This window comes from Labilithrix sp. (assembly GCA_019637155.1).
Classification (GTDB): Bacteria; Myxococcota_A; Polyangia; order Polyangiales; family Polyangiaceae; genus Labilithrix.
The window spans coordinates 392053-448691 of the sequence record JAHBWE010000006.1 but is presented as its reverse complement, the minus strand read 5'-3'; the positions used below and the strand labels follow the sequence as shown (position 1 = coordinate 448691).

Here is a 56639-nt window from a genome sequence, read left to right as displayed (position 1 = left end):
GAGGAGCGGATGCGCGCTCGAAGGACGTCGCGGCACGCGCTCGGTCGGGAGCGGCTCCCCCACGTCGTCGTCGGCGGGCTCGAGGGCGCCGTCGGCGAGCGCGACGAGGTGCGCGTCGATCGCGCGCGGCCCCGGCGCCCCGAAGGCGACGTGGAACCGGAGCGCCTCGCCCTTCCACTCGCCGCGCGGCAGGTTGATCTCGTGCACGACCGAGAACGTGCGGCCGCCGTGATGTTTGACCTTCACGCGCGCGATGCTCGGCAACATCGCGAGCGGCGTGAGCGGCGGAGGCGGCGGCGCCGGCGCCGGCTTCGGCGGCGCCGCAAACGCGAGCGCGAGCGCGAGCGTGCGACGAATCACGGCCCGGCCCCCACGCTTCGATTACACGCAACGCCACTCGACCAAGCGCCGCCTCGGCCGTGGACGGCGCCGAGCGACCGAGCGCCTCGACCATGCGCGCCGCCGAGCAACCGAGCGCTTCGAGCACGCGCGCCGCCGAGCAACCGAGCGCTTCGAATCAACCGAGCGTCTCCTCGAACGTGCGGGCGATGCGGTCGATGCCGGTGGGCTCGTCGCCTTGCCATACGGGGCCGGCGGCGACGTGGGCGAGGCGAGCGGCGGCGCGCGGGTTGTCGAACCAGTCCTCGTCGTGGCGCTCGACGAGGTCCGTCGCGGCGCCGAACGCGCGCACCGCGGCGGCGAGGCGCGCGGGGACGTCGTCGCGACAGCGCCCCGAGAAGCCGCCGTTCGCCCACGCGACGCCGAGCCCGCGCGCGAGCGGCCGCCCGAACAGGCGCGCGGAGACGTGCTCGATCTCGTCGTCGGTCGCGGACTCGCCTCGCCCGAGCCACGCGACGGCCGCGAGCGCGCGCAACGTGAAGAAGCTCGCACGCGCGAGCACACGCGCGTGCGCGTCGGCGGCGCGCGCGGGGAGCCCGAGCTTCCGCTTCGCGAAGGCGCGGCTCGCGAGCGCGAGCGCGAGGAGATCGCCGTGGAGGAACGCCTCCGTCGGCGCAGGATCGCGGGCGAGCGCGAACGGCAGCGACCTCGCCGTGCTCGCGACGCGCGCCGCGAACCCCCAATCCGCCGCCGCACGAAGAAAGCTCGCCCCCCCAATCGCCATCGGAAGCACGAACGCACCGCCGTCCGCCGCCCCCCTCGCGCGCGCGCCCACGAACGCGCCGCCCTCCGCCCCGCGCGAGCCCGCGTGCGCGCCGCCATCCGCCGCGCCGCCCTCCGCCCCGCGCGAGCCCGCGTGCGCGCCGCCATCCGCTGCGCCGCCCTTCGGCGGGCGTGGGACGACCGTGCGGAACACGTCCTCGAGCCAGCGGGGCGTGAGGCGCGCGGGCCAGCCTTCTCGCGCGTCGCGTGCGAACGCGTCCTCGATCGAACGCGCCGGTGAGGCGCCGTGGCGCTTGTGTAGATCGCGCGCGAGCGGCTCCGTCGCGTCGAGCACCGCGGTCGCGACCGCGCTCACCGTCGCGACGCCGCCGTCGAGCGCGAGCGCCCACGGATGATCGAGGCCGAGCCGCCGCGCGATCTCGAAGCGGCGCATGCGCCGTTCCCGCCGGACCGCCGCGATCGGATCCGCGAGCTCGCCCATCCGCCCGAGCGTCTTCTCGAGCTCGACGACGTTCGGCGCGATGAGCAAGCCGCGCCGCGCCTCGTCGTACGTCCGCGCGACCGCGACGGGCCCCCTCGCCTTCGCGAGCGCAGGGTCCTCCGCCACCTCACGCTCCGCCTCCTCCTCCGCGAGGTCGGCGCCGATGCGGCGCTGCACGAGCTCGTGGATCCAGCGCAAGAGCGCGGCTCGATGCGGCGCCTGGATCGGCCCGACCTCGAGCGCAAGGACCGCGTCGTACGTCGACTTGCCGGCCACCTCGCGCGAAGCACGCGCGACGCCGGCGTCGATCGTGACGAGGTCGATCATCCGTGGACCGCCCCGCGCTGATCGCTCTCCGCGAGCCCGCGCACGATCCGCGCCTCCGCCTCGGCGAGGAGCTCGAGCCTCGGCTCGACCAGCGCCGCGAGCGGACCCGCGGCCTGCTTCGCGAGGTCGACGTACTGGCGGTAGTGCTTCGCCTCGCACTCGAACAGCTCCTGGTAAAATACACGCAAATCGTCCGCGCAGTCCGCCGGCAGCGCGGAGAGCAGGAGCTTGAACCGCTCGCACGACCGCGCCTCGATGAGCGCCCCCACGAGCAGGCGGTTCGCGAGGAGCGGGAGCTCGCTCGGCGGCAGCGCGTTCATCGCGCGCCGGAGCTGCGCCGCGTAGTCGTCGACCGGCGGGACCCCGAGCGCGAGCCCCCGCTTCGCGAGGAACGCCACGACGCGATCGAAGTGCTCGAGCTCCTCTTGCGCGATCGCGGTGAGCGCGCGGACGAGACCGAGGTCCTGCGGATGGCGCACGACGAGCGAGAGCGCGTTGGTCGCCGCCTTCATCTCGCAGTGCGCGTGATCGACGAGGACGGCGTCGAGGTCCTTGATCGCCTCCCGCGCCCACGCCTCGTCGGTGGTCTGTCGGAGACAGAGCATGTCTCAGGGGATAGCACGTGAGCGCTCGGTCTTCCGAGCGCGTCTTGGCTAGCGCCGCTTCGCGCCCGCGCGCCCGCCGAGGGCGGCGAAGCCGATCGCGATCGTGCCCACGACGAAGAGCGAGACGACGAGCACGAGCGGCGTGAGCAGCGAGCGCGACAAGAGCGCGGCGACGATCGCGACGACCGCGCCCGACACCGCGCCGATGCGCGCGCCCGGCCCGGTCCCGAAGCGCCCGACGATGTAGCCGCCCGCGAACGCGGCGATCGGGAGCCCGACGATGGTGGGCGCCGCGATCAAGAGCATGAGCCACGCGCGCTCGAGGTCGCCCGCCTGCGCGAGCGCCTCGCTCGTGACCCCGGCCGTGAGCCGCTGCGAGATCGCCCCGCCGATGAACGAGAGCGGCAGCCACGCCGCGAAGATCGCGACGACGCCGAACCCCGCCCAGTGCCACGGCGGGCGCTCCTCGTCCTCACCCGTCCCCTCGGAGGGAGGCGGATCGTTCTGAAGCACAGGCAGGCGCCGACGCTCGGCCATCGCCCTCGAAGCTTAGCGCCGATCATGGTAGGCGCGGCGCGTGAGCTCCATTTTCCCGCCGATCGATCCGGTCAAAGCGACGAGCGCGATGGAGGTCCGCGTCCGCTTCGCGGAGACGGACCTCATGGGCATCGTGCATCACTCGTCGTACCTCCTCTACTTCGAGGCGGGCCGCGTCGAGTGGCTGCGCAGCCGCGGCGTCACCTACGCGGACTGGGCGGCGAAGGGCGTGCACCTCCCGGTCGTCGACGTGAACGTGAGCTACAAGTCGCCGGCGCGCTTCGACGACCTCGTCACGGTCGAGACCGCGCTCACCGAGCTCCGCTCCGCGAGCCTGAAGTTCGGGTACCGCGTGAAGCGCGGCGACCAGCTGCTCGTCGTCGGCGAGACGCGCCTCGCGTGCATCGACGACGCGTCGAACCTGCTCCGCATCCCCGAGCCGATGCGCGACGTGCTGCTCGCCGCGCCGGCCTAACCGCCTTCGGCCGCGCCCGCGATCACGCCGCACATGGCGCAGGTGGAGATGAAGAGCGTCAGGACGACGGCGATGATGAGGAGCGTGATCGTGCCGGCGCCCATGCCCTCCGGCGGCCGCACCGGTAAGCGGCGCATCCACGCGGGATGGGCGCCGGGCGGCGGCGTCCCGATCGGCGGCCCCGACGGCCACGGCTGTTGCGGAGGCGCCGGACCTCTCGCCCCGAACCCGGGCGGCGTCGGGGGCGGCGGCGTCCACATCGCGGCCGACGGCATCGACGGCCGCGGCCCGCTCGGCGCGACGTTCGTCGCCGCGAGCGGGTTCGCGCCCTGACCGACCGTGATCGGCCGCTGCATCGTCGTCGCGCTCCGTGTCTTCGCCGCCGACGAGAGCGCGACCCACAGCTGCTCGATGTCGGCGAAGCGGTTCTTCGGATCGACCGCGAGCGCGCGCGCGCAGATCGCCTCGAGCTCGTCGGTGACGTTCGCGCCGCGCGTGCGCGGGGTCGGCCTGCGCGTCGTGTCCATCGCCGTGCGCATGACGCCGACCACGTCGTTCGCCTCGATCGGCGCGCGCCCGGTGAGGATCTCCGTCACGAGGAGCGCGAAGCCGTACACGTCGGTCGCGAGCCCGGTCGCGCCGACGCGCGGATCGAGCTGCTCCGGCGCGGCGTAGAGCCACGTGAACGAGCCGAGCGTGCCGCGGGTGAGCCCCGCCTCCGCCTCCGACACGATCTTCGCGATCCCGAAGTCGAGGACCTTCACCCGCCCGCCGTTCACGAGGAACACGTTGGCGGGCTTGATGTCGCGATGCGCGACCTGGTGTTTGTGCGCGACGCCGAGCCCCTCCGCGACCGGAGCGAGGATCGTCAGCGCCTCCTGGATCGAGCGTCCGCCGAGGCCCTGCCGCTGCCGCTCCTCGAGGTCGTCCTCGAGCGAGCGGCCCTCGAGCCACTCGAGCACCGTGAACGGCGCCCAGACCCCGGCCGGCGTCGTGGTCGCGTTGAAGTCGAGCGCGCGCACGATGTTGAGCGACGACTGCGACAGCGTGTAGAGGAGGCGCGCCTCGGCGCGGAACTTCTCGAGCACGAGCGCGTTGACGCGCGCGTCGCCGCCGTCGAGCCCCTTCAGGAGCTTGATCGCGATCGGCTGATCGAGCGTGAGGTGGTGCCCGCGGTACACGGCGCCGAAGCCGCCTTCACCGACCATCCGATCGACGCGGTACTGCCCTTCGAGCACGACGCCCGCGATGCCGAACGGATCCTGGAGCGCGTGCACTGACCCGATCTTTATCTCAGCGCGACCTGACTAAGATAGTCTGTGCGTCCGCGCGATGCGCAAGCTCGTCCTCCTCGGGACCCTCCTCGCTCTCGCCGCTTGCAAGCCTTCGGGCTCCAAGCGACTCGAGGGCCATTGGAAGGGCATCCGCGCCGAGGGCGTCGACCCGAGCGCGCAGGCGAACGCGACGGCCTTCGCGCTGAGCACGGAGATCATCGCGCAGGGCAACCAGATCGCGGTCCAAACTCAAGCGGGCCGCAGCGGACCCGCCACGTACGTCGTCGACAAGGAAGAGGGCGCGACCCTCGTCATCCACACCGATCAGGCCGCGACGGAGACCTTCACCTTCACCGAGAAGGCCGATCAAATGACCTGGCACGTCGACCAGACCCAGACGATCGTGTTCCGTCGGGTTCCCTAGTTTCGAGAGGGCGCTGCCCTCTCGAGCTCTCCCGCTGGGGGCCGTCGCGCGCGGGGCGCGCTCCGCGCCCCCAGACCCCCCGAGAGGGGCGGGTCAGCGGCGGACGGGTTCGCGGGGGACGCGGAGGGTGAGGGCGCGGTCGCCGCGCTTCAGGCGGATCAGGACGTCGTCGTTGACCGGGCCCGAGAGGCGGGCGCGCGCCTCCGCGATCGTCGTCACGTGCGCGCCGCCGACGTCGACCAGCACGTCGTCGACCGCGAGGCCGCCGCGCTCCGCTTCGCTCCCCTCCGTCACCGCGACGACGACGACCTCCTGCGTGTCCGTCTCGCCGAGCGTCACCGCGACGCCGCCGGTCGCGACCGGCTCGCGCGACGACGCCTCGCTCCCGCGCGCGATCACCAGCTTCACGCCGTCGGTCGTGCGCCCCGCCCACGCGCGGATCTCGGATTTGCGCGTCCGCCCGATGTCGGCGGCGTACGCCTCGAGCGTGATCATCCCCTCCGCGAGCTCGGTGAGGCGGAAGCGGCCCTTGCCGTCCGTCACCGCCATGCCGGTGGGCGCCGCGCCGACGGGCAAGTAGGTCGGGACCGAGTCCTTCGCCACGCGCGCGCCCGCGACGGGATCGCCGCGCGTGTCGACGACGACGCCCTCCACGATCGCCTCCTCCGCGAGCTCGACGCGCGGCACCTCGCTCGGCTTGCGGCCGCCGCGCTCCTCGATCGTCACCGCGCGCTCCGCCGGCGCGCGACCCGCCGCGCGGACGCGCAGGCGCGCGGGGCCGGGCGCGATCTCGCCGAACGTGTAGACGCCCTCCTTGTTCGTGCGCGCGTGGCGGACGCCGGCCTCGGTCTGGAGCGTCACCTTGGCGCCGGCGATCGGCTCGCGGCGCTTCGTCGTGACCTCGCCGGTGAGGCCCTCGGCGGGGCCGAGCTCGATCTTGAGCGACTCGATCTCCGCGGTCGTGGTGAGCACCTTGCCCGCGCGTCCCGGCGCGTGCGCCTCGACGCGGAGCGCGACGCCCCTCGCGCCGGCGAGCCGCGCCTCGCCGCGCGCGTCCGACCACGCGGTGACGCGCAGCGCCTCGTTCGCGTCGAGCGACACGGCGGAGACCTGCGCCGCCTCGATCGCGCTGCCGCGCGTGTCCGTCACCTTCACGACGAGCGCGGGGCGCGGCTCCGGCAGCGTGACGTCGACGCGCTTCTTGCCGCCCTCCGGCACCGTGACCTCGACCCGCGCCACGATCGCGGTCGGGTCTTCGTCCCGCGCGACGAGGAGCACGATCGCGTCCGGCAGCGCGGCGAAGGCGAAGGAGCCGTCCGAGCCCGTGCGCGACATGTGCTCGAGCGAGCCGTGGGTCGCGAGCGCGGTGACGTGCGCGCCCTCGATCCCGCGGCCGCGCGAATCGACGACGCGGCCCTCGAGGAGGCCGCCGCGACCGAGGACGACGGTGACGCGCGCCTCCTTGTTCGACTCGAGCGTCACCGTCTCGCTCATCGCGTCGACGTACTGCGGATGATGCACGAGCGCGCGCACGCGCCCGGGCGGGACCGGGTGAGCGCGGAACTCGCCGCCGCGGCCGGAGACCCACGGCTCCGCCCGCGGCGCGTTGCCGGCGCCGGCGGTGGGGAGGCCGTTCACGTCGCCGAAGCCGAGCTGGACGATGGGGCCGCGCGGGATCGGCGGCACCGGCCCCGGCATCACGCCGAGCTCGCCCGCGGGGACGAGCGCGGTCGGGCCCGCGACGCGCGCCGCGAAATGCGCCTCGCGGAACGACGCGCGCGCGGGGTCCTCGTCGATCGGCATGCCCTCGAGATCGGTGCCGACGACGCGGATCGTCGCGCCGTCGATCGAGTCGCCGCGCGCGTCGACGACGCGGCCGACGAGCGCGCCGCCACGCGCGAGCGCGATCTTCACCTCTTGCTGCGGCGCCTCCTCGTCGATCGCGACCGCGGACCGCGGGACGTAGTCGTCCGCGCGCGCGGAGAGGGTGGCGGCGCCGTGGAGGATGGGGCCCAGCGTCGCGCGCCCGCGCTTGTCGGAGACGCCCTCGATCGGGAACGGCGAGAGCCCTCCCTCCGCCAGCGTGATACGTGCATTATGCACATCCTCCTCCGTCGCCGCGTCGGTGACGTGGACCGCGATCATCACGCCTTGCTGGAGGACGAGCTTCACCGCGCGCTCTTCGCCCTTGTCGAGGACGATCCCGAGCTCGATCGGCGACACCTTCGCGCCGTGCGTCGCGCGGAGCGCGTAGCTCCCGCGATCGAGCCCCGAGATGCGCACGCGGCCCTCCTTGCCCGCCTCCGCGACGCGGGGCGCGCCCAGCACCGACGCGTCGAGGAGCACCTTCGCGCCGGGCGCGGGCGCGCCGTCCTCGGTCGCGACCTCGACGAGGAGCGCGCCCTGTTTTCCGAGCACGATCGTGAGACGCTCGCCCTCGGGCACGCGCCGCCGCGTCGCCTCTTCGAAGCCCGGCGCGCGCGCCGTCACCGTCCACGGACCTTCGCCGAGGCGGGTCACCTGCGCGAGCCCGCTCGCGTCGGTGCGCGCCCCGACCGGGAACGGATCGGGGCCGCGCGTCTCGATCTCCGCCCCCGCGACCGGCGCGCCTTGCTCGTTCTTCACCTCGACCTCGAGCGTGTGCTCGGGGCCGAGCTCGAGATCGAGCCGCCGCGCGCCCGCGACGATCGCGACCATCTGCGAGGCGCGCGCGTGCCCGCTCGCCTCGGCGACGACCCAGTGCTCCGCGGCGGGGAGGTCGGTGAGCGTCGCGCGGCCGGTCGCGTCGGTCTCGGCCGCCCCCGCGGCGTGCGCCTTCCCGTCGAGGATCGCGAACGCACGCACGCGCGCGCGGACGAGCGGACCTCGTCCCGTGCCCGTGACCACGACGTCGAGGATCCCGTCGCGGCCCTTCACCGTCTTCGGGACCTCGGGCGCGGTCAGCTCGACCGAGACCTCGTGGAGGACGGCGCCCGGCCAGCCCGCCACGTAGAGGAGGGCGAGGACCGCCACGAGCACGGCGGACATCCGGTGGAAGAGCGGCGGCGCGGACACGGACGAACCAACGAGAGCACAACCGAAGGCCGAGGCCGAACCTTCCGCGATCGGGCAGATCTGCTACCTTGAACGGTCGTGCGCCCGCGCTCCTCCCTCGTCGTGGCGCTCGCCGGAATCGCAGGCGCGCTCACGCTCTCCGCGGGCTGCAGCGACGGACGGCCGCCCGTCGCCGGCGACACGAGCGGAGGTCCACCCGGAGGGCGGAGCAGCACCGTCTTCGACACGAGCGACGGCGGTCGTGTGTCGCCGCCGGGCTGCGGGACGAGGGACGACGGCACGGCGTGCGAGTGCGTCGATGCCCCGCTCTTCGTCGATCCGCCGACGATCTACTTCGTCCTCGATCGCTCCGGCAGCATGAGCCTCGACGACAAGTGGACGCAGGTCCGCTTCACCGTCGCCAACGTCATGCGCAGCCTCGGGCCGCGCGCGAACTTCGGCGCGGCGGTGTTCCCGGGGCGCGACGAGCAGTGCTCGGCCGGCATCGAGGTGCTGCCGGTGACGAACGGCGATCCGCCGTCATCGACCGCCGACGGCCCCGCGACGAGGGCGCTCATCGCCGCGACCGCCTACCACCCGAACGGCGGCACCCCGACCGCGTCGACGCTCCAAGCGGTGCACGCGCGCCTCGCCGGCATCAGCGGTCGCCGCTTCGTGATCCTCGCGACCGACGGCGCCCCCAACTGCAACGTCAAGGCGGTCTGCGGCCTCGACCAGTGTCAGCCGAACATCGACGACTTCCAGGGTTGCTCGCCGAACGGCCCGAGCTGCTGCGACGGCGTCCGCGGCTCCCCCGCCAACTGCAACGACGCGGCGCCGACCGTCGCGGCGATCGGCTCGCTGCGCGCCGACGACATCCCGGTCTTCGTCGTCGGACTGCCGGGGACGCAGGCCCCCGTCTACACGAGCCTCCTCGACTCGATGGCGGTCGCGGGCGGCGTCGCGAACCCGACGAGCCCCAGGTTCTTCCGCGTCGACAGCGCGAGCGCGAGCGCGATGCTCGTCGCGCTGAAGAAGGTCGCCGCGAAGATCACCGCGACGTGCGCGTACGACCTCAAGGAGCCGCCGAAGGCCCCCGACCTCGTGAACGTCTACCTCGACGACGTGGTCCTGCCGAAGGAGCCGGTCAACGGCTGGTCGCTCGAAGGCAAGACCGTCACCCTCCTCGGCAACGCCTGCGACCGCGTGCAGTCCGGCGACGTCCTCGACGTCCGCATCATCGCGGGCTGCCCCACGATCGAGCCGAAGTAGCTCAGTGGAGGGTGTGCCACGCGCCGTCTTGCTCGACCTTGAGCGAGACGGTGGTGATGGGCGCGATCCCATCCTTCGTGTCGTCGGCGTCGGCGAGCGCCCGCGCGATGCGCGCGTCTTCGATCGCCTCCTCGCGCTCCCAGCGCGCGAGGATCGCCTTCGTGCGGCGGCGGCGGCGGACGTAGGCGACGACGAGGCCGACCACGACGAGGACCCAGACGAGGCCGCCGCCGGTGAGGATCGGGATGACGGAGAAGCGCTGATCGAGGTTGCGGCGCCACTCGAGCTCGAGCCGGCGAAGGTCCGCGTTGTACGCCTCGGCCACCGCGCGCTCGAACGGCTGCCCCTCGCGGATGCGCTCGATCATCGCGGCGAAGCGCACGCGATCGGAGCCGCGGAGCATGAAGCGCACGAAGTCGGCGCTCTCGGCGTAGGCGATGTTCACCTCGAACGGGTTCGCGGGGAAGCTGCGGTCGAGCTCGGAGAGCGGGATGAGCGTGTCCGAGAGCGTCGCGTTCCAGAGGACCTGCGTGCGATCGAACCTGCCCTCGTTCGACAGCGAGATCGCGAGGCCTTCGTTGAACCAGACCGGCATGTGCCGCCCCTCGACCGCGTCCTCGAGCGCGACGTGCGCCATCTCGTGCTGGAACACCTCGAAGAGATCGGTCGCCTCCGCGCCGCGCGGCGCCATCATCGTGAGGAGCACGAGGTGACGGCCGTGGTAGGCGACGCCGCTCGCGTACGCCGGCGGCGGCGCGTCGGCGGGCGCGAGGCGCGCCATGTCCGCGAACGTCGGCGCGACGCGGACGGTGACGCGCTCGAGCACCGGCACGCCGAACGTCCTCGTGAGCTCGGCCTTCACCGCGGCCGCGTTCTCGAGGATCGGCTGCACCCGCTCCGCCGCCGCGGGCGGATAGGCGAGCTCGAGCCAGCCGAGGTCCTTCGTGACGTAGCTCGGCGGGAGCGCCGGGATCGGACCATGCGACACCGCGGAGTCGCGCGGCGCGGTGAGCGGCGCCGTCTTCTCGACCGCGGGGCCGGGCGCCGGTCCGAGCTCCGGCCCCGCCGCGCGCGCGACGTCGATCTGGAAGATCACGCCGAGCGCGAGCAAGAGACCGAAGAGGAAACGGGACCAGCGATTCATGAGCTACTTGAGATGCCGTCCGTCCGGGACCCGTCGCTCTCAGCGCGGGAGGTTCATCCGAACATGGATCGGGTCGTCGCTCTTGTCTTGCACGGCGAAGAAGAAAATCCCGCCGATCACGAGCGCTCCCGCGATCGCACCCCAGAGCCAGGGGGACTTGTAGAAGGGGCGGTCCTCACGGCGCTCGGGCGGCGGTTTCGGTAAAGGTTTCGCAGGGCTGACAACGGGCGGAGGGGGGAAACGAGCCGCGATCGAGGCGGCGGTAGCCTGCCACGGCGCCTCGTCGCCCGGGGTCGGCTCGTAGCGCGCGGCGTCGAAATCGCCGGTCTCGGCCACGAACAGACGCGCGATCGGGGTTGTTCCCGCGTCCGCGTCTTCGGCCGGCTTCGTCGAGACGACGAGGATCCCTTGCAGCCCGAGCTCGCGCGCGATCGTCGCGAGGAGACGGCGGCTCGCGGCGTCGTCGCTCGATCCTCCGATCGCGGCGCGGAGCTCGCCGAGCTCGCGGACCTCCTTCGTCGCGGCCGCGGGCGCCGGATCGCCGGCGAGCACCCGCGCGCGGATCTCGTCGAGCGCGCGCGGGCGGAGCGAGGTCACGTAGACCGCGCGCGCGAGCGCGAACGCGTCGTCGCGCGCGCCGGCGGTCCCGAGGACGGCGACGCCCTGGCTCCTCGTCTGCGCGCTCGCGGGCGCGGCGACGAAGAGGAGCACGAGGAGCTGGAAGACGAAGACGAAGCGCCGGAACAAGGCGCGCGGACCTTAGCCTCAGCGCCCGAAGAGATCGAGGACCAGCGCGTGGAGCGGCGCGCCGTTCGGGAGGATCCCGCGGAGCTTCGTGTCGAAGCGGAGCATCGTGAGGCCGACGACGAGGATCAGGATCGCGGCCGGCAAGCCGACGACGGCGAGCGGCTTCACGCGCGTGAACGTCCGCGTCGACGTGAGCATCGCGCCGACCGTGAGCGCGATCGCGTCGACGATGCCGGCCGCGGCGTGCAGCTCCTCCGCGCGCGCGGTGCGCACGATGACGAGGACGAGCACGATCGTCGCGCAGATGCCGACCGCGGCGAGGCCGGTCGTCTGGAGCTTGCCGCCGCCGCGTCCGATCATGCTCGTCGTCCGGCGCGCGAGGAGCCCGACGATCACGCCGCTGATGACGGCGAAGAACGCGAAGGTCACGCCCGCGAGCGCGTGATGGTGCGTCGTCTTGCGCAAGACCGCGCCGAAGATCGCGAGGAGCCCGATCTCCGTCACCGCCCACCAGAGCACGCCGATGACGAGGAGCGGCGCGCGCTCGCCGAGGAGCTGCCGGACGCCGACGCGCGCGCGACGCAGCACCGCGACGCCGAGGACCGCGATCGGGATCGCGAGCGCGGAGAGGATGACCCAGCGGACGATCATCGTGCCGAACGATCCTTCGCCGCCGAGGCGCAGCACGGCCGGGAGCGACGACGCGATCCCGGAGGCGACGCCGCCCGCGACGACGATGCCGATGCGGAGCACGAGCGACGTCGAGGTCTCCTCGTCGTCCTCGCGCTGCGGATCGGTCGCCGGCCGAGGCCGACGGCTGATCCGCTCCATCTGCGGTCGCTGCTGGTGCATCACGGGAAAGAAGCCCGGGACTATAGCGTCAGAACGCGTCGAACGGCATCACGGGCGGGAGCCGGAGGACGGGATCGACGCGCGGATCCGCCTCCGCGAGCCCCAGCGCGGTCGCGTCGAGCGCGCCGAGGCCGCCGTATAGGATCGCAGCGAGCGTCGCGCGCGTGGTCACGAGGCGCGGCGCGCTCTTGCTCGCTCTCGGGAGGACCGTCGCGCGCCCGCCAGCGACGCGGACCCCGACGCGCTCGTCGCCGACCTCGACGGCGAAGGAGCCGTCGCGGAGATAGCCGCGCGCCTCGAGCGCGGTCGTGAGGTCGCCGATGCGCACCATCGGCCCGCCGACGATCTCGCCGAGCGAGTGCTCCACCACCGCGTCGCCGTAGCGCCGGCCGTCCGCGTCGACGAGCGCGCGCTCGAGCGGATCGCCGTCCGCGACCTCGAGCTCGATCGTGGCGACCTGATCCTTCATCCGGCCGAGCGCGCCGACGAGCGCGCGGCGCGCAGCGGGATCGGCCGCGACGAGCTCGTCGACGACGAGCGTCGTCTCCGCGTGCGGCTCGTCTTGGCGGAGGACGAAGGAGACGTAACCGGTCACGCGATCGGTGACGAACAGCGTCCGCTCCTCGTTCGCGAAGATCCGATCCCACACCGCCTTCGGCCGCGAGTGGACGCCGCTCGACGCCCGCGCCACACGCTCGAAGAGACGCTCGAGCGCGGCGCGATCGGCGCCCCGCGCGCGCCGCACCGATCCGTCCCAAGCCCGCGGAATGGAACGAGGATCGAACGCGAGCCGACGGCGCGAGGACGCCGCGGCGTAGCCGAGGCGCGCGTAGTAGCCCTGGCGGAACGCGTAGAGCATCGTGAGCGGAGCGCGCCGGCGGTCCTGGAGGAGGTGGATGTGCTCCATCAACGCGCCCGCGATGCCGCGGCCGCGCGCCTCGGGCGCGACCGAGACCGAGGCGATGCCGCCCGTCTTCACCGGCCGCCCACCCCAGTAGGTGCGGAGGCGGAAGAGCTGCGTCTGGGCCATGATTTCCCCGTCGATCTCCGCGACGATGAGGTCGTCGATCGTCCCCAGCGGGTGCTGGAACAGCGCTCGTTCCCGGTCGGCGTGGCTGCCCGGCGACGGGTACGCGGTCCGTTCGAGGTCGATGCAGCGTTCTTTGTCGGCGTCGGTCGCGCGCCGGAAATTGGGCCGGTCCAAGAGCAGCATGTTAGCCGCCTCTTAATGCATTCTGCACCCACGTCTGCCCGCTCGAACTCGAAGAACGGTGGCGCTCGGCTCGGCGGGGCTCGCGCCGACTTCGTCGCCGGCCTCGGCCGCAAGGTCGCCGACCTGCGCGGCGTGCACCAGCGCGTGCGGGAGGACGCGGACGGCGCGCGGAGCGAGCTGCGGCGCAAGCTCTCGAACCTCGCGTCGTCGGCGAAGATGATGAAGTTCGACGCGATGGAGCGCGCGATCGGCGAGACGCTCGGGATGATCGACCGCGCGCCGGCCGACGCCCAGCTCGAGGCGGTCGACCTCGACGCGATCGAGCAGCTCATCGAGGACCTCCCCGCCCTCGCGTGGGGCGACGGCATGGCGCGCTCTTCCCGCGCAGAGGAGGCCGAGCAGCAGAGGGCGGCGCCGAAGCGCGAGGTGCTCGTCGTCGGCAACGCGCAGATCGCGGAGGCGCTCCTCTCGGGCGGCTCCGGCAAGATGGTCTTCACCTGCGAGACGACGCCCGACGCGGCGACCGCGTACGACCTCGTTCGCACGACGGAGCCGGACCTCGTCGTCCTCGACGCCGACGTCGCGAACGCGCTCGACCTCGTCGACGCGCTGATGGACGACCCGCTCACCGAGACGGTGCCGATCATCGTCATCGGCTCCTTCCAGGAGCACGGCGAGGCCTCGCGCTACGTCGCGATGGGCGTCGCGAAGACGGTCGCGAAGCCGATGACGAAGCACGCGCTGCGCGAGGTCTGCGAGGAGACGCTCTCGCCCGAGCGCGGCTCGCTCACCGCGCAGGCCGTCCTCGGCGAGCCCACCCTCGAGGAGCTCGGCGAGCGCCTCGCGCAGGAGGTCCGCGAGGCCATCGTCGGCCGCGCCGATCCCTCCGCGCGCGGCCGTCGCGTCGCGCTCGGACAGGGGACCGAGGTCCTCGGCGCGGTGTGGGGCGCGATCGCGCGCGTGCGCGAGGTCGTGACCGCGCGCTCCGACGGCGCGATCCGCTTCGCGGGCGGCCCCGAGGGCGCGCTCACGCCGGCGCTGCTCCTCCACGCGCCCGAGCTCGCGCGGAGCGACCGCGCGCAGCAGAAGCGCGAGCGCGCGAACGACGTCCGCCTCGAGGGCCGCCGCGTCGTCGTCGCCGACGACGATCCGGCGGTGGTGTGGTTCCTCGCCGATCTCCTGAAGACGGCGGGCTGCGAGGTGCTCGAGGCGTTCGACGGCCGCCACGCGCTCACGCTCGCGTACGAGCACTCGCCCGATCTCGTCATCAGCGACATCCTGATGCCGAACCTCGACGGCTTCTCGCTCTGCCGCGCGCTCCGCCGCGACGTCGCGCTCCGCGACACGCCGGTCATCCTGCTCTCGTGGAAGGAGGACCTCCTCCAGCGCGTGCGCGAGCTCGGCGCCAACGCCGCCGGCTACGTCCGCAAGGAGAGCGACACGCGCGCGATCATCGCCCGCGTCCGCGAGGCGCTCCGCGCGCGCGGCCGCATCGAGGCGCGCCTCCAAGAGGAGGGCGAGGTCCGCGGCCGCCTCGACGGCGTCAGCATCAAGACGCTCCTCGAGACGGTGAGCGCGATCCGCCCCGACGCGCGCATCTCCGTGCGCGACGCGTCGTTCCTCTACGAGGTCGAGATGCGCGGCGGCGCCCCGCGCCGCGTGACGCGCACCGACGCGGACGGCGGCTTCGTGAAGGGCGGCAAGATGCTCGCGCAGATGCTCGGCGTCGGCGCGGGCCGCTTCGCGGTGACGACGAGCACGTCGCCGATCGAGGCCGAGCTCGAGGGCAACCTCTCTTCGCAGCTCGCGAAGCCGACCGCGAAGGCGCGCGCGGCGATCGGCCTCCTCACCGGCGCGCGCGTGAACACGGTCGTGCGCGTCCGCTTCGACGAGGCCGCGCTCGTCGACTACCTCAAGGCGACGCCGGAGAAGGCGCGCCTCGTCGCGCGCCGCCTCGCGAACGGCGCGGCGCCGCGCGAGCTCGTCATCCACGGCGGCTGCGAGGCCGCGCTCCTCGACGACATCCTCTGCGACCTCGCCGCGCGCGGCCTCGTCGTCGCGATCGAGGGCGACGGCGGCGAGGACATGCTCACGCCGGCGGTGACGGCGCTCCTCCAGCACGTCGACGCGCGGGCCGACCTCCCGGTCCGCGGGGTCACCCCGCCGCCGCCGGCCGACCCGTTCGCCTGCGCCGACGTCGCGTCCGAGCCGGTCTGCGTCTCGCCCCCGCCGCCGCCGGCGCCCGCGCCGACCCCGCGCTCGCTCGAGGACGCGGTGCTCCGCGAGGTGAGCCACCGCTCCCCGTCGCCGGAGCCTCTCCCGAACGTCCAAATTTTCCCGTTCAACTCACCTTCACCGATGATCGTGGATCCGACGGGTCTCCGCCTCCGCGCGCCGACGCCGTCGCCGACCTTCATCGAGCAGATGGCGGAGCCGACCATCATCGACGCGCCGGTGCAGGCGCACGCGGAGGACGAGGAGGACGACATCTACCGCAGCGACGCGATCGTCCCCGGGCCGGAGGACGAGGCGATCCCGCAGATCTCGCAGCAGGAGATGACGCCGTTCGAGGCGGTGACGGACGACGGCGCGCCCGCGCCCGCGCCGCCGAAGAAGCGTGCGTGGCCGATGCTCGCGTTCATCACCGCGACGGGGGTGATCGCGTGGTCGGTCCTGCACTTCTCGACGAGCCTGCCGAAGCAGCAGGAGTCGCAGCCGCCGGCGGTGGAGATGAAGCTGCCGCCCGCGGCCGAGACCGCGCTCGAGCGCGCCGCCGAGCAGGACCGCGCGGACGAGGTGTTCTACACCGTGCTCGCGGCGGAGACGCAGGTGGCGGAGGGCGAGGGCGTCATCGACGTCACCGCGCCGCCGGACGCGGTGGTCCTCGTCGACGGCAAGGAGCGCGCGAAGGGCTCCGCCGCGATCCCGGCCTCCGCCGGCAAACACGCCGTGACGGTGAAGAAGGACAAGGAAGAGCACGACTGCACGATCGACGTCCGCATGAGCCGCGCCGCCCACGTGCGGTTCTGAGCGCTCGGAACCGGGCACCGTTTGCGGTAAAGAGCGCGGATGCCTCGGCTCCGCGCTCTTTTGCTTGGCGGCTTGCTTGGCGGCTTGCTTGGCGGCGTCGCGCTGGGCTGTTCGCGCGGAGCGAGCACGACGAGCGACTCCACGACGACGACGCAGGGAGCGCCGCTCGCCTCGGCGTCGGGCAAGCCCGCGGCGAAGGACGCGGCGAAGGACGCGGCCGTGATCGACTTCGTCGCGAAGGCGGACGACTGCACGTTCGGTCATCGCGGCGTGCTCCTCGACCTCGGCGATCCGTCGATGCGCGCGCGCATGTCCGGCACGAGGCTCACGAAGCCGGACGCGGAGGTGCGCGAGCGCGAGGGCGCGTCGTGGCTCAGCGTCCGCGCGCGCTCGCTGGAGCTCACGTTCGTGTCGTCGGTCGAGACGAGGCCCGAGGCCGGCGTCGTCATCGAGGCGCGGGCGCGCGGCGGCCTCGCGAAGAGCGCGTCGGCGTACCTCAACGGCAAGCCGATCGGCGCCCTCTCCTTCGCGAAGGGCGAGACGCAGATCGTCTCCACCCACGCGCAGGGCGTCATCCAGCGCGGACAGAACGAGCTCCTCCTCCGCTTCAACGGCGGCTCGAAGCAGCAGCACGACGCGCTCGCGGAGATCGACTGGGTCCGCGTCGGCCCCTACGACGGCGACGCCCCGTACGCCGCGCCCACGCGCGGCGACGCGCTCACCACGCTCGCCATCGCCGGCACGCCGCGCCGCGTCGTCTCGCTCCGCGCCCCAGGCTTCGATCGCTGCCCCGCCTTCATCCCGAACAACAGCGTGCTCGAGGGCTTCGTCGGCGTGACCGGCGGCGAGGCGGAGGCGGAGGTCCGCGTCGTCGTCGATCGCGCGGAGCCGCGCGTGGTCGGCAGCTTCCACCTCGGCGGCCCGAACGATCCGCCGGGCTGGCGTCCGCTCGCGCTCCCGCTCGGCGAGGTCGGCACCGTCGCCGCGATCGAGCTCGTCGCGAAGACGAGCACGAAGGGCGCGCGCGTCGCGTTCGGCGAAGCGCGCGTCGTCGCGCCGCCCTCTCCGCCGCCCGCCGCCGCGCCGCCCAAGGCGCGCGGCGTCATCGTCGTCGCGCTCGGCTCGACCTCGCGCCGCCTCCTCGCGCAGCACGGCGGCACCATCGCGCTGCCGGAGCTCGACGCCCTCGCGAGCGGCGGCACGGTCTTCGAATCGCATCGCGCGACCTCGAGCTTCGCGAACGGCGCGCTGGCCTCGATGCTCACCGGCCTCACCCCGCGCGAGCACGGCGTCGCCGACCCGGACGCGGCGCTCGGCGCGTCGCCCTTCATCGTCGCCGAGGCGGCGCGGCAGGCGGGCGTGATGACGGCGCTCTTCACCGCGAACCCGACGACGACGCAGGCCTTCGGCTTCGGCCGCGGCTGGGAGACGTTCGCGGCGAAGATGCCGGCCGACGACGACCCGTCCGCGACGCTCTTCGAGGACGCGGGCAAGTGGCTCGAGCAGCACAAGGACGATCGCTTCCTCCTCGTGCTCCACGCGCGCGGCGGCCATCCCCCGTGGGACGTGACGCCGGAGGAGGCGAAGGACCTCCCGCCCACGTATCAGGGCGGCCTCGATCCGAGGCACGCCGCCGAGGTCATCGCGAAGGCGAAGAAGACCGGGAGCGGCCGTCTCCCCGACGCCGACCGCGAGCGAGCCTTCGCCCTCCACGCGCGCGCGCTGGCCGCGCACGACGCCGCCCTCGGCGCGCTCGCGGCCCGCGTCCGCACGCTGGGCCGCGACAAGGACACGGTGTGGATCGTGACCGGCGACGTGGGTCTCGACACCGCCGCGCGCATCCCGTTCCTCGAGGAGGACACGCTCGACGAGGGCTCGCTCGCGATCCCGCTCGTCGTTCGCGCGCCCTCCGCCGCGCCCCGCCCCCGCACCGACGCCCCGACGAGCAGCATCGACGTGGCCCCGACGATCCTGGACGCGCTGGGCCTGGCGCCGCCCCCCCAGCTCCGCGGCACGAGCCTCCTCCGCCTGGCGGCGGGCCCGCCGGCCGCCACGGAGCGCGTGCTCGTCGCGTCCTCGTCCGCGCGCTTCTCGGCGCGCTGGGGCACCTTCGCGATCGTGGGCACGCGCGACCGCGAGCCGAAGATCTGCAACCTGACGCTGGACGCCGAGTGCCTGAGCGACGTGCGCGCGAGCCACCCGATCGCGACCGAGGCGCTCCACGCCCTCGTCTGGACGGACATCCTGAAGATGGACGCCAAGACGTCGGATCCCCCAAGCCCGCGCGCCAACGCCGACGGTCCAACCTCAGCCGCCCTCCACGCCTGGGGCCGCTGACCACCCTTCCGTTCCCGCGCCCTGTCGTGATACTTCTCGTCTGCCTTTGGAGAGGTGACCGAGTGGCCGAAGGTGCATGACTGGAAATCATGTGGGGGCGCAAGTCTCCCGCGAGTTCGAATCTCGCCCTCTCCGCTAGAACCAAACGACAATCCGACGGCACATGAATCAACGACCCATCAACGTGGGTCATTCATGGGCCGCTCGGAGGTCGACCCCATCGAAGCCGCGCTCGCCACGGCGCTAGCACGGGAGCTCGAAGCACGGCGCCTGGCGAGCACCGATGGGGTAGTCGTCCCGATCGCGGCGCGGCGAGCGAAGCGGTGAAGCGGCCCGATGGCATCGGGGAAGGCGAAGGTGAGCGCGGCGCAGGCAGTGACCGGCGCTGAATTCGCCGCCGCGTTTCGGCGCGCGATCGACCTCACGTTCGCGGCGGACCGTGCTCCTGGAGAAGCTGGACGACAAGCCGGGGGGCGAGACGGCACGCATCGCCAAGCGGGCGATCGAGGATGAGAGCGGCGCATGGGAACACGCTCGCACTCTCATTGACCGGAACGCGGAATACGAAGCCGCGCATCGCGTCAGCACGCTTCCGATCGAGGCGGCCGACGCGCTCGATCGCTACCAAGAGCACCTGCGTCAGCGCTACTCGGAACGTGCGCGGAAGAAGTTGCTCCGAACCGTTGTCGTGCGTGACGACATCGGCCTTATCGATCCGCACGCGTGTCGCGTTTGCGAGGGTCTATCGGGGCTCGAAGCTCCCGCTGGTCGACGCGGCCCTTCGGCTTGCGTACAGCATCGCGGAGGAGGCGCACGCGCTCGAACGACTCGCCAGCAACGGTGATCGACGCTTCCTCGAGCGCATGCTTCGCGCGGCTCGAGGCCTCGACGGCGAACGTGCGCAGGTCGCCTATCTCCGTCGTACGACGAGACGGGCGTGGCGAACACCGACGTTCTCGCTCAGCGCGAAGCTGAGCTCGCGACCGCGGGGTGACGGGGGAGCGCGCCGGCTACGAGCGCATCGTGGCCGGCGTGCGCACGAGCTATCGGCGTCGCGCCGGCCTCGCCGGGGGCCGACCCTCTCAGCTTCTCGATGTCGCGCTCGATGTCGCGATGGATCGGATCCGCATGCCCGGTGAGCTCACGATCGAGGGCGGCGAAACCCTTTGCTGTCTCGGCACGGTGCGCATCCACTTTGGCGTCGATCGCGTCGATCTTCGCGCCAAGCTCCGCACGGATCGCCGCGAGCGTCGCGAGCACGTCTTTGGTCGTCGGGTCCGCCATCGTCTGGACAGCGTACGGGCGCTCGTGACGGCTCGCAAAATTCTTCCGCGGCGATTCTTTAACGATTCCTTAAACATGACGCGCGTCTCGACGACATGCGTTAAAAACCACCGCTGGACGAGGGTCTTTCGCGCGGAGGTTGGGCCGCCGTGCCTCGCTACGCTCGAAGAGAGCGGATCATCCGTCTTGTTCTGGTCGAGCGCGATGTGAACGCCTTCGTGATCTTCACCTTCGGCATCCAGCCGTGCGGGATCGGAAGTCCTGTCGCCCGGCGGCAAGGCGGTTCGGTCGGACCGCGAGACACCGCGGGCGCCGGCCATCTTGTCGAGCTGCACGAGCGTCTCTTCCGGCAACGTCACCAGCAAGCACTGCTGCGCGCCTGCGACCTGTCTCGTCGCAGGGCTGCGTTACTCGTCGATCTCGAGCTCGCCGGCGCGCGAGCGTTCCGTCATGCGCTCCACCATCGTCGTCCTCGTCTCGTGTTGCTCGTCTTCGTCACCGGCTGCGCGGCGGTCTTCAAAGGCTCGAGGGCGGAGGTCCGCGTCGAGTCGCTCTCGGCGAGGCCGATGTCCGCATCGATGGTCGTACGCCGGCGTGAGGGGCCACCGTGCGCTTCAGCCAATCGAGCTCGCCTCCTCGTTCGTGCAGACAACGCCGCCCATGCACACGACGACGGCGTCTGCTCAGCGGAGCAGGTACAACGTTGCGCCGAGCACCACGCAGCGGTGGGTCGTGCAGGTCTCGCCGCCGGGGAGCGGTGTCGTGAGGGTCTCGGGCGCGGCGTCGTTCGTGAGGTCGGCGCTCGCCGGCGTCGCGTCGACCGTGATCGGGCGCGGCGTGGCGCCTGGCTTCCATGCCGTCAGCGGCGCGGGGTTGTGGCCGTCGTCGGTCGTGTCGGTCAGGAGATAGCCGCCGACGGCGTACCGTGGGATGAGTACATCTTGCACCGGTTGCCAGTCGACGCCGTTTCGTGAGGTCAGGCGGTCGACGTAGAACGCGCCGTCGAGGAACACGGCCGTGTGCAGCCGTTGCCCGAAGCGACGGCGCGGCCCTGCACCACGTCGAGCGGCACCGTCGTCCACGTCACGCCGTCGGGCGACTCCTGGATCGCTTGCGGCCCCAGCCCGAAGAAATGCCCGTCGACCCGCACGACGTGCTGCGCGTCGAACGCGCGCGTCACCGACGGCTTCGACCACGCGACCAGATCGGTCGACGTCCACGGAAACGTCGCTTGGCCGCCGTGCTCGAGCATCACCCAACGACCCGCGCCGTAAGCGAGGTCGACCTTGCCGTAGATCGACTCGCGCGCGGGGAGCGGGAGCTTGTGCCACGTGACGCCGTCGGTCGACCGATAGAGGTGGTTCACGACCGGGCCGACCAACTTGCCGCCGGTCGGCGGCTGATCGCGCGCGAGGGCGACGTAGCCGTCGGGTCCGCGCACCACGACCGTCTTCATGTTGCCGTGCGGCGCCGCGATCTTCACCCACGTGCGCGCGAGCTCCTGCTCCGTGAGCGGCGCCTCCACCGTGACGGAGGGCGCCGTCGCGAGCGGCTCGGTGGCGGCGCAGCCGACAGCAAGGCCGACCAGAGGAAGGAGAACGACGGCACGAACCATCACGCGAACCATCTCGCGCTCAACGATAGCGCGCGGCGGCCGGTCACGCCCGGTCGCGCAAGAACGACGCGATCCGCTCCGCGACGCCCGCCGGCTGATCGAAGTGCGGACAGTGCCCCCAACCCTCCGGGCGCTCGATCACCGCGTGCGGAGGCAGGTTCTTCTGCCACCACGCGAGGTGCGAGTCCGGGAGCAGCCGCTCCGACGCACCCCACGCGAAGAGGATCGGCATCGTCAGGCGCGCGAGCTCCTCCGCCGGCACGACGTTCTCGTGCGTCACCGAGCCGAAGAGGTCCTGCACGCCGCGTCGCTGCACCGTCCCCGGCAGCTCGTGCGCGATGAGCTGCGCGGCGAGCGGGACGCGATGGTAGACGCGCGCCATGAAACGGAGCGCGTCGCGCCGGTCCTTCACCCCGAACGCGCCGACGAGCTCCGCGAACTCCTCGCGCGAGGACTGCGCGCCCGCGGGCGACAGCAGCACCACCCCGCGACACTGCGAGGCCCGCTTCACGGCGTAGTCGAGCGCGACGACGCCGCCGAGCGAGTTGCCCACGAGCACGAAGTCCTCCGCGCCGAGGACCCCGTCGAGCGCGCCCGTCACCGCGTCGAGCAACGTGTCGAACGTGAGGCGCACGCTCGGCTCGTCGCTGAGCCCGTGCCCCGGGTAGTCCGGGACGATGACGCGCTTCGCCTGCGCGCGGAGGCGCATCATGATCGCGGCGAAGCCCGTCGCCGACGCCGAGATGCCGTGCAGGATCACGATCGCCGGCAATGGACCGGTGCCGCGCGCGTCGTAGAGATGAATGCGCCCCGCTGGCGTGCGGACCGGACGCGAGACGACGCCGCGCCTCACGAGCGCGTCGCGCACGCGCCGCTCGAGGAACGGAACGACGACCGGACGCATCGGCATCAACCACCCCTCTGCTTCTTGCGGATCCAGCGCAAGAGCTCGTACCCGAGGTAGAGGATCGCGATCAGCATGATGACGCCGACGATGCTGCTCCGCGTCTGCGACGGCTTCTCCGCGCGCCCGCGGAGCTGGGGCGCGCCGGTGTCCACGCGGCCCCCCTTCTCGGTCGGGTCCGGCAGGCCGAGCTCGCGCCGTTGCTTCACCCAGTCGTCGACGCAGATCTTCGTGACGTTGCTCTCGGCCGGACACTCGAGCGGCCCCTTGATCTCCTCGAGGTGCACGCGCGCCTCGAAGCTGCGGCCGCCGTTCTTCGACGACCCGACGAAGTAGCCGCCGCGCTCGCTCGAGCACGACCAGAGGGTTGCCCCCGCCGCGCCGAGGCACTGGCTCTCGACCGCGAAGCCCTTCGTGAAGGTGAACGTGTCGGTCGGCGCGTACGAGACGCCCTCCTTGTTGCCGACCCAGACCTTGCTCCCGTCCGCCGCGATCGCGAAGCCGAGGAGCGGGGTCGCGGAGTCGAGCACCTTCCTCCAGGTCTTGCCCGCGTCGTCCGTGACGAGGAGGCGCGTCTTCGCCTCGGGCGTGCCGGCGGTCCGGACGTAGACGCGATCCGCGTTCTTCGGATCGACGATCGCGATGAACGGGCCCGTCTCTCCGGCCTGGATGTCGAGCTTCCGCTCCACCCAGGAGAGGCCTTCGTTGTAGGATGCAAGGAACGCGAAGGTCCGCTTGTCGCCCTCGCCCCGCACCGCGGAGATGTAGAGGCGCTGCGGATCCGAGTCCGCGATCTCGATGCTCTCGAGGAGCAACGTCGGATCGATCGCGCCGCCGCTCACGGTGAACGTCGTCGCGTCGTCCTTCGAGACGAGGACCTTGTTCTCGTAGAGCGAGCCCTCGGGGCCGGCCTTCTTGTACGTCGACGTGATGCCGACGATCGAGCCCTCGGGCCGCATCGCGAGGTCCGAGACGAGGTGCGTGCCCGCGCCGCCGGAGAACGACCAGCTGCAGCCGCCGTCGCGCGAGACGCTGATGCCCGAGAAGGTCCCGCCGACGAGGGTGCCCTTCGGCGTCACGACGTAGGTGGGGTCCTCGATGCCGCTGAAACCGATCGCGCGCTCGCAGACCCAGCGCCAGGTCTGCCCGGCGTCGTGCGTCACGAGGAGGCCGAACGTGACGCGGACGTAGATCGTCTTCGCGTCGTGCGGGTCGAAGACCACCGCATTCGACGCCGGAAATCGCCCGTTCGCGGAGGCCGGCCGCGCGAGCAGGAGGCCCAGGGCGGCGACGAGCCAGACGAGGCGGCGCATGTGGGACAACTACCAGCTTTCGGACGGCTTGTGGCGCGGCCGGATCGACGCTAACGAGGCCTCGTGACGATCGTTCAAGACCTCCGCTCGTTGCCGCTCTTCCACACGATCCCCGAGGACCGCCTCGGTCAGCTCGTCGACGCTTTCCGCGTCGTGAAGCATCCGAACGGCGCCGTCCTCTTCGCCGCGGGAGAGATCGCGACGAAGTTCGAGATCCTCACGAAGGGCGAGGTCGTCATCGAGGAGAACGTCTCGAACGGCACGCCCTCCGCCGCGGCGGGCACGCGCCTCACGCTCCGGAACCTCGCGCCCCTCGGCGAGCTCGGCGCCCTCACCGGCCTCCCGCGCAGCACGACCGCGACCGCGACGAGCGACGTCGAGGTCCTCTCCGTCGGCGTCGGCGACCTCCTCGGGTTCTTCGACAAGAACCCGGACCTCGGGCTCCAGTTCTACCGGAACCTCCTCGGCATCGTGAGCGACAAGATCCGCCGCGACCGCTCGCGCCTCGACGACATGCGCACGAACCTCGTCCGCACGCAGAAGGCGATGAAGAAGATGCGCGAGCAGATCGAGGAGGCGGAGGAGACGGAGCTCTCGAAGCCGCTCTACGACACGCTCGATCAGCTCATCAACAACAACCGCCGCGCGAACTACCGCGTCTCGCCGACGAAGCTCTACCCCGCCCACGTCCGCCTCGACGACGGCAAGACGGTCCCCGTCCTCGAGCTCTCCGAGGGCTACGTGAAGGTCGAGGGCAAGGCCGCGGAGATGACGCAGGACCCGCAGTTCTGGACCGGCGTCCTCGTCGTCCCGACCGACGAGATCCTCCTCAGCGGCTCCGTCCTCCGCGAGGCGGACAACGGCGTGGTCGTGAAGCTCGACACGCCGATCGACGAGTACAAGACGAAGCTCGACGACTACACCACGCGCGTCCAGCTCCTCGACTTCGTCGTCTGAGCACGCCTGAGCGCGCCTGTCACTCTTCGGTTCGAGAACGGAACCCTCGCCCTCCTCGGAGCGGCGAAGGACGACGACCGTCTCCCGAGCATGCTCGCGTGGGACGCGCGCGCGGCGTGCCATCGCGCGCCGGCGATGGCGTACGCGCCGACGGTCCTCGCGCTCCGCCGCGCCGGCATCGAGTACGTCGACGAAGCGCGCAAGTACGGCGAAGTGGCGGGCGCGCTCGTGCACCGCGAGCCGCGGCCGTACCAGAGCGAGGCGCTCGCGGCGTGGAAGAAGGCGCAAGGCCGCGGCGTCGTCGTGCTCCCCACCGGCGCGGGCAAGACGCAGGTCGCGACGATGGCGATCGACGACCGGAAGCGCAGCACGCTCGTCGTCGCGCCGACGCTGGAGCTCGTGCGGCAGTGGTACGACGTGCTCCGCGCGACGTTCGGCGTGCCGGTCGGCGTCGTCGGCGGCGGCGATCACGTCGTCCACCCGATCACGGTGACGACCTACGACTCGGCGCACCTCCACATGGAGCACCTCGGCGCGCGCTTCGGCCTCCTCGTCTTCGACGAGGTCCACCACCTCCCGAGCGCGAGCTACGCCCTCGCCGCGAAGCTGTCGCTCGCGCCCTTCCGCCTCGGCCTCACCGCGACGCCGGAGCGCGCCGACGGGCTGGAGGCCGCGCTCGATCGCCTCGTCGGCCCCGTCGTCTACCACCGCGCGATCGGCGAGCTCGCGGGCGAGTACCTCGCCGAATACGAGACGGAGCGCGTCGAGGTCGACCTCACGCCGGAGGAGCGGGCGGAGCACGACGCGGAGCGGAAGATCTACCGCGACTTCGTCGGCATGAACCACATCTCGATGTCGTCGCCGCGCGGCTTCGGCGAGTTCGTGATGCGGAGCGCGCGCAGCGCGGAGGGCCGCCGCGCGATGAAGGCCTACCGCCGCCAGCGCGAGCTCGCCTTCGCCGCGACCGCGAAGCTCGTGTGGCTCGAGCACCTCCTCGATCAACACCGGAGCGATCGCACGCTCATCTTCACGCAGGACAACGCCACCGCGCACCTCATCGCGCGCCGCTTCCTCGTCCCCGTCATCACGCACCAGACCAAGGTGACGGAGCGGAGCGAGATCCTCGCCGCCTTCGCCGCCGGCGACTACACCGCGATCGCGACGTCGAAGGTCCTCAACGAAGGCGTCGACGTCCCGGAGGCAAACGTCGCGGTCGTCCTCTCCGGCTCCGGCTCCGTGCGCGAGCACGTGCAGCGCCTCGGCCGCATCCTCCGCCAGCGCGAGGGCAAGCGCGCGCTCCTCTACGAGGTCGTGACGAAGCAGACGACGGAGACGTTCACGAGCGACCGGAGGCGCGAGCACGATGCTTACCGCTGACCTCGTCGACGCGCGGCGCAAGGACGGCGAGCTCCTCCTCCGCCCGCTCGACGCGGAGGGCCGCGCGGAGGCGATCGCGATCGCGACCGCGCTCCTCGACGACGCGCACGCCCTCGTCGGCCGCCGTCGCGACGAGGTCGAAGACGCGTGGGGCGCCGCGACCGCGGAGGCGCGCCGCCCGAAGCTCGCCGCGGGCCTCAAGAAGCTCGCCGCCGACGCGTGCACCTTCGAGGCCTCCTCGGAGGCGGATCCCATCGCGCTCCGGCGCACGCTCTTCCTCGCCGCCGCGAAGGCGCGGAAGGAGGGCACCTTCGATCGCGCCGCGCTCGTCGCGGCGGCCGGCGATCCGGTCCACGTCGAGCGCGCGCTCTTCTCCGACCTCAAGAGCGAGCACGTGCTGCAAGCGCCGCCCGCCGTCACGCCGGCGGCGCTCGTGGAGTCGTGGGAGCTCGGGCAAGCGCAGGCGGTGCTGCTCACCGCGGTCCGCGTCACGTGCGAGCTCTCCTCTTCGTCGGCCGGCCTCGTCCGCGCGTTCTTCGCGAAGCTCAAGTTCCATCAGCTCCTCTTCTCTGCGGAGCGCACCGGCGACGGCTGGACGATCACGATCGACGGCCCGTATTCGATGTTCGACGCGGTCACGAAGTACGGACTTCGTCTCGCGCTCGTCCTCGGCGCGCTCCGTCCGCTCGAGCGCTGGTCGCTCACGGCCGACATCCGCTGGGGCAAGCAGCGCGATCCGCTCGTGTTCCGCCTCGCGTCGACGAACGAGGGCGCGTCGGCCGACGCCGAGCCACACCTCAGCGACGAGGTCCGCGAGCTCGTCGCCGCGATCGCGACGCAGAAGGGCGCGTGGCGCGCGAAGCCGGCGACCGCGATCCTCGACGTACCCGGCCGCGGGGTGTGCATCCCGGACCTCGAGCTGACGAAGAAGGGCTCGAAGGACGTCGTCTACGTCGAGGTGCTCGGCTACTGGAGCCGCGACGCGGTGTGGAAGCGCATCGAGCTCGCGGAGTCGGGCGCCCTCGGCGCGCGCGTCGTCTTCGCGGTCAGCTCCCGCCTCCGCGTCAGCGCAGAGGCCCTCGGCGAAGACGCGCCCGCCTCGCTCTACGTCTACAAAGGCAAGATGAGCGCACGCGCGCTCGTGACGCACGCGGAGCGCTTGACCCAGTGTCGGCCGTAACCAACGGGACCGAATTGTCATGGGTCGATCACCCGAACGGGTGACGAACGATGCGTCGCCTCCGTCGTCTCTCCTTTCCATGAAGAGAATCCTCGGCTTGGCGATGGCGGCGATGATTGCAGCTTGCAACGGTGTGGGGGACGACCTCGACGGTTCGGGGGAGCAGGGCGGCGCCAACGCGAACGATCGATCGAGCGGCGACGGTGACAGCGAGCGGCTCGAGACCGGCGCGATGGCGGTCTCGCCGACGGGCGACTACATCGTCGCGCGTCGAAACACGACGACGCTCATCGTCGACGTGAAGAGCCGGAGCCTCGTCGAGCTCGACCTCGCGGCGGAGCGCTTCCTCTTCGCGAAAAGCAAGGACGTCGTCTACGTCGTCCTCCCGAGCCGCGCCGGCGTCGTCGCGCTCGACCTCGCGACGACGAGGGAGCTGTGGCGCAGCACCCCCATCGTCGCCGCCGACGCGAGCATGCTCCTCGCGCGCCTCTCGGACGACGACACCACCATCCTCCTCGCCGACCGCACGCGCGTGCTCTTCCTCGACGCCGCGACCGGCGACGTGCGCGGAGGGGCGGCGAGCGGCCCCGGCATGAACGACCTCGAGGTGCTCCCCGGCGGCGCGCATGCGCTCGTGGTCGGCGACACCGAGTGGCGCGACGGCGGCCCGCACACGCCGGTCTCGCTCGTCCCGCTCGACGGCTCCGCGAGCACGACGATCGACGTCCCCAACTGCGCCGCGCCGGTCGCGATCGTGAACGGTGGCACGCGCGCGCTCCTCTCGCCGACGTTCTGCACGGCCGACGCGCAGGCGCGCGCGCAGGGCTGGTCGAACCCCGACCCCGTCAGCGTCATCGACATCGACCCCGCGAAGAAGACGCTCTCCTTCCGCAAGAACCTCCCCGGCTTCGGCCCCGTCGCGCTCGTCGGCGACGGCCGCGCGGTCGCGTACCTCGACATGAAGCGCCTCGACGCGGCGATGTTCGACGACAAGAGCCAGATCCCGCCCGCCGACGCGGCGCAGTACCACCTGATGACGATCGATCCGACGACGCTCGCGTTCGATCTCCACCCGATCGGCGACACGCTCCCGCGCTTCGCCCCGAGCAAGGACGGCAAATCGCTCCTCGTCGACGCGTCGGTCTCGGTCGTCCGCAGCGAGGCGAGCGCGACCGCGACGCTCACGCTCGACGCGACCGGCCTCAAGGCGGAGGTGAAGGCCGGCGCGTTCGGCGATCCGAGCGGCAGCCTCTTCGGCGTCTTCACGCTCGCGACGCACACGTACACGCCGTTCCAGGGCCCCGCCGCCACCCTCGACCGCTTCGTCCAACAGGGCGACGGCGCCCGCGTCTACACGCTCCGCCGTAACGGCCGCGGCGGCGACCTCTTCGCGATCGACCTCGCCGCCCGCGCGTCCTTCGATCTCGGCCGCAGCCTCCGCGACATCGCGATCCTCCCCGACGGCAAGACGCTCGTCCTCCGCGTCCGCCTCGCCTCCACCGCGGAGGGCCACCTCCGCGAGCAGTTCTGCCTCTCCCTCGACGCGCAGACATGCACCGCGAGCATCGACTACCAATCGCCGATCCCGATGCACGATCCCTGACGCCGCTTGCGTCCGCGACGTCGACAAATAGAACTAGTCAGCAAGGACGATGATCTCGTCGCCCACGATCTGGTACGGCATCACGAACGGGAACCGGTCGAAGTGAGCCACGTGACGGTCGGGCCGCCCGCGCCACCGAGGTGGCGTCTCGGGAAAACGGGAGATGTAAGACAGGACCTTGTCGATCTCGTCCTGAGCTTCATGCACGAGAGCGAGCAGCGCGCCGGAGCCGAACGTGCGCGCGATATTGCTCCAACGTCATCGTGTCGGCCGTTCCGGCATCAACCTCTGCTCCGCGACGCTCGATCTCTTCGTCCCAGGCCTCGGCGACCCCCGATTCGGGCTCGCCATCGAGACTACGCAGCAGCTCGAGAGCGAGCTTGGCGCGTTCTTCGACGGGCAGGTTGAGGATGCCCGCGAGCATGTCGATCGCAGCCATCTTTCGTAATCTAGCACGGCGTCAGCCGCGACAGACGCCCGCCTCGCCGATCGTTTCGGCTCAGCCGCGCCCGAAGCGGCGCACGATCTTGAGCCAGCCCAACCCGAGGTAGGCTCCATTCAATGCAATATACATCCAAAAGAACACGTCGAGCCTCCCCGCCAGCGCGAAGATCCAGAGGTGGCTCGGGTAGTGGTTCAAGAAGCGCAGGAACGTCCCGACGAGGCTCGCGACCTTGCCGACGAGGGACTTCGGCTTCACCTGCTCCACCGTCTCGTAGTGCGCCTCGACCGTCGTCGCCTTGCCCGTGAGCTCGGGGCGGCGCCAGAAGTTCGTGAACGACGTGGCCGACGCGACGATCACCGCGCCGGCGATCGCCGCGAAGAGGAAGCGCGCATCGTCCGGCTCCCAGACCGGCGGCGGGAAGCGCAGCCCCGGCGCGTACCCGCCGCTCCGCCACAACCGGATCGGGATCGACGCCGCGAGCAGGATCGCCTTCATCTCGTCGGTGAAGAAATCGAAGAGGTGCCCCTCCTTCGACGCGATCTTCTTGTGCCGCGCGAGCATGCCGTCGACGCAGTCGAGGCAATACGAGACCTCGAGGACCAGCACCGCGATGAGTCCACCCGTGAAGGTGGGCAGCGCGATGAAGAGAGCCGCCGCGACGATGAAGATCGCGAGGTTGAGGAGCGTGACCTGGTTCGGCGTGATCGGCGTCTTGCCGAACACGACGACGACGAGCGCCGCGATCGGACGCATCAGGTACAGGTTGAACAGGAGGTCGTGCTTCTTCCGCGTCGCGCGGTAGACCTCGATCGCCGTTCCAATCATCCGCGCGCCAGCCTACTACGAGGCCTCCACCATGGTACGTTGAACGCATGGTCAACGCGGCCCACCACCGCTTCTCCTTCGCCGAGTACGTCGATCTCGTCGAGGACTCGCGGGTGAAGCTCGAGTTCCTCGATGGCCAGGTCTGGGCGATGTCTGGCGGCTCGCCCGATCACGCGCGCGTCACGGCGAACGTGACGACGCTCCTGACCGCCGCTCTGCGCGGCAAGCCGTACGCCGTCTACAGCCCCGATCTGCGCGTTCGCTCGAAGGCGACGGGGCTCGGCACCTACGCCGACGTCACCGTCATATGCGGACGGGTGGAGCTCGATTCCGACGATCCGAGGCGGCATACGGCCCTCAACCCACGCGTCGTGGTGGAGGTGCTCAGCCCTTCGACCGACGAGTATGACCGCGGCGCGAAGCTCGAGCACTACAAGACGATCCTCTCGCTCGAGGAGATCGTCCTCGTGGCCCACGACAAACAGGAGATCGCGATCGTGCGGCGCGAGGCTGAGACGTGGTCCACGCACGTCGTTCGCGAGCACGGCACCGTCACGCTCCTCTCGCTCGACGTCTCGTTGCCGCTCGACGAAGTGTATCGGGATCCTCTCGCCACCGCTTGACGCCGGCGTCAGCGTCCGAGCGTCGTGCCGAGCGCCAGCGTCCCGCTGAGGCCGAAGATCCCGCGCAGCGACTGCGCCTCGCTCACGAAGACGAGGCCGCCGGTCGCGCCCGCGTCGACGAAGAAGGAGCGGCCGAGCCCCATCCGCGCCGCCGCCATGACCTCGGGGCCGATCGCGAAGGCGTTCTTCGTCTCCCCCGCGAGCCGCTGCGAGACGACGCCCGCGCGCGCGCCGCTGCCGGCGCGGAGCACGAGACGCGCGCCGAGCGGGAAGCGCGCCTCGAAGCCCGCGCGGCCGAAGCCGCTCGTCAGCGCCTCGCTCTCCGTCTCGTTCGGCGTCGCCACCGTGCGGTCCGCGAACGCGAGCGCGCCGCCGATGGAAAGCGCGAAGCGCGACCACGCGTACGCGTAGCCGGCGCGCGGTCCGTGCGAGAAGCCGGTTCGACTGTCGCCGCCGGCGTCCCATCCCACCGCGAGCTCGTGAGGCCCTGGCCGATCGCGCGGCCCCACCTCCACGAAGTCGCCCTTCCGCGCGAGCGCTTCGAGCGGGCTGACGGAGAAGTCCTGCGCCTCGAGCCTTCGCTCCTCTCCCTCCGCGAGGGCGATCGTCGCGACCGCGCCGGCGCCGGCGATCCGCCGCTGCACGACGTAGCGACCGGGCGGCACCTTGATCGCCAGGCGCCGCTCGGGCGAGCCCCACAGCTCGGAGAGCACGCTCTTCGCGGCCGCGGAGTAGACGAGGAAATGTGCGTCGCGCGCCTGCGGGAGCGAGAGCGTCGACATGCGCGCCGTCGTCTGCGTGATGACGACGGGCGCGGCCTCGCGGAGCTGGATCACGGCCTCCGGCTTCTGCGTGACGCCGCTGCTCTTCGAGGAGCGGATGAGCGTCTGCGAGTGCGCGAAGGCGAAGCTCTCGTCGAGCGTGACGCGCGCGTCGCCGTTCGCGTCCGCCGCGCCGCGGAGCCCGCTCAGCCACGCGTGCGTGAAGATGGCGCCCTGTAGCTCGTCGGACTCCTGCGCCGCCTCGCCGTCGCTCGACGCGTGGAGCCAGACCTGCCCCGTCGCTTGCGGCAGCACCGCGGGCGAGATCGCGAACGGCTCGTCGGCGGCGAAGCCCTTCTCCCGCGTCGCGCGGCACGCGTCGGTCACCGCGATCCGCAGCGCGGCCGGGACCTCGCCGAGCTTCTGCGAGAGCTCCGTCACGAGGACGCGATCGCCGGCGAGGTGGAGCGCCTCGCGATCGCCGTGGCCGCTGAAATAGAAGAGGAGCGTGACCTCGTCGCTGCGGTGGCGCTGCGCCTCGACCCTCGCGCGATCGACGGCGGAGAAGAGCGTCGCGCGCGTCGGCTCCGCGAGGTAGAACGCGTGCTCGCTCCTCACGCCGCCGAGCGAGACGAGGACGTCGCGGACGTGCTTCGCGTCCGCGTCCGCGAACTTCAGCGGCCGCTCGGCGGGCAGCCCTTGTTTGTTCCCCGCCGCGATGAGGATGCGCACCGGCTCCGCATACGCGAGCGGCGCGAAGAGGAAGACGAGGAGGCCGACGACGACGCGGACGATCACGGCGCCTGCCAGTCTAGCCGCACGGTGCGGACGTCGTCGAAGCGCCGCGTCGTGCGCGCGAGCGCGACCGCCTCCGGAGAGCCCACGAGGACGATCCCGCGGAGCGGCGTCGCGTCGACGCGCGCGGACCGCTCGGAGAAGTGGGTCCCCGTCGACTTCGTCGCGGCGCCCATCAGCTCGAGCCAGCTCCCGTCGTCCCCGAGCACGCCCGCGACGAGGACCTGCTCGCGATCGATCGCGATCTCCACGCGCAGCCGATCGTCCGGCCGGATCCCCGCCGCCTCGACGAAGCGCCGCTGCTCGCCGCCGCGCTCGCGGATCACCGCGACCTGGATCCCACCCTTGAACGTGGTGCCCGGCTCGCGCGCCTCGTTCGCGATCGAGGGCGCCGGCGCCGGCGCGGTCTCCGGCGGCGCGGGCCGGCGGAGGACGAAGAAGAAGAGCGCGGCGGCGGCGAGCGGCACGACGACACCGGCGACCCTTCGCACGCCCGAGGAGCGCGGAGCGCGCGGCGCGGCAGGCTTCGCCGCGCCGAGCCGCTCGACGAACGTGCGGCATGCGTCGCACGCGCCGAGGTGCTCCTCGACGCGCGCGCTCGTCTCTCCGACGGCGAAGGCTTCGAGGTCGAGGCTGTTCGGATGGATCGTCATGTCTCCTCTTCGGACGAAGGCGAGGACGAGGGCGAGGACGAGGACGAAGGCGAGGGCGAGAGGCCGAGCCGCGCGCGGATCCCCTGAGCCCGCTTGTTCACCGTGACGCGCGAGACGCCGAGCTCCGTCGCCGCCTCGCCCTGCGTCATCCCGTCGACGAACAACATGATCGCGAGCGCCTGCTCTTCCGGCCCGAGCTGCGCGAGCTCCTGCAGTGCCGCGACGCGCGCCTCCGCGTCGACGCCGGGGGCGGGCCCGATCGGATCGAGCGCGTCGAGCGGGACCGCCTCGCGCACGCGCCGTCCGCGGCGGAGCAGGTCGAGGCAGGTCCGGTCCACCGCGCGACAGAGCCAGCGATACGGCGACTCCGCCGCGCGAAAGGTCTCTCCACGGCGCAAGAGCGACGCGAGCAGCTCCTGCACCGCGTCCTCGCCGAGCGACACGTCGCGCATGAGCAGGCGCGAGCGCCGCTCGAGGAGCGCGCCGTAGCGGTGATACACCTGGCTCACCTCGTCCGCGGAGAGACCGCGCCCCGTCACTTAGCCGGCGTCGGGGATGTCGAAGCTGGCGTCGTAGTCGCCAACCGAGGCGTCGGGGACCGACGGGTAGTAGCCGGAGTCGACGCTGACGCCGATGTTCGCGTCGCCCACGTCGTAGACCCCACTGTCCGGAATCGGCCAGCCGTCTGGAACCGAGCCCGCCTGACAAAGCGACTCGTAACCCGCGCTGCCGAGCGGGAGACCACCGCAGACCTCGTAAGGAAGCGGCGGCTCGCTCCCGAGCCGGAGCTCGACGCTGTCGAGCGGGAGCCAGCGTGACTCCCAGCTCCAGCGAAGGTTGTATCCTGCACGCGGGAGCATGCCGGTGCGATCGCGGAGCCGCTCGTAGTCGAGCGCGCCGCCCTTGCGGAGGAAGACGAGCATGAGCTCCTGATTGCCGCCGAGGATCTGGTCCGTCGTCTCGCCGGTGGCCGGATCGAAGTCGAGCTGGCCGTTTCCGTTCGTGTCCACGTACGCGACGAAGCCGCCGTGCGCGGACTCGAGCCTCTCGTTGACGATCGCGCCGCCGACGTCCGCGCGCGGACGAAGGGATCGCGTACCGACGGAGGCGTCGATCGGCCCGCCGGAGTCGACGCTCTCGCTGACGCTCGCGTCCACGGTAGCCTCGATCGCGCCAAGAGGCGCGAAGTAGGCGTCCGGCAGCGCCCCGAGCTCCATCGTGAAGCGCCCGTCCACGATCGCGACGTCCGCGCCCCGCGCGAGGACACCGCCCTGCGCGCTCCGCCACACCAGCGCGACGCGCGTGTTCGCGGGAACAGAGCCGACGAGCGCGCCCGAGACGCTGCTCGTCACCGCGTCGTCCGGCGTCCGCGACTGGCTCGGATCGGTCAGCGAGTCACAGGCATAGATGCCGGCGGCGGCGACGAGCACGCAGAAGAACGAGGTCCGTCGAATCATGATCCCATGGACGCAAGCACCGGCCCGGACTGTAAACCCGCCCCGTTTTTTTTTTCGCGAGGAGCTAGGAGCTCAGACCTCGGCGAAGAGCCGATCGAGCTCCGCGTCCGAGAGATCGCGCGTGTTCTTGCGGATCCCCTCCGTGAGCTCCTCGTGGCTCGTCCCCTTCTCTTCCATGAACGCCGCGGCGCACTTCGGATGCAGGTACCCCGCGCCCTTCTGCATCGTCATCCCGCGCTCGATCTCGCGCTCGAACGCGACGCGGAGCTCCCCCTTCGCGATGTTCTCCTGACAGGCCTGGCACCGCGCGCGCCCGGTGGGCGCCTTGTCGGCGTGCGGGAACGGCGGCGGCTTCTTCGCGTCCGCCTCCGCCATGAGCTTCTCCAGCTCCGCACGCTGCTCCGCGGGCACGGCCACCTCGAACGCCGGCAGCGTCGCGCGGAGCTCGTCCGACTTCGACCCGGCCGCGCACGCGAGGTGATGCCACCGGAAGGTGGTGTCCCCCGCGTCGCCGAACGCGTTCTCGGTCTCCTCGCCGAAGCGCAGCTCCCCCTTCGCGATCGGCTTCCGGCACGTCCGGCAGCCCGCGCGTCCCGACTTCGCCTCTTCGATCGTGTGCGCCATGTCTCGCCCCTACATCGCTCCGAGCTTCTTGAACTTCCCCTTCGGCCCCTTCTCCGACGTCGTGCCGAGGCGCTTCTGGCGGTCTTCTTCGTACGCCTGGTAGTTGCCGTCGAAGAACGTGACCTTCCCGTCCCCCTCGAACGCGAGCATGTGCGTCGCGATGCGATCGAGGAACCAGCGATCGTGGCTGACGACGACGACGCAGCCGGGGAACCCGAGCAGCGCGCTCTCGAGCGCCTGGAGCGTCTCGACGTCGAGGTCGTTCGTCGGCTCGTCGAGGAGGATGAGGTTCCCGCCCTCCTTCAACAAACGTGCAAGATGCACGCGGTTCCGCTCCCCGCCGGAGAGGTCCTTCACCTTCTTCTGCTGGTCGGACCCCTTGAAGTTGAACCACGAGCAATACGCGCGCGAGTTCACCTCGCGCTTGCCGAGCTCCACCGTCGGGTTGCCGCCGGAGATCACCTCCCACACCGACTTGTCGCCCTGGAGCGCGTCGCGCGACTGATCGACGTACGAGACCTTCACCGTCTCCCCGACCTTGAGCGTCCCCGCGTCCGGCTTCTCCTGGTCGACGAGCATCTTGAAGAGCGTCGTCTTGCCGGCGCCGTTCGGCCCGATCACGCCGACGATCCCGGCGCGCGGCAGGATGAAGGAGAGGTCGTCGACGAGCAGGCGATCGCCGAAGCCCTTCTTGAGGTGCTCCGCGACGATGACGGTGTCGCCGAGGCGCGGCCCCGGCGGCAGCGTGATCTCGGTCTCGCTGATCTGCTTCGACGTCGACTCCGCGAGGAGCTGGTCGTACGCGGCGAGGCGCGCCTTGCTCTTCGCCTGCCGCGCGCGCGGCGAGGCCCGCACCCACTCGAGCTCCTGCTTCAGCTTCCGCTGCCGCGCGGACTCCTGCTTCTCCTGCTGCGCGAGCCGCGCCGACTTCTGCTCCAACCACCCCGAGTAGTTGCCCTCGAACGGGTACCCCTTGCCGTGATCGAGCTCGAGGATCCACCCCGCGACGTTGTCGAGGAAGTAGCGGTCGTGCGTGACCGCCACCACCGTCCCGGTGTACTCGTGCAAGAAGCGCTCGAGCCACGCGACCGACTCGGCGTCGAGGTGGTTGGTCGGCTCGTCGAGCAGCAGCATGTCGGGCCGCGAGAGCAGCAAGCGACACAGCGCGACGCGCCGCTTCTCGCCGCCGGAGAGGTGTTTGATCTCGGCGTCCTTGGGTGGCACGTTGAGCGCCTCCATCGCGAGTGACACGTGGCGATCGAGGTTCCACGCGTCGGCGGCGTCGAGCTTGTCCTGCAGCTGCCCCTGCTCTTCGAGCAGCTTCGACATCGCGTCGTCGTCCATCGGCTCGCCGAGCTTCGTGGAGATCTCCTCGAAGCGCGTGATGAGGTCCTGCGTCTCCTTCACGCCCTCGCTCACGGCCTCCCAGACCGTCTTCGCGCTCCCGAGCTCGGGCTCTTGCGCGAAGTAACCGATGCGGGTCCCCGGGTGCGGCTTCGCTTCTCCGCCGAACGTCTTGTCGACGCCGGCCATGATGCGGAGGAGCGAGCTCTTGCCCGACCCGTTCGCGCCGATCACGCCGATCTTCGCGCCCGGATAGAAGGCGAGATGGATGTTCTCGAGGACACGCTTGTCGGGCGGGTGGACCTTCGTCACCGCCTGCATGGTGAAGATGAACTCGGGCATGGCGGCCGCGAGCCTAGCGCACCGCGCTCAGCGCTGCTGCTGCTTCTCGATCTCGCGGCGGAGCTGCTCCTCGTGGTCACGGATCTTGCCGTCGGGGTCGACGGGCGCGAAGTCCTCGGCCTCGTGGACCTGTCGGATCTCGAGCGTGGCGCCCTCTCCGAACGGCGCGCGGCTCATCCACGCGATGCACTCCTCCTTCGATTTCACCTGGAGGATCCAGAACCCGGCGACGAGCTCTTTCGACTCGGTGAAGGGCCCGTCTTTCACGGACGACTTCCCGCCCTTCCCGAAGGTGATGCGCGCCCCCTTCGAGGACGGGTGCAGCCCTTCCCCGGCGAGCATGACGCCGGCCTTCACGAGCTCTTCGTTGAACTTCCCCATCGCCTCGAGCTCCTCCGTGGTGGGGAGCGCGCCGGCCTCGGACTCGTTGTTGGCGGGAACGATGATCATGAACTTCATGGCGAATGCCTCCTTCTGCCAAGACGACCAACGAGCCAAGCAAGGATCGACACACTCTCGATCATTTTTTTGGCGCGCACGACGGTCCTGCCTTTCGCTACGCCTTCGGTATGCGGCGTCGCGAGGCACTGCCGCTCGCTACGCCTCACGGCCGCACCGCGGTCCCCCCCTCCCCCACCGCGTCCATCCCCCAACCCCCCGCGCTCAGTCCCGTCCCCGCAAGGTCTGCCGCGCCATGCCCACGTCGCTCCAGCGTCAGTTGCTGCACGCCATCACACGCTCTGGTTGAGCCAGGGCTCGTCGGGGAGGCCGAGTTGCTCCTCGATGGAGCGTTCGATGAAGGTGGCGACCTCCTGGTGGGGGAGGTCGTCGACCAGCGCGACGGTCGTGCCGTTCTTGAGGTGCGCGATGACGCCGTAGGAGGTGCGGTTCCTCGTGCCGACCTTCTCGAGCACCGAGAGCTGGCGGAGCTCGGCGACCGGGAGCTCGACCCGGCCGCGCTGCCAGGGCCAGCGGATCGGGCCCCGCGTGGCGACGAGCCGCTCGCCGGTCATGTCGAACACGTCCGCGTTGAAGAGCGCCTCGAGGATCTGCTTGACGACGACCAGACCGGCCAGCACGTGAAAGATCGGGAGGAAGTAGATCCAGAGAGGCTGGCCGCGGAAGCTCAGATAGGCCTGCGAGAGGACCCCGAACCATAGGACGACGAAGATCGTGTTGAACACGACGCCGGCGATGCTGAATTGCCGGTAGCGAATCGTGAGCGGCGGGACCGCGCTCGCGTACGAGCGGTAGTCGGAGACGATCGCGCGCAGCGTCGGCGTTCCGGTCACGGTGACGTTCGCGGGCATCGGCGGCACCGCGCGGACGCGCGACGGCGGCGCGAACGTGAACGCGCTCTGGCAGCCCGAGCACTTGGCCGCGAGGGCGGCGATGTTGATGTCGGCCGCCGGCACGCTTCTCCCACACGACGGACATCGAATGTCGATGACGCTCATGACCTGCCCTCCACCCGGCGCCGCGATCGTACGCTCACTCGATCGCGAGGGACGCTTCGATCGGCTCCGTCTCGAACGAGCCGCGGACGCTGCCCCAACACACGGGCGGTCGACCTTCGCACCTCACGCACGCGAACGAGCCGCCGAGGGCGATCTCGGCGACGCCCTCTTGGCGCTCCACCGTCGGGCGGCGTGCCTCGCCGAAGCAGCGCGCGGCGCCGTCCGCGAGCTCGGTGCTCGATTTGTGGCGGCGACTACCGAGCGCGACGTCGACGACGTCGGAGACGCCGTCGACGTCGCGGGGGCGTTCGACGAACGCGGCGCCGGCGAGGCCGATCTGCCCCACGTCGTTCGCGCCCCAGCACCACACCTTCGCGCCCTGCACCGCGCACGCGTGATCGATGCCGGCGCCGATGCGCGTGGCGGCCGAGAGCTCCGGCAGCTCGACGAGCGGCGGCGGCGCGTCCGAGCGGAACACGCGCCCCCAGCACACGATGCGCCGATCGCGGAGCAGCGCGCACGCGTGATGGGCCGCGACCGAGAGCGCGACGGGGCCGTCGATCGCCGTCGCGACCGGCGGGCGGAGCGACTCACGCACGAGCGTGCGCCCGTCGTGCGCGGACGCGCGCCACTGTTGATCCCAGCGCCAGCACGCGACGGGCGCCGCGGGGCTCTCGGCGCAACCGAGCTCGATGCCGGCGTGCACCCGCACGCCCGCGGGGAATTGCCCGATCCGCGCGAGCGCCAGCCGGCGATCCCGGCGCGTAGGGCGCGCAGCTCAGCCAGCCGTCGGCTTCGTGCACGCAGAGCCGCGAGCCTCCCCAGATCGCGCGCACGTGCTCCGCGCACCGGACGTCGCCGCCGGCCGAGAGCTCGCAGTCGAAGACGTCGCCGCGCGCATCTTGCGTGACGTGTACACGCGTCCCCGTCGTCGGTTCGACGCGCACGAGCCGATCGCCCTCCACGATCCAGCCGCGCGCACGCGGATCGGCGAGCGGCGTCGGCCTCGCAAGATCGAGCGGCGCCCCCGACTCCGGAACCGCGTCCCAGCTCCGTCGAGGCGACCGGCAGAGCCCCCACCACGCGCGGCGCGCGCACGGGCGCCGCCGGCGGCGCAGCGCAACCGGCGAGGCACATCACGATCAGCGTCCGTGAGGCGAGCCACACGCGTGATGCCCCGCTTCAGAGCTGGTAGCGGCGGAAGACGAGGGCTCGCTCTCCCGACGCGAGCTCGCGCAGTCCCACCGTGAGGAGTCGATTTCCCGGCAGCGTCGTGATCAGCAGAGGACCGCTCTCGGTCCGCCGCGGAATGGATCCGACGACGACCGGAGCGCGGTACGGAGAGAACAAGATCCCCTGATCGCCGAAGCTCTGATCGACGCCACCGTCGAGGTGGAAGCGGGCGAGCGCTGCGGCGGACTGAAAGCTCGAGGACTTCGAGGCGGTACCGCCGACGAACAGGCCGCTCGTCGCCGCGAGGCCGGCCGTCACCGAGAGCTCCACGCCTTGCTCGACGACGAGCGCACCTCCGTCCTCACTCTTGGGGAGTGGATCGCGCACGCCCGCGGGATCCAGGACGGCGATCTGCATCCGCTTCGTGTCGCCGCCGAAGGCGAAGAGGTTCGAACCGTACGCGGCGATGGGACCCGGCGACACGTTCGAGCGCGTCGACGAGCCACCCGTCGCCAGCTTCGTGACGTTCTCGCGGTGCTGCAGGAACACGGTGTCGTCGCCCTCCACCACCATCGAGACGGACGGCACGTAGTCGCTCGCAAAGTACTTGCGACCGTAGGTGCCCCAGCTCGTCTGCTGCTGGCCGTTCGCGTCGAGGTGCGTGACGGCGAGCTCGCCCGTGTAGGGCGGAGCGCCGCCGAAATAGTGGGTGCCGACGAAGAGGTGTCCGGTCGTGGGCGAGGCCACGATGCTCTCCACGTTCCCCGCCGTGATGACGTTGGGGCCGGTGAAGAGGTCCGCCCGGCCGAGCGAGCCGAACGTCCCGTCGACCTCACCGTCCAACGCGAGCCGCGCGACGGCGTGCTTGCAGGAGCTCGCGCAATCGTAGCTGCCGCCGATCACGAGCTTGTCTCCCGTCGCCAGCAGCGCGGTGGGGATGGGCATCTTCGATGCGCTGAGCAGCGCGGTCTGCCCCATCTTGAACGACGGGTCGCGCGTTCCGTCGGGCATGAAGCGCGCGACCATGGGGGTCTTGCCGTCCCATCCGCCCACCACGATCCTCCCCGCGGGCGTGACGGTGGCGCTCAACGGAATCTGGATGTCGAGGGCGACCTCGAGCTCGCCGCCGGCGCCGAACGTCGGGTCGAGCGCGTTGTGAACGCCGGAGTCGTCTTCGGCGCGAACGTCGAGCGTGAGCGCGACCGCCGCCTCGATGGCGCCGCCGGCGCTCTCCGCGCGCACGAGCACGCTCGTGGTGGCGACGGCCGCGTCCGCCGAAGCGACGAGCTCGATCGTCGCCGTCTTCTGATCGGTGGCGAGCGTCGGCGCATCGGAGGTCACACCGAAGGGCAGGTCCGCGACGCTCAGCACGACGTCCTTCGCATGACCGCCCGTGCGCGCGCCGGTGACGGTCAGCACGACGCTGCCACCGCGGTAGAGGGCGAGCGAACGAGACGACAGCGTCAGCGTGAAGGCGGGCGTTTCGTCCGAGCCGTCGCGAGGCGCGCTCGCGTCGGGGAGGTTCGGTGCGGACGCCGCGTCTGCCTGCACGACGGGCTGCGGCTCCGGGGCTTCGTCCGTGGAGTAGGTGGTACAAGCCCACGCTCCGATCCAGAGGGCCGCGCCGATACCACCCAACGCCCCCCTGCGACCGCTCATTCGTAATCGAGCGTACCACGGCTCGCTCATGGGTTGGCCTCGCGTGGCTGGGGGCCGGCGCGGAGGACGATGAAGAGGGAGAGGACGGTGAGCGCGGCGGCGAGGAAGAAGGGGGCGCCGGGGAGGGTGTGCTCGTAGGCGCCGAAGACCTGCGTCATGAGGAGAGGGCCGGCGATGGAGGAGAGGCCCTCCGCGGCGCCGACGACGCCCTGGAGGCGGCCCTGTGCGTCGTCCGGCGTGAGCTTCGACATCCACGCGTTCATCGCCGGCATCGCGATGCCGGCGGGGGACGCGACGATGATGACGGCGAACACCATCCAGCTCTTCGTCGCGAGGCCGGTCAGGACGTAGGCCAACACGTTGAGGACCAGACCCAGGAGCGAGGCGTTGCGCTCGCCGAGCTTCTTCGTCGCGAGGCCGACGAGGAGGGCCTGGCAGATCGTGTTGCTGATACCGTAGACCGCGAGCGAGATGCCGATCATGCGCGGGCTCCAGCCGAACTCCGCCGTCGTCCAGAACGACCAGATCGCGGGGTACACCGCGCCGCCGAGGAAGAGCACGAAGAGCGAGATCGCGAGCACGCGGACGTGGGGGCCGCCGGGGACGTTCGCGATCGCGCCGAAGGGGTGCACCTGCGAGAGCCGCAGCGGCTTGCGCCGCTCCTTCGGGTGCGTCTCCGGCAGGAAGACCAGGCCGTAGACGAAGTTCGCGAGCGAGAGGGCGGCCGCGACGTAGAACGGGACGCGCGTGCCGAGGTCGCCGAGGAGGCCGCCGATGGCGGGGCCGACGACGAAGCCGACGCCGAACGCAGCGCCGAGGAGGCCGAACGCCTTGCCGCGCTCGTCGGGCGGCGTCACGTCGGCGACGAAGGCGTTCGCGGTCGTGTACGACGCGCCGAAGAGGCCCGCCACGACGCGGCCCGCGAAGAGCCAGACGATCGAGGGCGAGAGCGCGGTCAGGATGTAGTCGATGCCGAGGCCGAGCACCGCGAAGAGGAGCACCGGCCGGCGGCCGATCGCGTCGGAGAGACCGCCGACCACCGGCGCGCAGAAGAACTGCATCGCCGCGTAGGCGAAGAAGAGCCAGCCGCCGTAGACGGCGGCGTGCGCGGGATCGGTGCCGGTGAGCTCGCGCAGCACGCCGGGCACGACCGGGATGATCAGGCCGAGGCCGACCATGTCGAGGAGGACCGTGATCCACACGAACACGAACGCGTGCTTCGTCGAGCGCGCCATCAGGGCGCAGCGCTTGTAATCCGGGCTATCCTCCGCGTCGATGGCGGACACCGCCCCGAGCGAGCGCTTCGACCTCCGCGCCCTCCGCGAGAAGCGCGCGCTCATGATGTACCCGGTCGTCGCGCTCGGCGGCGCGCTCCCGTTCCTCGCGCACGCCTTCGACGCCTACAGGACGCTCGACGTGCTCCCCGCCGCCAGCGTCGTGCCGCGGTCCGTGTCGCCGTCGTCGGCGTAGCCGCATTTTTGGTCCGTTTTTGGGCCGGCGCGGGGCGATTCGGTACGATTGAGGGTGCAGTAAATGTCGGACGAATCGAAGGAGCCCGCAGAGCCGGACGCGCCGGCGGACGAGGCGAAGGACGCCGATGAGGCGCCTCCGTCCTCGGCCGCGAAGGCGCCGACGGAGAGCGATCCCTTCGGATTGGGGCCCCGCGTCTCCGCGGGGACGGGACAAGACGGGCATTTCGATCAGCCGGCGCCGGTGGGCGCGATCTCGTCGGGGCCGTTCGAGATCTCGCGCGCGTCGTTCAGCGACAACCTCGCCGAGGACCTACCGCCCTCGACCGTCATCGCCAACGCGATGGGCCGCAACAACAAGGGGCTCCCGCTCCGCACCATCGTCGGCATCGCCGCCGGCGTGCTCGTCGTATCGGTCGGCCTCTCGCTGCTTCTGTTCCGCTAAGGCGTCGGCGACGTCGACGTTCGCCGCGACCCGCACGTTCGACGCGGCCTCCGCGAACGCGAACTTGCTCCGCTCGCGGACGACCGCGGAGTGGAGCACGTACCAGAGGACCGGGATGAACGTGATGCCGGTGATCGCGACGAGGATCGGCGGCACGAGGATGAGCAGGATGCCGGGGAGACACGAGATGCCGATCGTGATCATCCAGGCCTTCAGCCACTCGCGGTGGATCTTCAGATCGATGAGGCCCTCGAGGGTGAGGCTCCGCAGGCGCTTCGCGAAGAGGAAGCCGCAGATCGCGAGCGCGATGTGCGCGTGCCCGACGATCGCGAGCGAGACGCGGATCCACTGCGAGAAGTCCCCCGCGCTCTCGCCTCCGCCGAGGAGCTGCGTGAAGAGCCAGTGCGACGAGAGCGGGTAGAGGAACGACACGCCCGCGATCGGCAGGCCGACGCTCGCGAGCTCGAGCCCCTGCGCCCTCCGCTCGAGGCGGTGGAGCTCCGCGCGCGGATCGGTCGCGTCGATGCGCGCGAGGTCGGCGTCGAGCTGCCCCGTCAGCCGGAGCTCGGTCGTGTCGCGGCGGAGGAGGCGCGCGCCGGCCGCGAGCCCGCCGCGCGCGAGGACCCAGCCCGCCACGAGCGCGGCCGCGCTCGCGAGCAGCATGAGCGTCGGGGCCGGGCTGCGCGACTCGTCGTGCGTCCACGCCGCGCTGAACGTCATCGCCGCCGCGCCGGCGACGCCGATCGAGCCCGCGACGATGCGCGCGAGCCGGGCGCGCACGACGCGGCGGAGCGCGGGGAGGAGCGGGGCGAGCTCGGTCCGCACCTCCTTCGTCTCGGCGAGACGGAGGCCCACGATGTGCTCGTAAGCGGAGCGATAGGCCGTCACTCCTTCAAAGATGCCCTTCCGCGGGCGAACGGTCTAGTTGCAGCGGCCGCTGACGCACTTCGACGAAGGGCCGCAGTCGGAGCCTTCCGTGCAGGGTGAGCCGCTCGCGTTCTCGTAGCAGGTGTCGACCGTGCAGTGCGCGCGCGGTCCGCAGTGCTTGTTCTCGGTGCAGGGGACGCCGGCCTCGTTCGAGTAGCACTGACCTCGCGTGCAGTGCGCCTTGCTCCCGCAGTCGCCCTGATCGTCGGTCGAGCACGGGCACCCCGCCTGGTTGGCGAAGCACTGGCCGCCGGTGCAGTGGAGGTTCGGCCCGCAGTCGGACGCCTCGCGGCAGGCGCGCTCCCCGATCGTCGGGCACTCCGCCGTCGTCGGCTCCGCCGCGCCGGGGAGCTCCTCGTGGCGGCACGCGGACGTCACGACGATCGCCGTCAGGCAGGCGATCGACGTCAGGACCCTCCGCGCACGCATGTCCCTCTCACCATCGCCCGAACGCCCGCTTTTGGGCAAAGGCCCGGACATCCGGGCCCGCGGCGCGACAGCCACGCCAGAGGTCGCGCCGCGCGATCGCGCGTCATTTTCCCTGAGATCGCGCGATTTCCAGAGTGGATCGCGCCTTGCGATGAGGTCCGGCATGCTCGTCAGCCGCTCCTTCGCGCTTCGCCTCGCCCCCGTCGTCCTCACCGCCCTCGCCGCCGTCGCCTGCGGCGAGGACTCGTCGTCGGGCTCGACGTACGCCGGCAGTCCGAGAGCGAGCGCGCCCAGCGACAGCGAAAACACCAGCAGCTCCGGCGGCGCCCTGCCCTCGGGCCAGCAGCAGACCTCGCCCGTCGACGACGGCGCGGCCCAGCGCGCGATCGCGGAGGCCGACATCGTCCAGATCCAGAACGGCCGCCTCTACGCGCTCTCGAAGACGGGGTCGCTCTCGATCATCGACGTGTCGAAGCCGAACCAGCTCACGATGCTCGGGCAGGCGTACCTCCCCGGCGAGCCGTTCGAGATGTACCTGACCGGCGACCGCCTCACGCTGATGATGAACGGCGTCTACTCGCAGACCGGTCAGATCGTCCCCGCGTCGAGCGAAGGCGTCGCGTACCAGCCGCCGGGGGTGAACTCGAGCGCGGGCATCCTCGTCGTCGACGTGCGCGATCCCGGCCTCATGCAGCGCGTCGGCACGTTCGCGGTGCCCGGCACGATCGCGGACTCGCGCCTCGCGGGCGACGTGCTCTACGTCGTGACGTACCAGAACCAGGGCTGCTGGAGCTGCGCGTCGAAGAACAGCACCGTCGTCACGAGCTTCGATCTCAGCGCGGGGACGGAGGCGAAAGAGGTCGCTCAGATCGCGTTCGGCAACACGAGCTACGGCAACACGCCCGACGTGAAGCGCAGCATCATCTTCGGCAACGGCCACCTCTGGGTGGGCGGGCCTTCCGGGAGCGCGGGCGCGATCGACCTCGTCGACGTGAGCGACGCCGGCGGCAAGCTCGAGAAGGGCGCGCACATCGAGACGGCGGGCCCGATCCTGAGCCGCTGGCAGATGAGCGAGAAGGACGACGTGCTCCGCGTCATCTCGCAGGTCGGCAACGCGACCGGCGCGACCTACGGCGATCCGCAGGTCCAGACCTTCCAGGTGTGGAGCGCGCGGTCGGTGCAGACGATGGCGAAGGTGGGGCTCCAGCTCCCGCGTCCGGAGAGCCTCAAGGCAGTGCGCTTCGACGCCGATCGCGCGTACGCGATCACCTTCGAGCGCACGGACCCGCTCTTCATCATCGACCTCTCCGATCCGATGAACCCGCAGCAGCGCGGCGAGCTCGAGATGCCGGGCTACGTCGTGCACCTCGAGCCGCGCGGCGACCGCCTCATCGGCCTCGGCGTCGACGAGCGTGACAGCGTGGGTCAGCTCAACGTCTCGCTCTTCGACGTCTCGAACATGGACACTCCGCGCATGCTGTCCCGCGTCTCCTTCGGCGGCGGCGGCTGGACGCGCAACGAGCAGATCCAGCAGACGATCCTGCCCGAGGATCAGGATCGCCTCCAGAAGGCCTTCAAGATCAACGACGGCGGGCTCATCACGATCCCCTACTCGAACCCGAGCTACGGCACGTGCGCGACGGGCGGCGGCGTCCAGCTCGTCGACTGGAAGGGCGACGCGTTCACGAAGCAGGCGCTCCTCCCCGTCGCGGGCAACCCGCGCCGCGCGATCGTGAACCAGGAGCAGCTCATCGCGGTCTCGGACTCGAACGTCACGTCGTTCGACCTCAAGTCCCGCTACGCCGCGAGCAAGACGGCCGACCTCGTCATCGGCACGTGCGAGCTCCGCACCGCGAGCGGCGACGTGCCGGTCAACAGCGGCTGGAACCAGACCCCGAACCAGAGCAACGACTACCCTCGTCACGGCTACTACTACGACGAAGACCGCGGCGCGTTCGCGTGCAGCACGACGCAGCGTCCCGCCGCGCCCGCCGGCTGGCTGACCTTCGCCGCGGTCGGCCTCGCGGTCGGCGCGCTCGCTCGTCGTCGTGCGTCTCGCCGCGCATCGTGACAGACTCCATGGGGTGAAGCTCCCGCTCGCGACCGCCGTGCTGTCGAGCACGCCGCCGCCGGCTCCTACGCTCTGCGTCCTGCGCGTCGACCGTGTGTTCGACGCGAGCGAGCAGCCGCGTCTCCCGAACGACGACCTGCCGGACACGAGCTACGTGCCCACGCCGGCGATCGATCGGTGGGAGGTGACGATCGACGGGGAGCAGGTCACGCTCGTCACCGAGGCGCTGCGGCTCGAGGGGCGCGAGACCTCGAACGTGTTCGGGGAGCGGCGCTTCGAGATCACGAGCGGCGCGCCGAAGGGCGGCCGCTTCGTGGTCCACGGGGTCGACGCCGAGCTGACGCTCTTCGGAGGCAACGAGCCGGTCGCGTCGAGCGAGCGCGGCAAGCTGGTCCCCCGCCCGTGAGCGCGACGGAGACGCAGGCTCGCGCGCGCATCGACGCGGTGTTCCGCATCGAGTGGTCGAAGCTCGTCGCCGGCCTCGCGCGCTTGCTGAAGGGCGACGTCGGACGCGCGGAGGAGCTCGCAGAGGACGCGTTCGTCGCGGCGCTCGAGACGTGGCCGCAGGGCGGGATCCCCGATCGACCGGGCGCGTGGCTGATGCAGGCGGCGAAGAACCGCGCCCTCAACGCGCTCGATCACGCGAAGCGGGTCGGGCGCAAGGAGGGCGAGATCACGCGCGCGCTCGAGGACCGCCAGGAGCGCGCGGCGGAGGCGATCGAGGCCGCGGCCGACGACGACGTCGGCGACGACCTACTCCGCCTCGTCTTCGCCTCGTGCCACCCGGCGCTCTCTCCCGACGCCCGCGTCGCCCTCACGCTGCGCGTCCTCGGCGGCCTCACGACCGAGGAGATCGCGCGCGCGTTCGTGGTCCCGGAGCCCACCATCGCGCAGCGCATCGTCCGCGCGAAGCGCACGCTCGCGGAGAGCGGCGCGCCGTTCGAGGTGCCGCGCGGCAAGGAGCTCGCGGAGCGGCTCGCGTCGGTGCTCGAGGTCGTCTACCTGATCTTCAACGAGGGCTACGCCGCGACCGCGGGCGGCGACTGGATGCGACCCGCGCTCTGCGAGGACGCGCTGCGCCTCGGCCGCGTCCTCGCGGAGCTGGTCCCGCGCGAGGCCGAGGTGCACGGCCTCGTCGCGCTGATGGAGATCCAGGCCTCGCGCGTGGGCGCCCGCACCGGCCCGAACGGCGAGCCGATCCCGCTCTTCGAGCAGAAGCGCGCGCGGTGGGACCGCCTCTTGATCCAGCGCGGCCTCGCGGCGCTCGCGCGAGGCGAGGCGCTCGGCGGCGCGCGCGGACCTTACCTGCTCCAGGCCGCGATCGCGGCGTGCCACGCGCGCGCGGGCGCGCCCGAGGCGACGGACTGGCGGCGCATCGTCGGCTACTACGACGAGCTCGCGGAGCTGACGCGCTCGCCGATCGTGGAGCTGAATCGCTCCGTCGCCGTCGCGATGGCGGACGGCCCCGCCGCGGGCCTCGCGCTCGCCGACGCGGTCGCCGCGAGCGGCGCGCTCGACGGGTATCACCTGCTCCCCGCCGTGCGCGCCGACTTCCTCACGAAGCTCGCGCGCTTCGACGAAGCCCGCGCGGAGCTGGGGCGCGCGGCGAAGCTCGCGACGAACGAGCGCGAGCGGGCTCTGCTGCTCGAGCGCGCGGCGAAGCTGGAGAGATAACCAGACTATTTTTGTGGGCCTCGCACTGGCCATGCAGAAGCGACGGCGCGGTCAGTTCCCGAAGCACATGGGGTCGTGCTTCTCGTCGCAGTGGACCTTCTTCTCGACCTTCGGCGGCGCGGGCGGGACGGCGCCGGTTCCCCTGGTTGGCCGCGACGGCGTGCGTGGGGGCGCGGGCGCGGGGGGCGCGGAGAGGTCCGCGATCCGATCTTCGAGCGCGGTCTTGTTCTTCTCGAGCGCGGCGATGTACTTCCGCTGCTCTTCGATCTTGTGGTCCGCGTCGCTCGCGTGTTGCTCCGCCGTCCCGGCGCGGAGCTCGAGCTCCGCGATGCGGCGCTCGCTGGTCGGCCCCGTCACGGCGAAGTGCACGATCGCCGTGACGACGAGCATGATCGCGCCGCCTGTGCCGGTCGCGCCGAGGAGCGCGCCGAGGCTCGGCGACGCGGGCGTCTTCGCGCGGAGGCCGGCGAGCTCCAGCTCGTGGCGGCGCTCGCGTTCGCGCTCCTCCGCGCGCATGCGCGCGTCGACCTCGATCCGCGCCTGCTCGACGCGCGCCTTCTGCATCGCCTCGAGCTCGGCGAGCTCCCTCATCTTCTTGATGCGCTCCGCCTCCGCCGCCGCCGCCTCCGCGTGAGCCCTCGCCTCCGCGTCGGCCTTCGCGCGGCGCGCGGCCTCCACCTTCGCCGCTTCGTTCGCGGCTTCGTTCGCCGCTTCGTCGCGCCTCTGTTCGGCGACGCGCTCGTCCTCGAGCTTCTGGAGCTCCCCGAGCGAGAACTGGACGCTGTTCTCGTTCTGCGCCGGCGTCTTCATCGTCGTCGTTCCTTCTCTTCGCAGCGGACGCGCCACGAACGACGTTCTGACAGCGGTCGATTTCTTTCCTTGGGGAAGAATCGGCGGCCTTGCGGCGCGGGGCGCCGGAGGTCACGATGAACGAGTGAAGTCCCCGCGCTGGCTCGGCTCCGCCTGCGGCACGTTCGTCGTCGCGGCGATGCTGGGCTGCAACGCGATCGTCGGCAACGAGGACATCGAGTACTTCCAAGACAGCACCGTCGGCGACGACGACGACGACGATGACACCACCACCACGAGCAGCAGCTCCTCGTCGACCTCGTCCGGCACGACCTCCTCGAGCTCCGCATCCTCGAGCAGCGGCTTCAGCACGAGCAGCTCGAGCGGCACGAGCGGCGGCACCGACGCCGGCGTCGACAGCAGCATCGGCGACGCCGGCGGCGCCGACGTCAGCGCGAGCAGCTCCACGTCGTCAGGCGGCACCTCCTCGGGCGGCGGCTCCAGCGCGTCCTCGGGCGGATAGCTTCCAGACCGAGGCGATCAGCACCGATCGTCGGGGATGGCGGGGATGCGCTCGAAGATGCGGCCTGGCTTCGCTGCGCCGGCGGGCAGGAAGGTGAGCGTGAGGCTCCGTTCGCCGCGCAGGAGGGTCATCTTGACCGGCGAGGCGGATTGGCCATTACGATAATCGAGATTTCGGACGATATCGCCTTTGCGGACGCCGGCGGCGGCGGCGCGGGAGCCTGGTTTGACCGATTCGACGACGAGGTCCTGGCCGGCGGTGGTGACGAACCCGAGCTCGAAGGGGACGAGCTGCTTTCGCGCGAGGCGCCAGCACCGGCCGAGGAGGTCGGGCGGCAGCGGGACCTCCGCGCCGCGCGTGAGCGTCGCGGTCATCGCGTCCGCGAAGGCGTCGCCGGCGGCCCTACGCGCGTGGGCGACGAAGTCGTCGCGCGCGATCGTGTCGGTCTTCTTCGCCGCCGCGTCGGCGAGGCGCTCGCGCAGGAACTGGCGGAGGCTGCTCCCGTTCTTGCGCGCCGCGACGTCGAGCGCGGTCGCGAGGAGGGCGCCCCGCGCGAGCGCGACGCGGCGCTCGTCCGGCGCGAACGCGATCGCGGCGAGGAGCTCGTTCAGCTCGTTCGCGCGATCGCTCGCCTCGATCATCCCGAGATCGAAGAGGACGTCGCGGGAGACCGCGCGCGCGAAGCCCTCACTGAAGAACCAACCCTCCCCCTCGCGCGCCGCGTCGCGCGCGCCGACCCAGAGGAAGCCGCCGAGGTAACGCTGCGCGAGCGCCTGCCCGACGAGGATGCGGATCGGCGCCGTCCACACCGCGCGCCGGTCCGCCGACACGAAGAGACCGCGCGTGCGCGGCGCGACGACGACCGGCGGATCGTCGCGCTTCGCCGGCACGACGAGGAGCGAGAGCGGCGCGCTCCCTCGCCCGGCGTGGCGCCCGACGTAGGCGTCGATCGCGCTCCGCGTCGCGGCCGCCTCCGCGCCGATCCAGCGCGGGTCGAACGCGGTGTGCCCCACCCACGCGGTGAAGTCGTCGCCGTCCGGCGCGTGGAACGTCGCGGTGCCGACGTCGCCTGCGAGGAAGTACGCGTTGTGCAGCTCGCTCGTGCGCGCCTCGAAGCGCTGGTCGGCGCCGAGCCCGAAGCTCGACGCGCCGCCAGGCCCCATCCCCGCCGTGCGGAGCTTCAGCTCGACGGGGACGTGCTCGTCGAGCTCGGGGAGCGCGAGGAGATCGTCGCCCGCCGCGTGAAGCTCGATCGACTCCGCCGCCGGCGCCGTCGCGTCCGCCGGCAGCGGAGACGGCGACGGCGACGGCGACGGCGACGGCGTGAACGTGACCGCGTAGCGCACGCGCAGCTCGCGCCGGCCGGGACGCGCGAGCTTCAGCGACGCGTCGACCGCGATCGGGCCGTCCTCGTCGCGCGCCTCGACGTCGCCGATCGCGACGCGATGGCTCGGCCGGAAGACGAGCGCGGTCGTCGCCGCGAGCCGTCCCGCGAGCCGGAGCTCGACGACGACGCGGTCCTCGACGGCGCCGTCCGTCGTCACGTCGATCGCGAGGCGCGTCGGCAGCGCAGGCGCGGGCGCCGCCGCGACGACCACCGGCGGCGGAGCGGGGGCCGGCGCAGACGCAGGAGCCTGAGCAGGAGCAGGACGCGCGCACGCGGCGAGGACGACGAGGCAGCCCCAGCGCGACCTCATGTCCGCGCTCGTGGGGAGGTCACGAGCGCGCGGAAGACGATCGGGAACCCGACCGAGAGGAGGATCGCGAGGAGGAGGAACGTCGCCTCGCGTGCGCTGTCGACCGTACCGAGCCGCCGTCCGATCGCGGCGATCGCGACGAGGAGCGTGAGCGGGGCGGAGAGGAGCGCCCCCGCCGCGAAGCGCTCGCGCAGGCCGAGCTCGCGCGGCGACGAGATCAGCGTGGGCAGGATCTTCACCGTCGCGACGACGGCGGCGAAGAGGAGCGCGTCCTTCAGCGCGGCGAAGGAGAGCACCCGCGCGTTGAAGCGCACGCCGACGACGATGAAGAAGATCGGGATGAAGAGCCCGTGCCCGAGCGCGGAGATCTTCGACTCGAGCGTCGACTTCTCGCGCAGGACGAAGGCGACGAGCGCGCCGCCGATGAAGGCGCCGAGGATCGCCTCGACGCCGAGCATCGCCGAGACGACGACGAAGCCGAACATGAGGAGCAGCCCCGTGCGCACGCCGAGCTCGGCGACGTCGTGGTGCTGGAGCAGGCGCCGGAAGGGCTCCGGTCGCCACCACACCGCCGCGCGCGCCCAGCGGATGACGGTCGCCGACACGACGAAGAGGAGGACGACCTTGAGCATCTTGATCAGCCGATGCGAGAGCGTCGCCTCCTCCGCGAAGAGCTCGTAGCCGGTGATCGCGAGGATCGAAGCGAACTCGCCGAGGGAAGCGGTCAGCATCACGTGCTTGCCGATCGGGCGCTGGAGGAGCCCCGTCTCCTGCAGCACCGCGAGCGGCATCCCGACGCTCGACGCGCTGACGACGATGAGCTCGATGACGGAGAGGCGCAGCCAGATCCCCATCGCCGCGGCGACGCCGACGAAGAGGAGCACCGCGAGGCTCGGGACGAGGAGCCCGCGCGGCCCCGCGCGACGGAGGGACTCGAAGTCGATCTCCATCCCCGCGACGAACATGAGGATGAGGAAGCCGAGCTCGGAGAGGAGCGCGACCGGCGGCGTGTCCTGGATCCAACCGAGCCCGACCGGGCCGACGCCGATGCCGGCGACGATGAGGACGACCGCGGCGGGCAGCCGGACGCGCACCGCGAGCGCGGGGCCGACGACGCTCAAGAGGACGAGGAGGAAGAGCGTGATCACGCCGGGACCGTGAAGACGAGGACGGACCCCTTCGCCTTGCGCGCGAGGCGGAGCGCGAGGTCGGGCTTGGAGAAGCTGTCGCGCATCCCCGGCCGGCGCGCGACGACGGCGAGGTCGCCGCGCTCGCTCGCCTTCACCCACTCCGCGATCGGGTTGCCTTCGAGCACGAGGACCTCGGGCTGGACGCCGTGGAGGCGCGCGCGCTGCACGATCGTGTCGACGAGCGCCGCCGTCGCCGCCTCCTCCGACTGGAGGTACGCCGGCAGCTTCACGCGCAAGACGTGGAGCGGCACCTCGTACATGCGCGCGAGATCGAGCGCGACCTCGGCGGTCGCGAGATCGACGTCACCGTCGGTGAGGCACAGGACGACGCGCTCGTGCCGCGACGCGCCGCGCGGGAAGAGGACCGGCGCGCCGGCCTCGTTGCAGAGGACCGCGCCCTCGCCGCCGCGCCCGAGCAGCACGTCCGCGAACGGACGCGCCCCGATGCGTGCGACGACGACGCCCGGCGTCCGCGCGCGCAGGATCGGGAGATGCGACGCGATCGAGCTCCCTTCGAGCGGCACGTCCTCGATGTGCTTGCGCCCGGCGCCGGTCGAGACGCGCGTGCGCTCGGCGCCGGGGTACGCGCGCACGAGCCGCGCGGCGCGCGTGCGCTCGAGCAGCATCTCGGCCTCCGCCTCGACGTCGCCGTCGCGACCGCCCGGGAGGTACACCACGATGTGCGGGCCCTGGAGGAGCGGGAACGTCGGCAAGCCGACGCGGAGGCTCTCGGCGACGTGGGGGAGCTGCCGCGGATCGCCGACGACGAGGACGCGATCGTCCGCGGCGATGGTGGTGAGGCCGGTCGGGAGCACGAGCTCGTCGCCGCGATAGATCGCGGCGATGCGCCAGCCGTCGGCGCGCAGCTTCGCGAGCGGCACGCCGATCGCGGGCGAGCTCGGGAGGACGGTGAACTCGACGACGTCGCCGCGGCCGAAGCCGCCCGCGCTCGTGACGCCGAGCCCACCCTGCTGCAACGTCTGCTCGACGAGCTGCCCCACGATCTCGGCGCGCACGAACGCGCGGGCCTGATGCTTCTCGCACGCTTGCGCCACCGTGCGGTCGTTCACGATCGTCACGACCGGCGCGTAGCCGAGCTCGGCGCCGAGCTTGGTCGCCTCGAGCGCCGCGCGATCGTCGCCCGGCGCGACCACGAGCGCGACGAGGCTCTTCGGATCGCCGCGGACGTCCTCGAGCACGAGGCGCGAGGTGCCGTCGCCGAGCCGCTTCACGATCGGATGCGAGCCCTCGGACGACTCGAGCTCGCGCGTCGACACGAGGTCGATCGCGGCGGGTGAGAGATCGAGGATCGTGAGCGGCGCGATCCGGGCGAGACGATCGACGATCGAGCCGGAGGTCCGCCCCGCCCCGATCAGGACGATACGATCGAACATGACGTGACGCGGCGAGCATAAGCCGTCCGGATGCGCAGCGTGCGTACAACCGACGAGCGGCTGCGGCGCTGCGTCGATCCTGCCGCGGGGGCGCGCGTCGCGGGGCTCGACGGCGGTCGTTCGCAACTGATACCGTCGAGCTCATGCAGAACCGGCTTACGGCGAAGCTCTTTCACACCGTCGTGGTCCTCGGGGTGGGCATGACCACGAGCGCGTGCTCGGACGACAGCACCCCGACGCCGCCCAGCAACACGTCCTCGTCGGCCTCGTCGTCGACCTCGTCTTCGGGCGCGCTCGCCGAAGCCGGCGCGAGCAGCAGCTCGACGACGAGCAGCGGCGTGACGTCGAGCAGCACGAGCGGCGACTCGTTCCCGAGCTGGGCCTGCTGCGGCTGACGGCGTGATCAAACGCGCGCGGCCGTGGTGGAGCCGCGTCGACGCGAGCGCGACGTCGATCGCGTCGATCGCGGACGACGTGATCGACGGTGCGACGCCGGCGGCGCGCGCGGTCCTCGCCGGCATCTGGCAGGAGCGCGGGAAGTCGGAGCTGCTCGTCAGCGCGGGCTTCGGCGGCGTCGCCGCGCAGCTCATCGAGCACGGCGCCGACGAGAAGGTGATCGAGCTCGCGACGGAGGCGGTGCGCGACGAGGTGCATCATGCACAGATCGCGGTGGCGCTCGCCGCGCGCTACCGCGGCGACGCCGAGCGCTGGCCGCCGGGGCACCCCGCGCCGATGCCGCTCTTCGCGCCGTCGGAAGGCAAGCTCCGCGCGACGCTCTACGTCGTCGCGATGTGCTGCATCAACGAGACGCTCGCGTGCGGGATGCTCGAGGCGCAGCTCCTCCTCGCGAAGTCGCCGCTCGCGCGCGCGGCGCTGCAGAGCGTGCTCTCCGACGAGATCGACCACGCCCGGATCGGCTGGGCGCACCTCGCCTCGCGGCACGTCGAGCCGGAGGTGCGCCGAGAGCTCGGCGCCTGGCTCCCGCGTCTGCTCGAGGCGCGGCTCCGCGAGCTCTTCGACGCGCACCCGCTCCCGGGCGAGGACCTCCCCGCGCACGGCATCATGACGCGCAAGGCGCGCCAGGAGGTGATCCACGCCGGCCTCGTCGACGTCGTCTTCCCCGGCTTCGAGCAGGTCGGCGTCGACCCGAGCGCGGGCCGGGCGTGGACGCGCGCGACGTTCGCCGCTCAGGAGCCGCCGCTCGCGCAGTAGCCGTAGAAGCGATCGCTGCACTTGTAGTCGAAGGTCTTGCGGCACGCGTCGAAGCAGGACTCCGCGCCGGTCGTGAGCTCGCAGCGCCGACTGCAGTAGTAGGCCTGCTCGCACGCCTTCTTGCATCCGGCCTTCTTCATGTCGTTCATCAACGCGGCGGCGCATTCGCGGAAGCGCTCGCTGCAGGCGGTCGCCTGACATGCGTTGACCTCTTGAACGCACTGCTGGCGGCAGCTCGCGCAGGTCTCGGCGCAGACACGATGACATGCGTCGTCCGTGCACGTGCTCTTGCATGTCTCGCACTGCGTGACGCACACGCTCGTGCAGCCGTGGCACGTCTTCGTGCACCCCGGCTTGCACTCGTCCTCGTACTCCTCGTAGCAAGGGTGGCTCAACCCGGGGCGGAGATCGAGCACGCACGACAGCGGCTGGCGGCTATTCTCCTTCTGCTTGTCGAGGTTCAGCGGACGCCAGCGGCAGTCCGCCGTGAGCCGCTCGATGACGCGCTCGTCCGTCCACGAGTACGCGTCCGGGACGTCCGGCTGCGGCTCGACCTTCGGCGCGGCGGGGGCCGTGTCCGCTCGTTTGATCGCGATCGTGGGGACCTCGAGGGTCGCTCCCTCGCGCGGCGGCGGGCTCTGGACGCACGCGACCGACGCGACGAAGAAGACGCAGACGTGCCGCACTCGCGCATCGTACCGCGGAGCCCGAGACGTGCCATAACCGGCGCATGCTCCGTGGCTACGATCCGGAGGCGTTCCGCCGCGAGGCGCACGCCGTCGTCGACCTCCTCGCCGATCACCTCGCTCGCCTCGGCACGACGGACGGCGAGGCGGTCGTGCCGTGGAAGGAGCCGAGCGCGCAGGTCGCCGCGTGGCAGAGCGACTTCGAGGGCGGCGCGGACGCGCAGGCGCTCTTCGCGCGCGTCGTCGCGGAGTCGACGCACCTCCATCATCCGGGCTTCGTCGGTCATCAGGTCACCGCCCCGCTCCCGCTCGCCGCGCTCGCGTCGTTCGTGAGCGGCTTCCTCAACAACGGCGCCGCGGTCTACGAGATGGGCCCCGTGTCGTCGGGGATGGAGCGCGTGCTCGCTCGGTTCCTCACCGCGCGACTCGGCTACGGCCCGGGCGCCGACGCCGTGTTCACCTCCGGCGGCTCGGCCGGCAACCTCACCGCGCTCCTCGCCGCGCGCGAGCGCACCGCCGCGCGCCTCGGCGGCGATCGCTTCACCGGCGCCGTCCTCGCGTGCGAAGAGGCGCACTACTCCACCGCGCGCGCGGTCCGCGTGATGGGCTGGGGCGACGACGGCGTGGTGACGGTGCCGGCCGACGAGCGCTTCAAGCTGCGCGCCGACGCGCTCGCCGACGCGTTCGCGCGCGCGGAGGCGGCGGGGCGCACGGTGGTGGCCGTCGTCGCGAGCGCGTGCTCCACGTCGACGGGCGCGTTCGATCCGCTCCACGCCGTCGCCGACTTCTGCGCCGAGCGCGGCGTCTGGATGCACGTCGACGGCGCCCACGGCGCGTCGTTCGTGCTCTCGCCGAAGCACCGCGCGCTC

The 56639-nt window shown here is 71.7% G+C and carries 55 protein-coding genes and 1 tRNA gene (2 of these 56 only partly in view); 18 read left to right on the top strand and 38 right to left on the bottom strand.

The features are described 5' to 3' along the window. From KF837_15525 to KF837_15510, 4 genes are all read right to left on the bottom strand, one after another. Nucleotides 1-360 carry the start of a hypothetical protein gene (locus KF837_15525; GenBank protein MBX3228729.1) on the bottom strand. 372 nt of this gene lie to the left of the window's left edge, so 360 of the gene's 732 nt are visible here — the first part of the coding sequence; it begins with the start codon at nucleotides 358-360; the stop codon falls past the left edge of the window. A 157-nt stretch (nucleotides 361-517) separates the two neighbouring features. Next, on the bottom strand, nucleotides 518-1930 hold the full coding sequence (locus KF837_15520; GenBank protein MBX3228728.1) for a hypothetical protein: 1413 nt from the start codon (nucleotides 1928-1930) through the stop codon (nucleotides 518-520). Beyond that, a complete protein-coding gene (locus KF837_15515; GenBank protein ID MBX3228727.1) occupies nucleotides 1927-2535 on the bottom strand; it encodes a tRNA-(ms[2]io[6]A)-hydroxylase in 609 nt (202 codons plus the stop codon). Before KF837_15515 ends, KF837_15520 begins: the two co-directional genes overlap by 4 nt. Before the next feature lie 48 nt (nucleotides 2536-2583). Then, complete coding sequence (locus tag KF837_15510; GenBank protein ID MBX3228726.1) at nucleotides 2584-3072, bottom strand: hypothetical protein; 489 nt, start codon at nucleotides 3070-3072, stop codon at nucleotides 2584-2586. A 40-nt stretch (nucleotides 3073-3112) separates the two neighbouring features. On the opposite strand from KF837_15510, the gene KF837_15505 reads away from it, so the two are divergent. Next, the gene (locus tag KF837_15505) at nucleotides 3113-3547 is read left to right on the top strand and encodes an acyl-CoA thioesterase (GenBank protein MBX3228725.1); all 435 of its coding nucleotides are present in this window, start codon (nucleotides 3113-3115) and stop codon (nucleotides 3545-3547) included. On the opposite strand, the gene KF837_15500 is transcribed toward KF837_15505, so the two are convergent. Next, nucleotides 3544-4824: a serine/threonine protein kinase gene (locus KF837_15500; protein MBX3228724.1), complete on the bottom strand. Its 1281-nt coding sequence runs from the start codon at nucleotides 4822-4824 to the stop codon at nucleotides 3544-3546. The genes KF837_15505 and KF837_15500 overlap by 4 nt on opposite strands. A gap of 55 nt (nucleotides 4825-4879) precedes the next feature. Between KF837_15500 and KF837_15495 the strand changes: the two genes are divergently transcribed. After that, nucleotides 4880-5245, top strand: coding sequence for a hypothetical protein (locus KF837_15495; protein MBX3228723.1), 366 nt, complete (start codon nucleotides 4880-4882; stop codon nucleotides 5243-5245). A 93-nt stretch (nucleotides 5246-5338) separates the two neighbouring features. Here KF837_15495 and KF837_15490 read toward each other — a convergent pair whose 3' ends face one another. After that, complete coding sequence (locus KF837_15490) at nucleotides 5339-8299, bottom strand: carboxypeptidase regulatory-like domain-containing protein (protein MBX3228722.1); 2961 nt, start codon at nucleotides 8297-8299, stop codon at nucleotides 5339-5341. Between the two features lie 78 nt (nucleotides 8300-8377). Between KF837_15490 and KF837_15485 the strand changes: the two genes are divergently transcribed. After that, entirely contained in the window at nucleotides 8378-9550 is a 1173-nt protein-coding gene (locus tag KF837_15485; GenBank protein ID MBX3228721.1) for a VWA domain-containing protein, read from the top strand. A gap of 1 nt (nucleotide 9551) precedes the next feature. Here KF837_15485 and KF837_15480 read toward each other — a convergent pair whose 3' ends face one another. The 4 genes from KF837_15480 to KF837_15465 are packed head-to-tail and all read right to left on the bottom strand — an operon-like array spanning nucleotide 9552 to nucleotide 13506. Further along, nucleotides 9552-10694 carry a hypothetical protein gene (locus KF837_15480; GenBank protein ID MBX3228720.1) on the bottom strand — a complete coding sequence of 381 codons (1143 nt, stop codon included), beginning with the start codon at nucleotides 10692-10694 and terminating at the stop codon, nucleotides 9552-9554. 39 nt (nucleotides 10695-10733) lie between these two features. Further along, nucleotides 10734-11441: a hypothetical protein gene (locus tag KF837_15475; GenBank protein ID MBX3228719.1), complete on the bottom strand. Its 708-nt coding sequence runs from the start codon at nucleotides 11439-11441 to the stop codon at nucleotides 10734-10736. Nucleotides 11442-11459: 18 nt separating this feature from the next. Further along, on the bottom strand, nucleotides 11460-12293 hold the full coding sequence (locus KF837_15470; GenBank protein ID MBX3228718.1) for a hypothetical protein: 834 nt from the start codon (nucleotides 12291-12293) through the stop codon (nucleotides 11460-11462). A 28-nt stretch (nucleotides 12294-12321) separates the two neighbouring features. Continuing rightward, on the bottom strand, nucleotides 12322-13506 hold the full coding sequence (locus tag KF837_15465) for a GNAT family N-acetyltransferase (protein MBX3228717.1): 1185 nt from the start codon (nucleotides 13504-13506) through the stop codon (nucleotides 12322-12324). 15 nt (nucleotides 13507-13521) lie between these two features. Between KF837_15465 and KF837_15460 the strand changes: the two genes are divergently transcribed. The 3 genes from KF837_15460 to KF837_15450 all read left to right on the top strand — a co-directional run bounded on the left by KF837_15460 (nucleotide 13522) and on the right by KF837_15450 (nucleotide 19008). Further along, the gene (locus KF837_15460; protein ID MBX3228716.1) at nucleotides 13522-16536 is read left to right on the top strand and encodes a response regulator; all 3015 of its coding nucleotides are present in this window, start codon (nucleotides 13522-13524) and stop codon (nucleotides 16534-16536) included. Between the two features lie 39 nt (nucleotides 16537-16575). Continuing rightward, entirely contained in the window at nucleotides 16576-18873 is a 2298-nt protein-coding gene (locus KF837_15455) for a sulfatase-like hydrolase/transferase (protein MBX3228715.1), read from the top strand. 48 nt (nucleotides 18874-18921) lie between these two features. Continuing rightward, nucleotides 18922-19008, top strand: a tRNA-Ser gene (locus tag KF837_15450). 286 nt (nucleotides 19009-19294) lie between these two features. Here the strand turns inward: KF837_15450 and KF837_15445 are convergent. The 6 genes from KF837_15445 to KF837_15420 all read right to left on the bottom strand — a co-directional run bounded on the left by KF837_15445 (nucleotide 19295) and on the right by KF837_15420 (nucleotide 23989). Beyond that, entirely contained in the window at nucleotides 19295-19594 is a 300-nt protein-coding gene (locus KF837_15445) for a hypothetical protein (GenBank protein ID MBX3228714.1), read from the bottom strand. 239 nt (nucleotides 19595-19833) lie between these two features. After that, nucleotides 19834-20133: a hypothetical protein gene (locus tag KF837_15440; protein ID MBX3228713.1), complete on the bottom strand. Its 300-nt coding sequence runs from the start codon at nucleotides 20131-20133 to the stop codon at nucleotides 19834-19836. Nucleotides 20134-20840: 707 nt separating this feature from the next. Then, the gene (locus tag KF837_15435) at nucleotides 20841-21170 is read right to left on the bottom strand and encodes a hypothetical protein (protein MBX3228712.1); all 330 of its coding nucleotides are present in this window, start codon (nucleotides 21168-21170) and stop codon (nucleotides 20841-20843) included. Further along, on the bottom strand, nucleotides 21134-21772 hold the full coding sequence (locus tag KF837_15430) for a hypothetical protein (GenBank protein ID MBX3228711.1): 639 nt from the start codon (nucleotides 21770-21772) through the stop codon (nucleotides 21134-21136). Before KF837_15430 ends, KF837_15435 begins: the two co-directional genes overlap by 37 nt. 43 nt (nucleotides 21773-21815) lie before the next feature. Next, on the bottom strand, nucleotides 21816-22682 hold the full coding sequence (locus KF837_15425; GenBank protein ID MBX3228710.1) for an alpha/beta hydrolase: 867 nt from the start codon (nucleotides 22680-22682) through the stop codon (nucleotides 21816-21818). After that, nucleotides 22682-23989 carry a hypothetical protein gene (locus tag KF837_15420; protein ID MBX3228709.1) on the bottom strand — a complete coding sequence of 436 codons (1308 nt, stop codon included), beginning with the start codon at nucleotides 23987-23989 and terminating at the stop codon, nucleotides 22682-22684. Before KF837_15420 ends, KF837_15425 begins: the two co-directional genes overlap by 1 nt. Nucleotides 23990-24052: 63 nt before the next feature. Here KF837_15420 and KF837_15415 point away from each other — a divergent pair, with 63 nt between their 5' ends. From KF837_15415 to KF837_15400, 4 genes are all read left to right on the top strand, one after another. Further along, nucleotides 24053-24946: a cyclic nucleotide-binding domain-containing protein gene (locus KF837_15415; protein MBX3228708.1), complete on the top strand. Its 894-nt coding sequence runs from the start codon at nucleotides 24053-24055 to the stop codon at nucleotides 24944-24946. 6 nt (nucleotides 24947-24952) lie between these two features. After that, complete coding sequence (locus KF837_15410; GenBank protein MBX3228707.1) at nucleotides 24953-26323, top strand: DEAD/DEAH box helicase family protein; 1371 nt, start codon at nucleotides 24953-24955, stop codon at nucleotides 26321-26323. After that, on the top strand, nucleotides 26310-27503 hold the full coding sequence (locus KF837_15405; GenBank protein ID MBX3228706.1) for a DUF790 family protein: 1194 nt from the start codon (nucleotides 26310-26312) through the stop codon (nucleotides 27501-27503). The genes KF837_15410 and KF837_15405 overlap by 14 nt, the downstream gene beginning before the upstream one ends. A 79-nt stretch (nucleotides 27504-27582) precedes the next feature. Continuing rightward, nucleotides 27583-29106, top strand: coding sequence for a hypothetical protein (locus KF837_15400; protein MBX3228705.1), 1524 nt, complete (start codon nucleotides 27583-27585; stop codon nucleotides 29104-29106). 33 nt (nucleotides 29107-29139) lie between these two features. Here KF837_15400 and KF837_15395 read toward each other — a convergent pair whose 3' ends face one another. From KF837_15395 to KF837_15385, 3 genes are read right to left on the bottom strand one after another with little or no spacing between them, the layout of a single operon-like run. Beyond that, nucleotides 29140-29313 (bottom strand): hypothetical protein, encoded by a 174-nt coding sequence (locus KF837_15395; protein MBX3228704.1) that lies wholly within the window; start codon nucleotides 29311-29313, stop codon nucleotides 29140-29142. Beyond that, nucleotides 29306-29545 carry an addiction module protein gene (locus KF837_15390; GenBank protein ID MBX3228703.1) on the bottom strand — a complete coding sequence of 80 codons (240 nt, stop codon included), beginning with the start codon at nucleotides 29543-29545 and terminating at the stop codon, nucleotides 29306-29308. The genes KF837_15395 and KF837_15390 overlap by 8 nt, the downstream gene beginning before the upstream one ends. A gap of 60 nt (nucleotides 29546-29605) precedes the next feature. Further along, entirely contained in the window at nucleotides 29606-30376 is a 771-nt protein-coding gene (locus KF837_15385; GenBank protein ID MBX3228702.1) for a CDP-alcohol phosphatidyltransferase family protein, read from the bottom strand. A 47-nt stretch (nucleotides 30377-30423) separates the two neighbouring features. On the opposite strand from KF837_15385, the gene KF837_15380 reads away from it, so the two are divergent. After that, a complete protein-coding gene (locus KF837_15380; protein MBX3228701.1) occupies nucleotides 30424-30999 on the top strand; it encodes a Uma2 family endonuclease in 576 nt (191 codons plus the stop codon). A gap of 8 nt (nucleotides 31000-31007) precedes the next feature. On the opposite strand, the gene KF837_15375 is transcribed toward KF837_15380, so the two are convergent. From KF837_15375 to KF837_15325, 11 genes are all read right to left on the bottom strand, one after another. After that, nucleotides 31008-32558, bottom strand: a complete 1551-nt coding sequence (locus KF837_15375) for a caspase family protein (GenBank protein MBX3228700.1) — start codon at nucleotides 32556-32558, stop codon at nucleotides 31008-31010. Further along, a complete protein-coding gene (locus KF837_15370) occupies nucleotides 32555-33208 on the bottom strand; it encodes a hypothetical protein (GenBank protein ID MBX3228699.1) in 654 nt (217 codons plus the stop codon). The genes KF837_15375 and KF837_15370 overlap by 4 nt, the downstream gene beginning before the upstream one ends. Further along, nucleotides 33205-33747, bottom strand: a complete 543-nt coding sequence (locus KF837_15365) for an RNA polymerase sigma factor (GenBank protein MBX3228698.1) — start codon at nucleotides 33745-33747, stop codon at nucleotides 33205-33207. The genes KF837_15370 and KF837_15365 overlap by 4 nt, the downstream gene beginning before the upstream one ends. Then, nucleotides 33748-34665: a hypothetical protein gene (locus tag KF837_15360; protein MBX3228697.1), complete on the bottom strand. Its 918-nt coding sequence runs from the start codon at nucleotides 34663-34665 to the stop codon at nucleotides 33748-33750. A 72-nt stretch (nucleotides 34666-34737) separates the two neighbouring features. After that, nucleotides 34738-35289 (bottom strand): hypothetical protein, encoded by a 552-nt coding sequence (locus tag KF837_15355; protein ID MBX3228696.1) that lies wholly within the window; start codon nucleotides 35287-35289, stop codon nucleotides 34738-34740. Between the two features lie 9 nt (nucleotides 35290-35298). Further along, a complete protein-coding gene (gene ettA / locus KF837_15350) occupies nucleotides 35299-36975 on the bottom strand; it encodes an energy-dependent translational throttle protein EttA (protein MBX3228695.1) in 1677 nt (558 codons plus the stop codon). A 27-nt stretch (nucleotides 36976-37002) separates the two neighbouring features. Continuing rightward, a complete protein-coding gene (locus tag KF837_15345; protein MBX3228694.1) occupies nucleotides 37003-37434 on the bottom strand; it encodes a YciI family protein in 432 nt (143 codons plus the stop codon). Between the two features lie 272 nt (nucleotides 37435-37706). After that, entirely contained in the window at nucleotides 37707-38390 is a 684-nt protein-coding gene (locus tag KF837_15340; GenBank protein MBX3228693.1) for a hypothetical protein, read from the bottom strand. A gap of 76 nt (nucleotides 38391-38466) precedes the next feature. After that, nucleotides 38467-39144 carry a hypothetical protein gene (locus KF837_15335; GenBank protein MBX3228692.1) on the bottom strand — a complete coding sequence of 226 codons (678 nt, stop codon included), beginning with the start codon at nucleotides 39142-39144 and terminating at the stop codon, nucleotides 38467-38469. 470 nt (nucleotides 39145-39614) lie between these two features. Beyond that, nucleotides 39615-41294 (bottom strand): delta-60 repeat domain-containing protein, encoded by a 1680-nt coding sequence (locus tag KF837_15330; GenBank protein ID MBX3228691.1) that lies wholly within the window; start codon nucleotides 41292-41294, stop codon nucleotides 39615-39617. Then, nucleotides 41291-42550 (bottom strand): TCR/Tet family MFS transporter, encoded by a 1260-nt coding sequence (locus KF837_15325; protein ID MBX3228690.1) that lies wholly within the window; start codon nucleotides 42548-42550, stop codon nucleotides 41291-41293. The genes KF837_15330 and KF837_15325 overlap by 4 nt, the downstream gene beginning before the upstream one ends. Between KF837_15325 and KF837_15320 the strand changes: the two genes are divergently transcribed. After that, on the top strand, nucleotides 42540-42734 hold the full coding sequence (locus tag KF837_15320; GenBank protein MBX3228689.1) for a hypothetical protein: 195 nt from the start codon (nucleotides 42540-42542) through the stop codon (nucleotides 42732-42734). The two genes, KF837_15325 and KF837_15320, sit on opposite strands and share 11 nt — an antisense overlap. A 312-nt stretch (nucleotides 42735-43046) precedes the next feature. Here KF837_15320 and KF837_15315 read toward each other — a convergent pair whose 3' ends face one another. Together KF837_15315 and KF837_15310 are read right to left on the bottom strand one after the other, a co-directional pair. Continuing rightward, on the bottom strand, nucleotides 43047-44033 hold the full coding sequence (locus KF837_15315; protein MBX3228688.1) for a hypothetical protein: 987 nt from the start codon (nucleotides 44031-44033) through the stop codon (nucleotides 43047-43049). Between the two features lie 66 nt (nucleotides 44034-44099). Continuing rightward, on the bottom strand, nucleotides 44100-44534 hold the full coding sequence (locus KF837_15310; protein MBX3228687.1) for a hypothetical protein: 435 nt from the start codon (nucleotides 44532-44534) through the stop codon (nucleotides 44100-44102). Between the two features lie 163 nt (nucleotides 44535-44697). Here KF837_15310 and KF837_15305 point away from each other — a divergent pair, with 163 nt between their 5' ends. From KF837_15305 to KF837_15295, 3 genes are read left to right on the top strand one after another with little or no spacing between them, the layout of a single operon-like run. After that, nucleotides 44698-46605 carry a beta-propeller domain-containing protein gene (locus tag KF837_15305; GenBank protein ID MBX3228686.1) on the top strand — a complete coding sequence of 636 codons (1908 nt, stop codon included), beginning with the start codon at nucleotides 44698-44700 and terminating at the stop codon, nucleotides 46603-46605. Between the two features lie 13 nt (nucleotides 46606-46618). After that, nucleotides 46619-47011, top strand: a complete 393-nt coding sequence (locus KF837_15300) for a hypothetical protein (GenBank protein ID MBX3228685.1) — start codon at nucleotides 46619-46621, stop codon at nucleotides 47009-47011. Continuing rightward, nucleotides 47008-48279, top strand: a complete 1272-nt coding sequence (locus tag KF837_15295; protein MBX3228684.1) for a sigma-70 family RNA polymerase sigma factor — start codon at nucleotides 47008-47010, stop codon at nucleotides 48277-48279. Before KF837_15300 ends, KF837_15295 begins: the two co-directional genes overlap by 4 nt. Before the next feature lie 51 nt (nucleotides 48280-48330). Here KF837_15295 and KF837_15290 read toward each other — a convergent pair whose 3' ends face one another. Further along, a complete protein-coding gene (locus KF837_15290; protein ID MBX3228683.1) occupies nucleotides 48331-49089 on the bottom strand; it encodes a hypothetical protein in 759 nt (252 codons plus the stop codon). 124 nt (nucleotides 49090-49213) lie between these two features. Between KF837_15290 and KF837_15285 the strand changes: the two genes are divergently transcribed. Then, nucleotides 49214-49591, top strand: coding sequence for a hypothetical protein (locus KF837_15285; GenBank protein ID MBX3228682.1), 378 nt, complete (start codon nucleotides 49214-49216; stop codon nucleotides 49589-49591). Between the two features lie 17 nt (nucleotides 49592-49608). Here KF837_15285 and KF837_15280 read toward each other — a convergent pair whose 3' ends face one another. The 4 genes from KF837_15280 to KF837_15265 all read right to left on the bottom strand — a co-directional run bounded on the left by KF837_15280 (nucleotide 49609) and on the right by KF837_15265 (nucleotide 54227). After that, nucleotides 49609-51288, bottom strand: a complete 1680-nt coding sequence (locus KF837_15280; GenBank protein MBX3228681.1) for a hypothetical protein — start codon at nucleotides 51286-51288, stop codon at nucleotides 49609-49611. Continuing rightward, nucleotides 51285-52436: a cation:proton antiporter gene (locus KF837_15275; GenBank protein ID MBX3228680.1), complete on the bottom strand. Its 1152-nt coding sequence runs from the start codon at nucleotides 52434-52436 to the stop codon at nucleotides 51285-51287. Before KF837_15275 ends, KF837_15280 begins: the two co-directional genes overlap by 4 nt. Then, entirely contained in the window at nucleotides 52433-53872 is a 1440-nt protein-coding gene (locus tag KF837_15270; protein MBX3228679.1) for an NAD-binding protein, read from the bottom strand. Before KF837_15270 ends, KF837_15275 begins: the two co-directional genes overlap by 4 nt. Nucleotides 53873-54044: 172 nt before the next feature. Further along, nucleotides 54045-54227, bottom strand: coding sequence for a hypothetical protein (locus tag KF837_15265; protein ID MBX3228678.1), 183 nt, complete (start codon nucleotides 54225-54227; stop codon nucleotides 54045-54047). A 44-nt stretch (nucleotides 54228-54271) separates the two neighbouring features. On the opposite strand from KF837_15265, the gene KF837_15260 reads away from it, so the two are divergent. After that, nucleotides 54272-55084 carry a ferritin-like domain-containing protein gene (locus KF837_15260; protein MBX3228677.1) on the top strand — a complete coding sequence of 271 codons (813 nt, stop codon included), beginning with the start codon at nucleotides 54272-54274 and terminating at the stop codon, nucleotides 55082-55084. Here the strand turns inward: KF837_15260 and KF837_15255 are convergent. Beyond that, on the bottom strand, nucleotides 55060-55770 hold the full coding sequence (locus tag KF837_15255) for a hypothetical protein (protein MBX3228676.1): 711 nt from the start codon (nucleotides 55768-55770) through the stop codon (nucleotides 55060-55062). The genes KF837_15260 and KF837_15255 overlap by 25 nt on opposite strands. A 44-nt stretch (nucleotides 55771-55814) precedes the next feature. On the opposite strand from KF837_15255, the gene KF837_15250 reads away from it, so the two are divergent. Further along, nucleotides 55815-56639: the 5' portion of an aminotransferase class V-fold PLP-dependent enzyme gene (locus KF837_15250; GenBank protein ID MBX3228675.1), read on the top strand. It continues 552 nt past the right edge of the window; 825 of the gene's 1377 nt are visible here — the first part of the coding sequence; its start codon is at nucleotides 55815-55817; its stop codon lies beyond the right edge, outside the window.

Excerpts from the sequence above, each read along its gene's own strand:
- KF837_15520 (MBX3228728.1), bottom strand. The coding sequence starts at position 1,930 with ATGATCGACCTCGTCACGATCGACGCCGGCGTCGCGCGTGCTTCGCGC.
- KF837_15515 (MBX3228727.1), bottom strand. The coding sequence starts at position 2,535 with ATGCTCTGTCTCCGACAGACCACCGACGAGGCGTGGGCGCGGGAGGCG.
- KF837_15510 (MBX3228726.1), bottom strand. The coding sequence starts at position 3,072 with ATGGCCGAGCGTCGGCGCCTGCCTGTGCTTCAGAACGATCCGCCTCCC.
- KF837_15495 (MBX3228723.1), top strand. The coding sequence starts at position 4,880 with ATGCGCAAGCTCGTCCTCCTCGGGACCCTCCTCGCTCTCGCCGCTTGC.
- KF837_15480 (MBX3228720.1), bottom strand. The coding sequence starts at position 10,694 with ATGAATCGCTGGTCCCGTTTCCTCTTCGGTCTCTTGCTCGCGCTCGGC.
- KF837_15470 (MBX3228718.1), bottom strand. The coding sequence starts at position 12,293 with ATGCACCAGCAGCGACCGCAGATGGAGCGGATCAGCCGTCGGCCTCGG.
- KF837_15465 (MBX3228717.1), bottom strand. The coding sequence starts at position 13,506 with ATGCTGCTCTTGGACCGGCCCAATTTCCGGCGCGCGACCGACGCCGAC.
- KF837_15460 (MBX3228716.1), top strand. The coding sequence starts at position 13,522 with ATGCATTCTGCACCCACGTCTGCCCGCTCGAACTCGAAGAACGGTGGC.
- KF837_15455 (MBX3228715.1), top strand. The coding sequence starts at position 16,576 with ATGCCTCGGCTCCGCGCTCTTTTGCTTGGCGGCTTGCTTGGCGGCTTG.
- KF837_15430 (MBX3228711.1), bottom strand. The coding sequence starts at position 21,772 with ATGGTTCGTGCCGTCGTTCTCCTTCCTCTGGTCGGCCTTGCTGTCGGC.
- KF837_15425 (MBX3228710.1), bottom strand. The coding sequence starts at position 22,682 with ATGCCGATGCGTCCGGTCGTCGTTCCGTTCCTCGAGCGGCGCGTGCGC.
- KF837_15420 (MBX3228709.1), bottom strand. The coding sequence starts at position 23,989 with ATGCGCCGCCTCGTCTGGCTCGTCGCCGCCCTGGGCCTCCTGCTCGCG.
- KF837_15405 (MBX3228706.1), top strand. The coding sequence starts at position 26,310 with ATGCTTACCGCTGACCTCGTCGACGCGCGGCGCAAGGACGGCGAGCTC.
- KF837_15400 (MBX3228705.1), top strand. The coding sequence starts at position 27,583 with ATGAAGAGAATCCTCGGCTTGGCGATGGCGGCGATGATTGCAGCTTGC.
- KF837_15390 (MBX3228703.1), bottom strand. The coding sequence starts at position 29,545 with ATGGCTGCGATCGACATGCTCGCGGGCATCCTCAACCTGCCCGTCGAA.
- KF837_15385 (MBX3228702.1), bottom strand. The coding sequence starts at position 30,376 with ATGATTGGAACGGCGATCGAGGTCTACCGCGCGACGCGGAAGAAGCAC.
- KF837_15380 (MBX3228701.1), top strand. The coding sequence starts at position 30,424 with ATGGTCAACGCGGCCCACCACCGCTTCTCCTTCGCCGAGTACGTCGAT.
- KF837_15370 (MBX3228699.1), bottom strand. The coding sequence starts at position 33,208 with ATGACGATCCATCCGAACAGCCTCGACCTCGAAGCCTTCGCCGTCGGA.
- KF837_15360 (MBX3228697.1), bottom strand. The coding sequence starts at position 34,665 with ATGATTCGACGGACCTCGTTCTTCTGCGTGCTCGTCGCCGCCGCCGGC.
- KF837_15355 (MBX3228696.1), bottom strand. The coding sequence starts at position 35,289 with ATGGCGCACACGATCGAAGAGGCGAAGTCGGGACGCGCGGGCTGCCGG.
- ettA (MBX3228695.1), bottom strand. The coding sequence starts at position 36,975 with ATGCCCGAGTTCATCTTCACCATGCAGGCGGTGACGAAGGTCCACCCG.
- KF837_15345 (MBX3228694.1), bottom strand. The coding sequence starts at position 37,434 with ATGAAGTTCATGATCATCGTTCCCGCCAACAACGAGTCCGAGGCCGGC.
- KF837_15330 (MBX3228691.1), bottom strand. The coding sequence starts at position 41,294 with ATGAGCGAGCCGTGGTACGCTCGATTACGAATGAGCGGTCGCAGGGGG.
- KF837_15320 (MBX3228689.1), top strand. The coding sequence starts at position 42,540 with ATGGCGGACACCGCCCCGAGCGAGCGCTTCGACCTCCGCGCCCTCCGC.
- KF837_15310 (MBX3228687.1), bottom strand. The coding sequence starts at position 44,534 with ATGCGTGCGCGGAGGGTCCTGACGTCGATCGCCTGCCTGACGGCGATC.
- KF837_15305 (MBX3228686.1), top strand. The coding sequence starts at position 44,698 with ATGCTCGTCAGCCGCTCCTTCGCGCTTCGCCTCGCCCCCGTCGTCCTC.
- KF837_15290 (MBX3228683.1), bottom strand. The coding sequence starts at position 49,089 with ATGAAGACGCCGGCGCAGAACGAGAACAGCGTCCAGTTCTCGCTCGGG.
- KF837_15280 (MBX3228681.1), bottom strand. The coding sequence starts at position 51,288 with ATGAGGTCGCGCTGGGGCTGCCTCGTCGTCCTCGCCGCGTGCGCGCGT.
- KF837_15270 (MBX3228679.1), bottom strand. The coding sequence starts at position 53,872 with ATGTTCGATCGTATCGTCCTGATCGGGGCGGGGCGGACCTCCGGCTCG.